The organism is Paenibacillus sp. 01T443 (assembly GCF_056398325.1).
The window spans coordinates 1-57,671 of record NZ_JBFTPE010000029.1 but is presented as its reverse complement, the minus strand read 5'-3'; the positions used below and the strand labels follow the sequence as shown (position 1 = coordinate 57,671).

Genomic DNA, 57,671 nt, shown 5'->3' with positions numbered 1-57,671 from the left:
GCGTATTAAGAATCAGATATTCCTGCCCGTCGATTTGCCGCAGCCTCACCCAAGTGCAAATGCGCGGACAATCGGTGTTCCAGCTTTTAAAGCCAAGCTGCTCCGGCCGTTCGGACAATCCGAAGGTGCCGCTTTCGACTGGCTTCAGCCTTTCTTTCTGGAAGAAGATCGCGCAAAACTCACCCTCTTCGCCGCCGAGCCTGCCCTCTCCGATCCATTCATATTCGGGAAGCAGCTCATTCAAGCTCTCCAGCATCGGCAAGCTTCCTTCTTGCGTGCATACAATGGCTGCTCCAGACGCTTTAATCGCTTCTGCGGCTGCTTCAATACGGTTAGGCCAGGCATTTTCCCCATCCTCCGCGACATGGATACGAAGATTAAATGTCATAATCGATAATTCCACAATGATCCCTCCTAACATGAATATAAGATAAGCATATGGCGAGCTGACGGGATAATCAACCCTTGACAAAGAGAAGATGAGATTCCTATATTTTGGTATGGTAGGGTAACCTATGATTCGGAATTTCATATCATTTCGTAATTAACGCCAAAAAGTAGAACAGTCTGCCTTATCCAAAATATTGAACTCGATCATTTTCTCAAGTAGTGAGAAATCAACTGGACTATCCCACTTGATACGTACCAACTCCTTGCTGTGATCATAGCCAGCCTGGACAATTTCATCAGAAAAATGATTAATCCCTGCCCTTTCAGGGGCAACAGCCAAATGATGTTTGGCTATGCTAAAGCCAATAATAAACGTGCCGTGATCGGTAAACATAGGCTGATTCCACGCAATTTTCGGCATTAAATTTGGATATTTCTTAGTTACCCAATCAAAAATTTCTTCCGCTCGGGCCCGATGCTGCGGGTTATCAATACGTTCTAAATATTCTACAAAAGCTTCCATGTTGTTTCCTCCTAAAATATAAATGATGTCATTCGTAGACTTTCCATTTTATGATCATGAATTTAATTATTTTGGTTTTTTACTCCCCACTCACATAGCTCTTCCAATACGGGTAATAATGTTTCCGCTTTATCCGTGAGACTGTACTCGACTTTAGGAGGAACTTGAGGATACTCTTTCCGATTCACCAAACCATCAGCTTCCAATTCTTTAAGTTGTGAACTCAATGTTTTATAAGTAATAGCTCCTATTTGTCTTTTCAGATCATTAAAGCGAACCGGTTGGTTTTCTGCTAGGAGATAAATAATAACCATTTTCCATTTACCGCCGATAACTGAAACGGTATAGCCAAAAGGTGTATCTTGAATATTTTTAACTTTACCTTTATATTCAGCCATACTCATATTTACGCTATCCTTTCGGGTAGTACCTATCAATAAAGTGCGTACTACTTTTTTATTTGTGCTCAGTTTATACTAACCATACTTTTAAGTAAAGGAGAGAAAAAAATGACCAAAAAAACAATACGCCTGTTAATGCCGCAATGGCAAGGGGGAAATAACCCTAACTACTCTTTTGGAGCCGAACTGCTTGCTTGGCTAGCTCCGGACAATGATCAACCCCTTATTAATGTACCCGTTCAAGCTTATGATGGAACCCTGCTTGAAAACGAGAACGGTACGAATGGAAGAAAACAGCTGCTTGAACAATTAGAGGCTGCTCATCATATCATTGATGCTCATAAGCCAGATCGCATTGTCATGTTTGGTGGCGACTGCTTAGTCGAACAAGCCCCATTTGCCTATTTAAACGAACGATACGGTGGGGAGTTAGGTTTAATTTGGATCGATGCTCATAGTGATTTAGTTAGAATTGTTGGGTATGACAACGGACATACATTACCTCTTGGAAATCTTTTGGGAGAAGGAGATGAAGAGTTCGCAAAACATGTGAACATCCCTCTAAAACCTGTAAATGTCTTTATAGCGGGATTAGAAACTCCTACAGAACAAGATACAGAAGTCATTCAAAGACTAGGTATTAAAACTGCTGGAACCAAAGAGTTAATGAACAGTACTGAATCGATAAAAGAGTGGATTAAAGAAAGCGGCGTTAAGCACCTAGCTATTCACCTTGATTTAGATGTGCTTGACCCAAAGGCATTTCGTTCTTTATTATTCGCCAACCCTGAAGCACCTTATAATCTTTCTCCTGCGGGAACTATGCAAATGCCTCAACTACTTAATCTGATTAAAGAATTATCTGAAGAAACAGATGTAGTTGGGTTAGGTATAACGGAGCATATGCCGTGGGATTCTATTAACTTGAAGAAACTGCTTGGAGAAATACCTATTTTAAATAAGTAAAGTCCTGGATGTGACGTTGAAGTTGGGCTAGGTTTGACGCTTACGTTTAAACAACATAATGATATAAAGAATGACGGGTATAATTGCAATGAAAATCTTATTAATATGTAAATTGTCCGTGATGTAATGTCCAATCTCTAGATGCGATTGCCAACTTGTAGGAAGAAGTGTAGTGAAATAAATAATTCCTCCGACGGGAATAGCAAATCGCCTGTAATCCACACGAAACAACTGAGATAAGCCAAGTATTGCTGCTAAATACCATAATGTCGCTTTGATAAATATCCCCGTATAAAAAAGTAAAATGACGAGTGCGTCAAAACGCTCGAATATTTCAGCGACCTCAATTAGCTGTACGGATTGTAATAAAGGCACAGTACTAATTTTAACTAATTCAGGGCCCAAAACGATCAGATTTATTATATTAGTGAGTAGGATAACCATACTTGAAACAAAAAAAGCTAGAATTGATGTTTTAGTCAATTCTTTCTTTTCGTTTAAATTACTCCAGAACATGAGAAAAATCACCATTTGTCCAAATGGCATCCAAACTTCATAATATAAACTACTTTTTAATACAGGTTGCATTCCATTTTCCAAAATCGGAAGAATTCGATCCAAATATACAATTCCCGAAATAAAAGGCATGGTAATTAATATAAGATAAAATAACAGTACACCTACCACGATAAATTCCGCAAACCGAAAAAAGACTTCAATCCCTTTGTAAACGGAATAGATCGACAAAGTTAACATAATCAGCATAATAATGGAGATAGGGCCATGTGGAAGAATAGTAAAGAGGGAAAGATCGCCGAAATCACGTACATTTCGCATAGCTTCGTATGTAAATAACACGGTATAGAGCAATAAGAGTAACTTTCCCACAAAGGAACCAAAATAGTGAGTCAATAACAGACTCAGATTTTTTTCTGGTTCCCTTCGTTGAATCGCCAAAAAAAGAAAAAGCAGCATTAATCCAAGCAGCATACTAGTAATGACTACCAACCATGCGTCTTGATTAGCTTTGATACCTAATTCAAATAATGGTGTGCTGCCAATTTGAAATAAAATAATCATAGAGCCCAACTGATATTTGCTAATCCGTTCCATACGAAGCCTCATTTCTCATTCTTTTTTCCCAGACATCTTAGAAAAAGAATCATCAATCATTCCGGTTTGTCGGATTGTTACATGAACCTTTACGTCCATGCTTATTTCTGTGAACTCATTATCCCAATTCTTACTGAGCTCTTTCCATCTTTGTGGATACGATTTGTGAAATGTGTCTCCGAAGCCCAATGCATCGGCTTTCATTTTCTTCAGCGCATGAAAGGAATATTCCACATCATTTTTTATTTGATTTTGTATGTTGTTTTCTAAAATTTTCAAATTTTTCGTCTTTTTTAGGTCTAGATCGCAGGTTGTTTCAACTAGATTTCCTTTTGCTTCAATTTCTACTTTCATAAACAAATGATCATTCAAAATATTAGGTATTAGTTTTGTATGGGATTTTTCAACTAAAAAGGAGGATAGCTGTTCGCTTCCACTCTCACCTTCACATGAAAAGACAATAGTCGTTCTTTTGATTTTATTCGTTATCCAAGGTATACCAAGACTTTCTTTCCGACTTAACCAATTTTCAAATTTATCCCGCTTAAATACCCCTACTCCATCCAATGTCAATGTGGCGTCATTCCGAGTTTTTTTAAGTGCGTCTAATGAATTTTGTTTCTCTGACTTACCCACGATTTTAATTTCTGGCAAAGTAGAACTAGATGTTGAATTTGTCATTGTAGAAATTAAATCATGTAACTTAGTCTGAATAATGTTGGTTTGTTTATCACCTTGCCCGCTTATCAAATTGGAAATCGCGTTAGCTGGATTGTTTTCTAAAGGCGATAGAATCCCCAACACATTTTTTGCTTCTACATCCGAAATTAAAACATTTGCTGTTTCTCTTGATTCATAACTTCTTAAGTAAGCATCTAATATTTGGTTGATTCCATATTGGGCAACACGTTTGCTGATAATAATAACTTGAGTATGAGAAAAAAATAGATGGCGAGGGGCCTCTAAATCACTTTTTTGAATGGCCTCAAGTACGGTCCTTCCTTTTGTTGAAAAAACAGTAGCCGGAGAATGAGAGCCACCACCACCGTTTTTACTCGAAGTTGACTTTGGTATTATAATTTGAAAGGTCAAAACCCATTGATTGCTTTCATCTAAATCAAAGGCAACTGCACTGATGATTCCTAATTTGTTAAGTTCAATATGGTTCGAACAACCACTGGCAGCTAATAACATGATGAAAATAATCAGAAGAATTATTCCTCGTTTCATTTCCTGATCCCCTTTTGGTGTCCATTTCCCGGTTGTATGAAAGACATCGTTACTTTTCCTTCTCCTTTCCCTTGTCAGAAGTCTCAGGACGTACGTTTACGTTTTGGCGCACGTAATTGTTCTTAGAGAAAAGACGCGGTCTGGTAACCATCATCCACCAGGGCACCCTTACTAAAGAATCTTTTAAGTTGCTAGGTACGAAAGGAGCTATTGGTGCCATATAAGGGACACCGAAAGAACGTAGAGATAACAAGTGGATTATTATGAAAAAGAGCCCCGACAATATCCCGAACAATCCTAATACTGCGGCAAGAATCATCAGAATGAATCGAATCAATCGAGCAGCAATCGAGATATTAAATGCCGGAACAACAAAGTTGGAGATCGCCGTAAAGGCTACTACAATTACCATAGCAGCTGAAACAAGACCCGCTTCAACTGCTGCCTGTCCTAAAACAAGCGCTCCTACGATCGAAATTGCAGAACCGATTGCCCTAGGCATACGTACCCCTGCTTCCCTTAAAACCTCGAATATCAATTCCATCATTAATGCTTCAAAGAACGCCGGAAAAGGAACGCCTTCCCTTTGTGCCGCAAGACTGACCAACAAGGTCGTTGGAATCATTTCTTGATGAAAAGTCGTAATTGCAATATATAAGGAAGGAAGAACCATCGAGATGGCAAACGCAAAAACGCGCAAAAGACGTAAGAACGAAGAGATATCGAATCTCTGATAATAGTCTTCACTGGCGATGAAGAACTTAAGAAATGTAATAGGCATTACAAGGACAAATGGTGTTCCATCCACTAATACGGCAACTTGCCCTTCCAGTATGGAAGCCGCCACCGTGTCTGGTCGTTCTGTGTTTATGATTGTGGGAAAAGGGGTTAACGTTTGGTCCTGTATAAATTCTTCAATATAGCCACTTTCGAGTATGCCGTCAATTTCAATGCGATCGAGCCTTTGAAGCACTTCGTTCACAACTGAATCATCGGCTGTCCCTTTAAGGTACATAACAGAAACATCAGTCTGTGTCACCGATCCAATTTTCCGGTCGATTTTCCATAGTTTCGGACTCTTTATTCTGCGCCTGAGTAAAGCAACATTAGTGCTTATATTCTCTGTGAATCCGTCTTTGGGTCCGCGAATAACCGATTGAGAAGAAGGCTCTTCTACTCCTCTTTGAACCCATTTGGCAGAACTTGCAGAAATAGCTTCATCCAAGCCATCTGCGAGAATAACGGTATCTCCTTTGTATAAAGCCGAGATCAAGTCATCTATTTTACTTACGGTATTAGTGCCATTAACGGTAATAACTTTATCTTTTATGGCTGAAAATAATTCATGTAAAGTTCTACTTTGAACGGTATTTGCGTCTACATCTGACAAGATCGGGTTCATGATGTTATCATTTATCAATTCGGCATCAGTTAGACCATTTATATAAACAATTGCCATGGACAATCCATTGGCCCCTTGAAACCTACGTATGACAAAATCAGAGCTATTTCCGGTTAACGCTATGATGCAATTAATATTTTGCTGAAGATCGTCTGATAGAATTTCTTTATGGTCGTTATTGGGTTGTGGATCTTGTTGCAGATCCCCCTTTTTATTTCGTATATACATTTGCTCGAAAAACTTTTTCATCTTTGCATCCACCTAGAAGTAAATTAATACTTCCATTATCGGTTTTGATTTAAATATCCATACGTATGTCAGAGGGGTGCTTAATACTCAAAATCGAAAAACCGGTCATCTGTGATGACCGGTTTTTCTCCAACTTCACTTTCCTATACGTCCCTAACTTTTTGTCATCCTTGATACTCTCTTTAATTACTGATAATCCTTCGCCAATTCCGTGAGCTCCTCATAGGCTTGCTCCGGCGTAATTTCACCGAACATGATTTTTTCTCCGACCGCTTTGAAGTCCTTCTGCGAGAAGTTGCTCCAGCCCTTAGGCTCCGGTACATACAGCTGAGCATCCGACGCCGTATCGGTAATTAACGCAATGCCCATTTTATCGGGAGCGTTAAATTTCGGAGTCAGCTTCTCGACAATCTTCTTAGAGACAGGAACGCCGCGGGATGTACCTAGCAGCTCAGCTACTTCCGGATCGTTAATAAACCAGTCGATAAACTTTTTCGCTTCCTCCACATGCTTTGAGTTTGCGCTTGCGCTCCAGAACATTGACGGTTTGAGCCAGCCTCCAGCCTCCTGGTTTCTCGGGATCGTTACCAAATCGAATACCCCTGGCTTCAAGCTATCAAAGCTGTTGGATTGTGCGGCGTGAACGACACGCAGCAGGGTAGTGCCGTTTACCATGAGATCAAGCTGAGGATCAAGCTCCTTATCCGTCACACTCACCTCGCCCGGAGGCACAATCCCCTCTTTGCGCAGTTCAGCAAATTTATGTTGATATTCGAGGTAAGTATCCTTATCCAAATTCAGCTTGCCGTCTTCCGTAAACACTTGTCCTAAGCCTTTGCTCAGCTGATAATTTACGTATTGCCCGAAAGAGGCTGAAAGATCAGTTAACGCGTAATGATCGGAACCAAGCTTTGCTTTCGCTTCTTTGCCGAAGGCGAAAAATTCGTCCCAGGTCCAGCCGCTCTTTGGCTTCGTAATGCCCAGCTTTTCTACAGCCTCTTTATTATAGACCATCCCGATAGCATTATTGCCCAGTGGAATGGCGTATAGCTTGTCCTGATATTTCCCTGTGCTTAAAAGAGAGGCATCGATATCTCCCGTCTCTATGCCCGTAGATAAATCTGCCAGCTGCTTACGGCCTGCATATTCCGCCAAATAGGACGCATCCATTTGAATAATGTCCGGTGCATTTTTCGCCGCAGACTGGGTGGCCAGCTTATCCCAATAGCCTTCCCAGCCGGAAAACTCAGGCTCGAACGTCACATTTGGATTTTTTGAAGTATACAAATCGAGCGCCTTTAAAGTAGCATCATGTCTGGACTGAGATCCCCACCATAAAATGCGCAGCTTTACCTCGCTTGCGGCCGCTTGGTCCGTGCTCTCCCCCGCCGTGCTTTTCTCATTGCTGCTGCCGCAAGCGACAGCGGTCAGAAGCATGATTCCCGATATTAGTACGGTGATCGATTTTTTTACATTCATTTTCAAAGTGAATCCCCCTTTTAGCAATGAATAAACCGTTTACATTTCATATGTTAACAACCAACCGGATAACCTTGGTATACGAGGGATGCACAATTTATTATAGAAATGCATCCTTTTTAGCCTTTTACCGATCCGGCTGTTATCCCTTCTACGAAATGGCGCTGGGCCAAGAAAAAGATAAGGACGGAAGGTACGATCGAAACAAGAGACATCGCGAGCAATTGACCCCATGGGACGGATGACTGGGAATCGACGAACATGCGCAGCGCCAAACCGACTGTGTATTTATCCACCGAGTTAATATAGATCAAATGTCCGAGAAAATCATCCCAGTTCCACAGAAAACAGTAGATCGCTACTGTCACCAATGCCGGCTTCGTCAAAGGCAGCACGATTCGCCAGTAGATGCCGAACCAGCTGCAGCCGTCTATTTTGGCCGATTCATCCAGCTCCTTCGGAATGCCTCTAATAAACTGTACCAAAAGATAGACGAAGAAGGAGCCGCCAATTCCACCCGCGAGCGTATGCGGAACGATAAAAGGCAAAAACGTATCGACCCAGCCCCAGTCGTTAAACATTACATATTGCGGAACCATCGTTACCTGATGGGGCAGCATGAGAGTCAGCAAGAGAATCGAAAACCACAAGCCGCGCAGCGGGAAATCGAGCCGGGCGAACGCAAAAGCGGTCATACTGCAGGCAACAATACTTGTAAGGAGCACACCTATAATTAATTGAAAGGTATTCATATAGAAGTGGGTAAACGTAAATCCAGGTATCGCCGTCCATCCCTCGCTGAAATTACTCCATATCGGATGCTCAGGAAACAGACCGGGCCTCGACATTTCCTCATTCGTCTTTAAAGAAGCCCCGATCCACCAAAAGACGGGATACATCATGACAAGGCTTAATAGGCTGAGCGACACGTTTTTTTGAAATAAGCTTCGTTTAGAGCTCCGCATCATCCTTTTTTCCTCCCATCATTCTCATAGAATACCCAGTGCTTCGCGCTCACGAAGATCAAGGCAGTGAAAACGGCAATGATCACGAGCATGATCCAAGCCAAAGCCGAGGCGTATCCCATCTGAAGCCGTCCGAATGCGCGGTCGTACAAATATAGAGCGTACATATACGTAGAGTTGATCGGTCCGCCGTGCGTGATGATGAACGCCTGCGTAAACATTTGGAATGAGCCGATCGTTTGAAGCACTAAATTAAACAAAATAACCGGCGAGAGCATAGGAAGCGTAATACTGAAAAACTGTCTGATCTTGGTAGCTCCGTCCACCGAAGATGCTTCATACAGCTCTGTCGATATTTGCTTGAGTCCGGCTAAAAAAATAACCATAGAAGAACCAAACTGCCAAACCACCAATAAAATCAACGTTCCTAGAGCGGTTTTCGGATTGCTAATCCAGTTCATGCCTTCAATCCCAAACAAGCCCAGCAGTTGATTAAACAGCCCGTCCGAGTTAAAAATGTTTCTCCAAAGAATAGACACTGCAATGCTAGTCCCGATCAAGGAAGGGAGATAAACCATCGTTCTGTAAAAGGACATGCCGCGAATATTTTGCTTTAGCAGCAGCGCAATCAGCAGAGCAGCGAACAATTTGAGCGGAACCGAGAATAGAACAAATAAAAACGTGACCTTAAGGGATTGGATAAACACCGCATCGGAAGTGAAAATCCGTTCATAGTTCCCGAGCCCGGTCCATTCCGGCTGCTCCAACAGAGAATATTTTGTGAAAGAGAAATACAACGATTGCAGCATGGGCCAAAACGTCAATAAAAAAAGTCCGATTAGCCATGGGGCTAAAAACAAATATCCGGCTACCGGCGATTCCCATCTGCTCAGAAAGCGGCTCAGCAGCGACTTCTTTTTCCGGACCGGTACCGCATTCGCCGCATTAACAAGGACTGTAGAAGAGCTCCGATTCATAGTAGCATCACCTCTGTCTGGTTTATATAAGTTAATCATATAAGACCAGCAGAGAATGAAAAATAGGAACGATGTACACTTTGTTATACATATTAACAAAAATAGAAGAATGCAAATTTTTTAGCTCGAATCCCAGACCATTGAGATAACTACGATTTATTTTTATACAAATCTGTCGGATTGCAGCCGGTATACTTTTTAAATAACGTACTGAAATAAGGCACATACTTATAACCGACCCGGTCCGCGACCTCGTAGATCAAATACTTCCCTTCCAAAATCATTTCTTTCGCCTTCTCCATCCGTATCCGCGTCAAATAACTGTTGAAGGACTCCCCCATCGCCTTCTTAAAGAGAAGGCTTAAGTAGTTTCTCGAAATATGAATACGATCCGCCAGATCGGATATCATAATGGGCTCTGCATAATGCTCATGGATAAACTGAACGATAAAATCAACGGCCTGTCGATGCTTAATGTTCTCATTGCTGCTGCGGGAGCCGCAAATCAGATCAATTTTTCCGTAAAGCCACTCCTTCAGCTGCTCCAGCGTCGTAACGAAACGCAGCTCCCGGGTAACCTCGTCCACCTTCGCGATGCCTTCCAATTGAACGCCTACTTCAAATAGCGTATAAGCAAAAATAGTCCACAGCTCCGTACCCAGCATTTCAAGATTGCGAGCCGATACAGCCCCGCCCTTGCTCCACTGGCCGAAGTAATCATCCACAATCTCTTTCGCCTTATCCTCTTGGAACAGCTTCATTGACTCTGCCATTTGCTGATAAAATTTAACCGGACGGAGGGAGATAGGGTACGCTTGCTGCTCTTTTTTTCCGCCATGGACATATTCGTATAAGTGGATGCCTTCTATTGGCGCGGTGTTTTTAAAGTAAAGTGCCTGGAAAGCCTCCTCGGTCGAATCCGCAATTTCCAACCAATTCGGCTTAAACGTTCCGATTCCGGCATGAAGCGTAATATCCAGGAAGGAGCGGACGCTTTGAATGACCCTTTCCCCCAAGCGGTACGCTTGCTTCATCGTAAAGTCGCTCCATTCTTCATTCGGAGCATGAAGGATAATCGCCGCGTGGCTGCTGAATAATTCCACATAGTGAGAATCTGGCCACTCCTCGCGGGAGAGCTCCTGAATAATGTTTGCGATGGCGAACCTGAACAAGCTCAAATCCTTTGTCGAGGCCCTGGTCACGCGGTCCGTGCGAATAATTTCAATGCCAATCACCGCATGGCGGCGGTCTTTCCAATACCGGTACGCTTCGGGAATCATCCGGGTATCCGGAAGCTTCGTATGCTCCGGTCCTGTGGTGACCGATTTGATCCATTCTTTCTCCACGAACGGCTCGTACAGCTTCAATTTCTCTTCCAGCTCTTCATTGCGATGTCTTTGCTCCAGCTCTTCCTCCAATGCCGCGATCGTTCTCCCCAGTACTTCCTGAATCGTCTGAACGCTGATCGGTTTGTTTAAATAATCGGCAATCCCCAGCCGGAGCGCTTGTCTTGCATATTCAAAATCCGCGTAGCCGCTTAAAACAATAATCTTCCCGTGAAAATTCGCTTTGTTCAACTGCTCTACCATATCCAAGCCGTTAAGCACGGGCATATAAATATCGGTGATTACAATATCTGGCTGACACTCCTGAACGACCMGCAGTCCTTCCTCCCCGTCCATCGCCTCCCCGACCCATTCCGCATCAAGCTCCGTCCAGGGGATGACGCTTTTCATTCCTTCCAAAACGTTCCGGTCGTCATCTATGATTACAATTTTCCACATGCCGCATCACCCTGCCTGTTCTTCTTTATTGTTTAACACTGGAATACGTATGAGGACCGTTGTCCCGGGGCCATCCGTATTCGGCATTAACTCCAGACCGTAGCTGCTGCCAAAATAAATGTCAATTCGTTCTCTGACATTGCGGATTCCGTATCCCCCTGTTTTTCTCTTTTTCGGCTCCTGCCAGTCATCCCTTAGACCGTTGCCGTTATCCGTTATTCGAAAAACGACTTCAGCATTCTTGGTGACCTCCGCACATACCTCGATCGTCCCCTCTTTCTTGCCGTGAAACCCGTGCATAATGGCATTCTCGATAAAAGGCTGCAGCGTCATCTTCGGAATATATAAGTCCCTGATGGTTTCAGGTACGTCTACCCGTAAAACGAACTGCTCACCTAGGCGAATCTGCTGAATCTGCATATAGCATTCCATGTGCAGCAATTCATCACGGATAATGATTACGCTTTCACCGTTCGAGAGGCCGATGCGGAACATTTTTCCCATTAACTCCAATATGGTACTCATTTTCTCCTGTCCGCCTGCAATCGCCATCCAATTCAGCTGATCCAAAGTGTTATAAAGAAAATGCGGATTGATCATCGCCTGCAGCGCTTTAATTTCCGCTTCCTTCTGCCTCTGGTACTGATCCTCTAATGAAGCGTACAGCTCCTGAATACGTTCGATGAGCCTGCGATAGCCTGAAAATAACGCTCCGAATTCATTACGGTACCCCGCCGGCAAACTAACTTTGTTGACATTAACCGAATTTCGGCTCATTTCATGCAGCAGCAGCCCGATCGGCTTCACGAATTGCCGGGAGAAAAACAAGTTGAAGCATAGCGCGATAAGCATGGCTGAACCTCCTGCCAGCAGCAGTACCATAGCAAGACGAAAACTTCCTCCCGTAATATCCTTCCATGGAGTCGATTCGATTAACGTCCAATCCCTATCAAAGTGCTTTGCCCATACCATCAAATGTTCGCTTGAATCCGAAAGGCCGCTGTTAACGGATTTCGTTTTCATATAACCAGACTMGCCTTTGATATTTTCTAAATAGGCCTCGACCTGGTCCTGCGACATAGTGTCGCCGCCGATCATCGTAATAAGCCGCCCCCCTGAATCGAGCAGAATCCGGTTTGCCGCAGGGTTATGGCTTTCGATCAGCTTCTTGATGGAAGACGCTTTAATATTCAACAGCAGCAGCCCGCGGTAATCTCCTGCAACCGAATACACCTTGCGGACAAAGCTGATGACCCGCTTCTCACCTTGAACGGTTCGAATGTCGTGCTCTCCAATCCAACCGAAATCGTTATTTTCGATAGCCGGGTTATACCAAACTTCTTCTTTGATTAAATCATGCTCGATAAATTTCACCGGGCCCTGTGGCTCAAATTGAAGCGTTTGCTTAATATAGAAATGAACGGACTGAATATCGGGTGTCGAGAAAGTAAGCTGTGCCAGGAACGACTCCATTTCCTCACGCTTCTTGTAATTGGAATACTTGTCCCCCGGCACGTTTACATCATCCAGCAGATTCGTGTTCCGGGTAGCCGTTAAGGAAATCTGTTCGATCGATTTCATTTGGATATCGACTTTATTATAAAGCTCATTAAGCAGACCTTGCTGGTAATAGGAAGTATTCTGCACCATCTGCTGTGCGGAGTACGAATAAGCGATCCAAATGACAATAGTAAGAAGCGTTACGATGAATGCTGCTGAACCGCCGAACAGAAGGTAGTCTATGCGGTATTTTTTAAACATGCTAGGTTCGCCTCCTGAAATATCATAATAGCCCTCTGGAGACACTATAAGCATATAGAAGTCAAGATTACAAGACTTAAAATGGAAAATACGAATACATGCACGCTAAATAAACGTACTCGCCTATCCGTCTCACTTCGCCAAATTTCATTTATTGAGCTAACGTTTCCCGTTAGCTTAATAAAAAAGGAACAGCTGCCTCCGTCGGCAGAACTGTTCCTTTTTTTGTTGAACTAAAGCGTGGTTGGTTGATTTATTTATTCCATGGGGTTTCAGTTTTATGCTCGATGACTTGTACTACTTTTCTTTCAATATCTTTTTTCATTGAACTACTGCTTTTAGGAACTTCACCCTTATTTTCAGCTTGGATTTGTACATCAACCTGTGTTTTTGCAATGACATCAATCAATTGTTGTTTAGAAACATTTCTAGACTCTGCAATCTCGACGACAGATTTTCCTGTTGCTAATTCTTGTTTTAATTCTTGTGCGCTAATTTTTAATAACGAAATTAATTTTTCATCGTTTAAAAAATAATCTGCAGTATAATCGGGCTTACCATCTCTTGAAAATAAACCTTCTACTTTAATATTTGAAGGTGTAGGTTCACCTTTTAATACTGATTCAATTTCTTTAGAAGTTGGTGCTTTGTTAGTTGTCTGTACTACCCCATTTGTTTCTTTTTCTTTAGTAATTGGTGCTATTTCCGTTGTTCGTACTACCTCATTTTCTTCTTTTTGGGCTGCATATGCACTAGCAGCTCCCACTAATAGTATTGTTGACATACCAAGTGCAGTGAATAATTTGGTTTTGTTCTTTACCATTTTAATAACCTCTTTTCATTGTTTTATTTGCTGTTACAGATATAAATATAATGAGTACATATAGAGATGAAGTGAAGATAATATAAAGTTGAAATATAGTTTTTATTTCTTGATAACAAGCGCGTGACTTTCACATAAAAAGTCTGATTTCTTTACTTTAAGTAAAAAATCAGACTTTTTTGTTAATGTTGCTTTCCCTATATGACTTCTTCTTTTTCTATTTATCATTCAACCATACTGCCCGTTACTTCAATGAAAAAAGCAGACTGCCGCTGCAATCTGCTTCATTTCACTATCGTGTCCAGTTAGCTTAACATGCAGATGCCGCGTGTCCGTAAGGATGGGTAAAATGAGTGGAACATTTACAAAGTAGCATCCTCACGAACTATCTTTCTCCGTTAGCTCAACGAGGTACGAGATTGTTTCCAGAAATGATACGAGCTACTTCTGAAGGTTTCTCCAAAGTAGCTCAACACTTGGAAACTCTGCCCACCCCGCCGACGCATTGTGTGCCTCCCGATTGTCCCCGCGGTGAGTGAACAGAACCACCGGCACTCTGTTTTTTAGTGCTCAGAAAGGGGTAGGAATCGGAGGACACGATACGGCATCGATGAATCGCGGATCGATACCATAGAAGTACCAGTATGATCCGCTCCATCTATACCCTGCAACACCGTCCATATCGACAAATGTCGGATAAAACCAGAAGTTCTCGCCAGACCTAAGCCAAACATAGGTGTACTGGTAAAAGCAATCGACGATATAAGAAACAGCGGGTTTCGGCGGGATGAATGCGGGAGGAGGAGACTGCGGCGGTTGTCTCATGGATCCTTTATTTCGCATATGAGCCATAACATCACTCCTAGCGTAAGATATTCATGATTTCACATGAAAGTGTATCTTATACTACGTAGGTGAATAGCTACTTGACTGTACGCATGCCTAATCATAACCATTTTGCACGGTCAACCGCTCCAATTACTGTCCTCAAACATAAACTCCACGAAATAGCTGTTATTATGTGTACGAATGCCATTTCGCCAGGGGAGTTACACTGATATTATTTTTTAGAGCAACGCTTGCTCGACTGACTTCTCCCGACTCTTGCTCCTGCACAATGGCGAGTTTCTGCTACGACACAGCTGGTCGCGCGCCCAAAGAATAATAATCCCGCAGTACTGATTGCTTTCATAAATATCCTATCCGTGAACGTTACCTTTCGGTACAATGGACATGATAATACTACTCAAACAGTTAGAACCAGGAGGAACATTCAAGATGAACGATCAATTCGAGCACCTTTTTGATTCGGCTCCGGCACAACAGTTGCTGGAGCAGATGTACGGCAGTGAAGAACGAGAGCGACAGATCGACAGGTACCGGAGGTGCATGGAAGGATACAGTGCGCAATATGGAAAGACAGAGTCATTGAAATACTTCAGTGCGCCGGGTCGCACAGAGATAGGCGGCAATCATACGGACCATAACAATGGAAAGGTGCTGGCGGCTAGTATTCAGTTAGATACGATTGCGGCTGCAGCAGCCGTGGACACCGGAGTCATTTCCGTAATTTCCGAAGGGTATCCAGGCATGACAGTCATCAATCTAGATGATCTGGAATCGCAGGCAGGCGAGGGCGGGACGGCTGCTTTGATCCGCGGTATTGCACACGGTTTCCAGCAGCACGGGTACCGAATCGGCGGATTCAATGCTTACGTCAGCAGTAACGTGCTTCCGGCGTCAGGACTCAGCTCCTCTGCATCTTTCGAAGTTCTGATCTGCCAGATCCTAAGTACTTTTTATAACAACGGAGAGATGGATGCGGTCATGATGTCGCGCATCGGTAAGTATGCCGAAAATCTTTATTGGAACAAGCCATCAGGGATGCTTGACCAGATGGCCTGCTCGCACGGCGGTATGATCACAATCGACTTTAAGGAGCCGGCAGAGCCTCAGATCGAGCGTATTCCAGGTACCTTTGAAAGAGCGGGTTACAGCCTTGTCATCGTCAGCACCGGCGGTAACCATGCTGACCTGACGGAGGATTATGCTTCGATCCCGAACGAGATGCGGGCAGTGGCGCAAGCCTTCGGTGCAGAGGTATGTCGCGATTTGACGGCAGAGATGATCTACGGCCGGCTCGCGGAACTCCGCGAAACTGCCGGAGACCGAGCGGTGCTGCGGGCGCTGCATTACCTGGATGAAAATGACCGCGTCGGGCGGCAGATAGAGGCAATTAAGGCGGGCGAGTGGCAGAACGTGCTGAAGTATATTACCGCTTCAGGTAATTCCTCGTGGAAATGGCTACAGAACATCTACCAAGAATCGGTGTCCCGTGAACAGGGAATTGCGCTTACACTCGCCATTACCGAACGTTTCATCGACCAGTTGGGCGACGGTGCCTGCAGAGTACACGGTGGCGGCTTTGCCGGCGTAATTCTCGCCGTTCTGCCACATTCGGCGGTAGCGGAATACCGGGAACTAATAGGGCGTACGACTAGCACGGAACTGTTCACGATCCGTGTGCGCGAAATCGGAGCGGTCTGCTTGAATACGCTCTTGTAGGTTCGGATGGCTTAATCGTCAATTGTTGCTTCCCTTATACTAACAGGTTATTTATTATTCACCTGTCTATCGTAAGGGGAGCATGCAATGGCAGGATGTTGTAGTGAGTTTATTGAACTATCGTTACCCGTTAGTTCAATTATAACTACCTACTTAAAATAATGAGCGATCTCGCTTGGCAGTTTGCTCTCAATATGAGCAAACCCAAATTGCCCATCCTTTTCCATTATTCCATAGTTATAACCTAACGCATTATCACTTATAAACAAAACAGTGTATTCAGGTCCCTTTTCAAAGTGAAATTCATTGTGGGTTCCTTGATTGTTGAATAAAACAAGAAAAGAACTTACATCTTCTCCTTTTAGTTCTCGTAGTAATTTACTACCCCTAAATATTTTGATCTGTTTAAGTTGTTGATCTTGGATATTGGGATAATGAGATTTCCCATCCTCCCCATGCAGTACATAGGCGAGATAACCAGAGATATTGGTTACTAAACCAGCATTATTACTATCGGCTTTTACTGCGACCACATCATGTTCAGGATACCCTGCAATTTCATATACAGGAGTGCCTTCTGGTATTACTGATCCGCGCTCCACTTCACCAATTTCCGAAATTCCTGTTGTGTCGACCAGTGCCAGTTCCCAAGCATTAAGATAATGCTTATCACCAATATTGATATAATCTGCATAGTCTATTTCCGATTCTAAATTAGGTTCGGACACAGGGGACATAGAATTGGATTGCGCACAGCCCCCAATCAAAATAGCCAAAAGGAAAATGCAAACAACTTTCATCATATCACCTCGATTCTTAGACGCTTAGCAGATCATAATAGTTATGCTAATCAACCCGTTAGTTTAATAAAAAGAGCAGGCATCTGTAGCGCCCGCTCATTGATGTGTGCTATTCACCTATCGTACCCCGTTAGCTTAACAGAGCCTTATTTATCTGGGCTATACGTCAAAGGGGGAATTCCCCATTATTCGGGCTTTACGAGTATATACCGATAGCGATAAGTCAATACTTGGAACACTGTGAGGCAAGGAGAGAGTGTGAAGATGCAGACAACAGATGAAAAAATCACGGGAACTCAGCTAGGCTTATTACTCTTTACTTTTGTCACTTCCACAACCATCTTAACCATTCCTGGGTGGATGGTGATGTTTGCAAAGCAGAATGCTTGGATTTCCGTAGTTCCTTCTATTACAACAGGTTTATTAACTCTATGGGCGTTGATTACCCTCGCCAATCGTTATCCGGGTTTGACCATTTTACAGTATAGTTCAAAAATCCTCGGGAAATGGTTAGGGAAATGTTTGGGGCTTTATTACATTTATTTTTGGTTTACGTCTATTTCGGTTTTGACCATACAGCATACCTTTTTTATTAAAACGCTTCTATTACCAAAAAGCCCATCCATAGTAGGCAGTGTGTCGTTATTGATACTGTGCGGTATAACCGTTTATATTGGAATAGAGGTCATTGGAAGATTAAATGAGTTTATTGCACCATTGATCTTAATTTCTTTGATTCCGATCTTGATTCTGGCGATTGGTTATGCAGAACCCGTTCAGCTAAAGCCATTTTTAGGAGAGGGAATACTACCGGTATTGCAAGGAGCTGTCATTCCAGCAGGAGCATTCATGAATCAAGTGTTTATATTGGGATGGCTCCTTCCTTTTTTGAATCAGCCGAAAAAGGCTCGCAAGGTCTCGCTGATTGCACTCTTCAGTATTTCCACTTTAATATTTATCATAGTATTACTTGCGATTATGGTCCTCGGTTCTTTAACGGGTAAACTGACCTATTCCGTTTTAAGTGTGATGCAATATATTGGTATTGAGGGTTCATTTGAACGTCTGGAGGCCATCGCTGTTGCGATGTGGGTGATGGGGAATTTTGTAAAGGTATCAGTAGCATTGTTTATATTTTGTCTTTGTATTAGCCAACTCTTCGGCATCCAAAATTATCGTGATATCGTTGCCCCGTTAACATTATTATCTATAATTGGATCAGCTTGGGTTTTTAAAAGTGGCTCTGAGCTTCAAACTTATCTTGCCTTCGTTTATCCGAGCACGGGTTTTATCACACAAAGCCTCATACCGTTGTTACTTCTCATGATAGACACTATAAAAAGAAGGGTAGGCCATTCCGAACTGTAACCCGGAAGATAGACACTAGAGAAAAAGTGCCTATCTTTCGGGTTTTTGCGTTGCACCGATAACAGCAATTTCAAACCCAGCTTCAACGATAAGGTGTATCTAGAGCTCAATGATAATGCCATTATGCACAAATGGGGTTACAGTTCAATTCACTGCTTTAAGAGCATTTTTCCGATGGGTTCAAAAAAAAATTCGAACGGGACAACCATGCTTGGTATGTCAACCCGGGCAATTAATAAGGAACCAATAATGGATGATACTCCCATCAAACTACCGACCACCGCTGCTTCTTTATTTTTTTGCATACTCAACAAGGATCGTATTCTGACAAAAGACCATACAATCAATAAAAATAAATATCCAATGATTTGGAAAATCATTTTTTTATCTCCTTATTCTCCAATTGTAGAGGAGGACCTGCCATCCCGGTTCCAACTATATTTAGCTTAACTGCAATGGAAACGTCAACCTCCGGAAACTTATTATCCCATTGTCCTTTCAACTCTTTCCATTGTTTCGGCTTGTTGCGGTAAATTTCTTGTCCGAAACCCACACTATCTACTTTGTATCGTTTCTGGACGTTAAATAATACATCCCGGACTTGTTTTTCAACCGATTTCTCCAATACTTTCTCCACAATCTCAAGATTATCCGGAAAACTGATATCCAAAGGGGAATTATTTTCCCAGACAGTTCCTTCCCCTTGCAGTTGAATCCTGAATTTGATCTTATCTCCACTGATCTCAGAGGTGATTTTTCTGTTTGCTTTGTCCAGAATCATCCCTACTGTTCCATCACCTTCTGGTAATTTGGCGTTGATCCTGCCATTCTTCATTCGATCTGTCACCCAAAGAAATCCATTTGTTTCATTCTCGTTTAGAAAACCGACTAATTTGAAATCTTTAAAAATAGCTGATCCGGCTATTTTAAATATTTTGTTTTTGTTTTCTTTTATTCCTGCTGATAAACCTTCAGACATGATGACTCCCAAAACGGGACTGATACCTTCATTTGATGAGGCTAAAAAAAAGTCTCGTAATGTAACCGCCAATTCGGTTCTTAAAGTTTCCATTTCCTTAATTGCTTCGACTGGCACTTGTTCAAAGGGGTAATTAACCTGTAGAATTCCCCGCCCTTCTCCCCCCTTCACAACCATGATATAGGTTTTTAACCGTTGTTTCGAATCGTGGGTGTAAACATCGAGAATATCATTAATCCCGTGTTTGGCTAACGATTCACCTATAAAAATAACGCTGCGATGTGCGGTAAACAACCTGCGTGAACTTTTTTTCTGAAGCCTATGGAATGCTTCATTAGCATTCATTCCAGTAGCAGATATAACAAAAAACTTCTGTTTCTCGCTACCTCCACTCCCTGGTCCCCCCTGAGCGGAGGCAGGGATTGCAATCTGATGCGATAATATAAATTCACCATCATCCGTTAAGTCAAATGCCGTACCCGCAATAAACGCAATATCATTAATCTCCGTACGATCCCAACAACCGCTTGTTGTCAATACTGTGAATAGTAAGCAGATATATAGGCATGGTTTCATTATGATGTTCATTCTCCTTTCTTAACCACATACAAATCCTAACTTTTCTCGGATGACTGCTTACCTTGACTTGGGCTTGGTTTTTGACCCATCGGTTCACGAACCGGATTGTTAGAACCTGTTGCCTGTGGACGATGAGTTTTAGCCCATATAGGTACCCGGAGGATTACGTCCTTTAAATTAGTGATTGTAAGAGGTGCTACTGGAGAAAAATAAGGGACGCCGAAAGAACGAAGGGCTGTGATATGTACCAAGATGCCCAGAAACCCAAGAACAATGCCATAAAGTCCAAGAGTACCTGCCAAGAATAAAATCGGAAAACGCAGTAATCGGATTCCATTTGCAAAGTTATATCGTGGAATCGTAAATGCTGCTATACCCGTGATCGATACGAGAATGACGACCGGAGCAGATATAATTCCTGCCTCAACAGCCCCTTGTCCGATGACCAATGCTCCTACAATACTTATCGCTTGTCCTATTTGTTTGGGTAAACGGATCCCTGCTTCCCGCAATGCCTCAAATATAATTTCCATTAATAAAGCTTCGATCAGGGCAGGAAAGGGAACCGGCTCCCTAGCGGCAGCAATACTCAGCACGAGATTAGTTGGAATCATTTCCTGATGGAAGGTTGTAACGGCAACATATAGTGGAGGAGCGAATATTGCGATAAATATGAAAAGGAATCGAATCCAGCGCACAAAAGTTGCGATGGGCCAGCGAATATAGTAATCCTCGCTTGCTTGCATTCCAGCCCAAAATGTCATGGGAACAATTAATACGAAAGGGGTGGTATCGACAAGTATGGCTATTTTCCCTTCCAATAGCTCCGCAGCTACAACATCTGGTCGCTCTGTACTGTGAACTTGTGGAAAAGGGGAGAAAGGATAATCCTCAATAAATTCCTCAATGTAGCCTGAATCGAGGATTCCGTCAATTTTAATCCGAGTTAATCTTGTTCGAACTTCTTCAACTATAGCTTCGGAAACAATACCTACTATATAAGTGATGACTACTTGAGTTTGAGAAATCTCTCCAAGCGTAATGGATTCCATTTTAAGTCTAGATGATTTCAATCTTGTACGTATTAGTCCAATATTCACAGAAATGTTCTCGATAAACCCATCCCTAGGACCTCGAATGACTGGTTCGGAAGATGGCTCATCAAGGCTTCGCTGTGCTTTACTATTATTGACCTTGACCATCATCGCATCGCTGTCTTCTATTGTTAGAACGACAGCATGACCATTTAACAAATGACTAACTATGTCAGTTACTTTGGATGAAATAGTTGTCGTCCCAACCGAGATAAAATGATCATCCAGCTCTTCTGCTTTATCATCTATCAAATCAGCCTGTTTTGTGCGATTGGAAATTAATGGTTTCAACACATGATCATCCATCATCTGTTCATCAACTAGACTTGAAATGTATATAACAAGCCAATGATTTTGTCCTGCGAGCCGCACTTTACGAAAGACGATATCGGAGCAATTCTGGAATATATGTTGAAATATCAACTCATTTTGTTCCAAATTCGACGATAACCTGACGTTCTCTTCAACTTCAGGATGTTGATCCTCTTGTACTTTTGGATACTCTGGTTTAATGCGCATCCACTTCCTAAACCCTTGCACTGAATAGGCCGCCTCCCCAAGAAATCATTGATAAATATATTTTCCCAATTTTCGTCAACAATATTCTAAAACTTGCGAATATCATGGTTAAACTCTCGAGATCCCAGCAGGGAACGAATGAGTTATCGAAAATGCGCACATATTAAAACAGTAGTCCAAAGTATGATACCCGTATTGCATGCAGGTGAAATAATAAAAATCTGCAATTGAAGGGCAGCTTTTCGCATGTATAGACAACAATGTTCTATTTCGTTTGTTCCTCTTTACATCGAAACTCTGAAAACGCATAACAGCAACAAAAAACGGCTCACCTTGGCATTTGCCCGGCAAACCGCTTTATAGGAACGCTAATTTTAACGAATAGCCTTGAGAAATAGCCTCGATATCAACGGAAATTTTCACTTCATCGCCGATGAGAACGCCGCCCGTTTCCAGCATCATTGCGAATATTCAAAGGAGATACTATCAGTCTTCCATTAGCGATAAATTGGAGCCCCGAACGGTGAGGAGTCCGCGCCTCCATCTACGCTAATTTCAGCGCCTTGGACATAAGAAGAGTCATCTGAGGCCAGGAACAAAGCGACATTTGCTATCTCAAGCGGTTCGCCCAAACGGTTCATCGGAATCATACGCGAAAGTACAGGATCCATTTGCGCTATTCCTTCAGGCTCCCCCCAAATAGGCGTCCGCGTCGCTCCAGGGGAAACGGTATTCACACGAATGCCCCGCGGCGACAGTTCAGAAGCCAGAACTCTCGCCATACTGCTGACGGCCCCTTTGCTCGCCGCATAGGCCGACCATCCCGGGCTTCCTGCCTTGGCAAGCACAGAACTGTTTAAGATCACCGAAGCACCCGAGTTCAAATGAGGCAAAGCTGCTTGTACGGTGAAAAAGACACCAGTAACGTTAATCTTAAGAACCTCCTCGAAAACGGAAAGCTCCGTCCCTCCTGCTGGAGTATGACCGGAAATACCTGCATTAGCGAATACAACATCAAGACGGCCGAATTTTTCAATCGCAGCAGCCACGGCTTTTTCCCCGCTTGTTGGATCGGCGGCATCCGCCTGAACAGCAAGCGCGTTGGCGGCGCCTAGCTCTTCCACTGCCTTGTTTAAAGCATCCTGATTACGGCCGGTTATAACGACTTTTGCACCCTCTGCCACGAACAATTTTGCGGTTGCGAAGCCGATACCGCTACTTCCACCTGTAATTAAAGTGACTTTTCCATTTAGTTTTCCCATTGTCTAGCTCCTTTGTCGATTAATAATCGATTATTAGTATTCATCTATACCATCTTCCTTTTGAGAACGATCAGTCTCAATTGGTCAAAAAAATTTAGTTATACTTCAAAATTGACATTGTTGTTTCGATGATGAGACGAAGTCCCGCATGGATGTCTTCTCATAGCCTTGTTCCCAAAACAACCGCATTGCTTTGAGCAACACCGCATCTTCATCGAATTCCTTGGTTCTGGCCATCTCGTATGCCTCCTTCAACAACATCTTAGCATATTGAGACCGATCGGTAAAGAATTATTCCATTCCCAATTCTAGGTATCTCTTTTTCGAATGAGCATAAAACCTATTCCGAGAAGCATGCCTAACCCGCCCGATATTCCTGTCAAGATGATGATTGGGAAGCTTCGTACCGTATTCAACACTTATAGGTGGATCGTAGTTTATGAACTCAGTATTCAGCGTAAAATCACAGTTTTCGAATTAGAGGTAATCGTATTTTTGCTGAAAACCCTTTTTTTATACGTTTAATGTCTTCAAGCTAATCCTGTTATTTTCGGTCTGTATCGATTAGCCTCGGATGGCACGTCCATAAATAGCCGCCTCCTCATAAGTTTTTTAAAAAAAGGCAGCCTTTATGATCGTTATTCTACTATCGTTACCCGTTAGCGTAATGAAGAAGCCTTTTTTCTGTACTTGAAATAATACCACCCTGAACTAGAAGCCATAACAATATGTAAAAGGTAAGGGTAGTAATCTATGCGGTTTCCCACAACTATAATCTGGTCAATTATTAAATAACTCCATATCAACTGATAAATGAAATTAGCAAGCAAAATAGGATTCCGTATTCGTTGCCAGTCTTTAGAACACAAAGCAACACCAATGAATAATTGAATAAAGCACCACAGTAAACCTATTTCAGCTGATTCTAAATTCCAAAGTACCTGTATTATAGTTGGAACATATAGTAACCCCATTACTGTTGTTAACAACCCGATAACCTGTATATTTTTGTTCTCCTTAATTAGTTTCCCTCCTTCGCATATTACAATTATCCCCATCATTCATGACGATAATTTAAGAGGTTATAAATTAACTTACCATGCAACAAATTCAGATCTAACTCCGTTATAAAGTAACCTATAGGAGGGATCGACAATGAATTTAGGGATTTTGCCATATGGTCTTATAATTCTATTGCTTCTTATATCGGGTTGCACAAACAACGGTGTTACCAATTCAGACAATATAAGCACTTCCCTTGGAACAATTGTTTATACAGATGTAATGAGTGGGAAATTTAGATTTTTGCTAATTCCTAAAACAGAAGGAATCGCCTACGAAAAAATGTCCTTGAAAGAATTAGAAAGCTTGGCTAGATCACAAAATGATTCATCTTGGTACACTTTATCAGAAGAAATGTACAACAAAATAAACATTGGCCAGAGCGTTGAGGTAAAGTGGGATTCATCCCATCAGTTCGAATCCAATCCTCCGATCCGCTCTATGAAAGACATTAAAGTTACTCCCAACTAATCTGAACAAAATTTCTGGTAATATAATGCCCGTAATTGATTCAACTATCCTGTCTGTTAGTTGAGTGCTTACACAGTCACTGTATGTACAAAACAACCCCATCAATATGGAGCGTTAATTAGTGTTTCTTTATTAAACCAACCCAAACATCTCCAACTTTCACACTGTAAGTTTTATCTGTATCTCCATCAGAAAGATAATCTGTTTCGACTTTGTAAGCCTTCCCTTTAATAGCTTCGACTTCATTTTCACTCGTCCAACCTTGCTGGATATTGTCAATTAGGTCGCTCTCTGTGTAAATGTCGCTATCTATATGTAGGTGCCAATCGAACATTTCTAACTTTTCTCTTAGGTAAGTGTACTTGTGTAAAGGGAATTGTTTTTCTTGATTTCCAACATCAAACGTTTGGTCGTAAAAGTGAAGAAAACCTTTATACGCAGCTACAACTTGCGAGTTGATGAAGTGGGGGTCATATATCCATAATTTTAGATAGAAATCTTTATCAAATTTTGATAACGTTTCATACCAACTTCTATAAACATCCAACATCGCTTCAAGGAGAAGTCGATTGTACCAGACAGGAGGATTTCTGCGTGGAATGGCGTAAAATGGATGAACTCAAAGTTTTGCATAATCCCTTTGGTATTGATGTAGATGTTCTATGTCTAAATCAATAACTCGTCGCTTCCACTTTTCAATTTTTCTTACGTGTCTTTTCCAGCCTCTAATTTTCTTCTTATTGCTTATGAACATCTATAACCCTCCAAAAAGAAGCCTAATGATATTTATTTATGAACACCTTCTTGCTCATTATCAGGATATTATACACCTCTCATATACCAAATCCATTGTTACGCTAAATTACGTTAAACTGCCGGTTAGTTTAATGAAAAAGAGCAGTTGCGGTAGCACCTGCTCATCGATTTGTTTTATTCAACTATCGTTACCCGTTAGTTCAATCTCTAACCCGACAACAACTTATTCTTCACCCATCGTGATTTATCTTTTTTTAAAATGACAAGAACTTGACCCGATAATAAATAAAGCCCGCAATTCAAGCAGACTTCATTCGGCTACTGTTCTTGTCAACCGACACATGGCTGTGACAAGTCAGGTTAAGAGATCCTAATGAGCTCTTTTCGTTTATAAAATTAAAACGTATTATATACATTTTCACATTCTTTCGCGGTCGGTTCATAAAAACAGTGCTTCTTCCATCGTCCTACGAACGGCTGATTATACCAAGTTGGCGGACATGGTCCGGGACTTTCGAACGATCCTGGACGGAAATACCATAGGGAGAATTTGGCTGGCCAATTCCGCTCCCCATTCACAGCCCGTTGCGCCAGACGGCGTTCCCGCTCTCTTGCATTTTGATAGTACATACCATGTTGCAACGCTTCGAACGCATGCGGCTGGTTGATCATTTGGGGAATTGTCCGGATATCTTTAAAATCGGAGCAATTCCCTCTTATTCGGTTAATGCCAACATTTCCAACTAGGAGCATGCCCATTTCGCCTTCGGTCTCAGCTTCAGCTCGAAGCAACCTTGCCAACATATCAATATCCTGTTTCCTGGCTTTTACGACTGCCATTGACTCACCTCTTTAGATTTCTAGACTCATCATATTGTAGGTGAAGCGGATGTGTTACCAATTATAAATGTGAATAAAGTAAGACCCCGTACGATGTTTAAGGGATGTGTCCCTAAAAGGGCCAAAAGGTCAAATATTCTTGAAAAAGAAACTAAAAGCCTTTTTACGGGACTATTTCCCCCCTGATTCATGACAATGAGCATTATCACAAACATGCCTAAGATGAATTACTATTCGTCTCCTTAGCAAACGATTGCAAGCACTACCCTTTGACACATTTTTAGAGATATCCGTTAGGTTCCAAAAAAAGAACACTGGCCGCCAAGAAAGGGAAGCTTGAAAAAAGCTCCCTCCTTGCGGTCAGCGTTCAATGAGACCAACCTAACAGCTATCTGCTGCTGCTACATTAAGACACGCGCGTCAGCCTAACGGCCTGATAAATTTTATCCAGCAGCTCCAACCGGCTTGTTCCGCTTAGCAGTCCCTCGACCTCGGTAATCTTCATTTCCCAAGTATCGATGATTTCCGCTTTGAAGCTGCTGCCTTCAGGCAGCTCAATGATCCGGTATGCTGGACGGTGAATGCCAAAGTATTGGAGGTAGTACTCCCCTTCGATTCCAATGGTCGGTACATCATATACCTCAGGAATCGGCTTGCAGTTTTCCGGTGCAGCCTCCAGAATCGTCCGCAGAAAGCGGATTCGCTCCGGGCTGTCGCCATGCAGCTTGCCTCCTTTGGCCCACCAAATGGTATCATGCTCATCGGCATAGGTTTCTCCATGCGTGCAGTAGCTGCCACGGGCGATGATATCCCAGAAACGGCGCACCATTTCCTCGCCTGTCACATTGCCCCAGCGCTGCGGCAGATTGCCTTCATAGCAGCATTCATCCACCACGATAGGCTTATGGAATTGCCTGTGCCAGATCGGCGGCATCGTTACATCCCAATGCTGAACGCTGAGATGAGTAATCCAAGGCTGCTTATGATCATAGAACACGACACTGGCATGATCATACATCTTCGTGCCATTATGAATGGAACGCAGATGTGCGTAAGGATCTTCCTCCTGTGTCAGCTGCAGCAGGCGGTCCCAATCCGTCATGTGCTTCTCTTCCATAAAATCATATTCATTAGCCAGCGCCCACCATACATTGCGGAAGGAAGCCAGGCGGGCAATCACATAGCGCAAATAATAATCATCACTTGACGCTTCCATGGCATCAAAGCCCCAACGCCCTTTGTCATACGGATGGAATAGAATCAAATCTGCCTCAATCCCAAGCTGCTGCAAATCGGATATGCGCTGCTCAAGCTTGGCAAAAAAACGCGGATCGAACCGCTCCAGATCAAAGCCGCCGCCTTCTTTCTTCACAAACGGATAGCAGTCCGGATCGGTTGAGTTAAACGCATAATGCTTCGGAAAAACGCACATCCGCAGCTTATTAAACGGCGCTTCTGCCAGAGTAGCCAGCGTCTGCTGCTGCATAGCCTCGTCCAGATGAATCCACGCATAACAGGTGGTACCAAAAGGCGCATAGCTGCTGCCGTCCGCATAGGCAAACTGGTACTCATCCTTCACCCTGACCGGACCATGATTCCCATCCCGGGCAGGGATACATTCAAAGCTTCCCGTCTGTCCATTCAACTGCGCTGCCGAGCTCTCGGTTCTATAAGTCCACCGCCCCTCTTGCTCCGGCATGAATCGAATGCGGTATACGCCGCCCCCGTCATAGAATCCCCTAACCGATACCTCATGCCCGTCTTTGCTAAAATATCCCTTCAGCTCCTGCTCCGCATAAGGGTTGCCCTCCTGTGGACCGGCCAGTGAAAGCTCAWATTGCCCCCACCGCTCCACTGCTGCTTCCCGTACCGTCATGCGATTTCCCCCTTCATCTTCGTTTGCAGCAGTAGGCTGGAGAACGCCTACTGCTGTCTAACATGCCGCCTTAACTAATCCTTTTCCGCTGCTTACCCTTTAATCCCCGTCGTAGAAATGCCCTCCACAAAGTATCGCTGCAGGGAGAAGAAAATGATCAGGGCCGGGATCAACGAGACCACTGACATCGCGAACATAGGACCCCAGTTCGATTCACCAGAGGAGTCCATAAACAGGCGCAGACCAAGCGGTACCGTATAATGATCCGGTGAGTTCAGATACAGCAATTGGCTGAAGAAATCATCCCAAGTCCAGATAAACGTGAAGATGGCAGTTGTAATCAGCGCTGGAAAAGCAAGCGGCAAAATAATTCGCCAGTAAATCTGTATCGTCCCGCAGCCGTCAATCGTCGCGGACTCGTCCAGGTCACGCGGCAAGCCGCGAATAAACTGCGCCATGAGGAAAATAAAGAATGCCTCTGTTGCCAGCAGCTTAGGTACAAATAGTGGACCGAACGTGTCTACCCAACCCATTTTGAAGAAAAAAACATATTGTGGAATGACCGTTACGTGATGCGGCAGCATAATCGTCACCATCATCAGCGCGAACCACACTTTCTTCCAGGAGAAGTTCAGCCTGCCAAATGCATAGGCCGCCATCGAGCATGAAACCAGGTTTCCCACCACGCAAATCAGTCCGAGCATAATGGAATTGCCAATGAACGTGCCGAAGGAGGATTTGGATACGCCTGACCAACCCTTTGTATAATTGTCCAGCGTGACCTCTTTGGGCCAAATCGACAAATCCGAAAATATGAGGTAGCTTGGTTTGAACGAGCTGACCACCAGCCAAATTATCGGGTAGAGCATAACGAGACCKAGCAAAATGACGAAGAGGTGCGTACCCATGGTCTGTGCTCTTGAAGTTGTATTCATCGTCATTTCCCCCCGTCCGCATAATTAACCCAATACTTGGATGTACCAAAAATAATAGCTGTAAATACCGCAATAATGACCAGAAGTCCCCACGCCATGGCTGAAGCATAACCCATCTCGAAGAAGGCAAAGCCCTTCTGATAGAGATACAGGGTATAGAACAGCGTCGAGTCAATCGGCCCGCCCTTGCCGCCACTAATAATGAAGGCTGGAGTAAAGGCCTGAAAGGCCGTAATGAGCTGGATGACCAGATTGAAGAAGATAACCGGCGAGAGCATCGGAATCGTAATATTGAAGAAGCGGCGCATTCTGCCTGCCCCATCCACCTCGGATGCCTCATATAGCTCCATCGGAATCTGCTTTAAGCCCGCCAAAAATATAATCATCGATGAGCCAAACTGCCATACGGTTAACGCTATAATCGAATAAATCGCATATTTGGGATTCGATACCCAGTCCGGGGCCTGAATGCCAAACACGCTGAGCAAAAACTCATTCAGCACGCCGCCGCCGCCAAACATTTTGCGCCACAGCACAGCTATCGCTACGCTTCCCCCAAGCAGGGTCGGAATGTAATAGACCGTCCGGTACAGCGGAAGTGCACGTATTCCTTTGTTCAGCAGCATGGCTACCGCAAGCGCAAAAATCAGCTTGAACGGAACGGATACGAATACATAAGTAAAAGTTACCTTTAACGATTGCATGTAGCGGGGATCATCGAACATTCGGGCATAGTTTTCGGTCCCGATCCATTTGGATGGTGTCAGCATGTCATATTGGGTAAAAGAGAGATACAATGAGCTGATCATCGGTCCGATCGTTAGTGCGAAAACCCCCAAAAACCAGGGTAGAAGAAAAAGGTAGGGGACCGCATTTTTCTTCCACAGCCCCTTGAGATACATTGAAGTCCGATTTGATTTAGCTGATTGATTCAAACGCGGTCCCTCCTATTGGAATTTTATTTCGCTTTGGCGGCTGCAGCTTGAGCAGCCTTCAAAGCTTCTTGGGCAGCTTCTTGGGCAGAAGCCGTGCCGAAAGATATTTTCTGAGCCGCATTTTTCAAAGCGGCATCCCACTCGGCAATGTTAGGCATTTCACGGTCCATCTCGCGGGACTGCTCAGCGGCCACATCCAGATAGTTATACGTCTTCAATACAATGGGCTCTGCACTCGCTTTCAGAGCTTCACGAACGACCTTGGAACCCGGAATACCTCTGTCGCTGCTTAAGATCGCTGTTGCTTCAGGATCATTGACGAAGAAGTTAATAAACGCTGCCGCTTCCTTGCCATGCTCGGTTTTTGCGCTTACTCCCAGGAACTGGCTAGGCTGAATCCACATGCCCTTCTCAGTACCGCCACTTGGCAGCGGGATCATCTCCAGCTCATCCTGCATCGCTTCCTGGAAGGCCTTCATCTGATTGGACCACATGACGACCATCGCGGTTTTACCTTCAACCAGCATAGAATTGTCAGGCGCAACTTCCAAATAAGCGGCCGATTTCTCTGCTGGAGGAATAATGCCTTCATCACGGAAACGCTTCCACATTTCAAACCAAGAGGTCATGTCTGCTTCATCAAAGGAAATGTCGCTGCCATCAAACAGCGCTTTGCCGCTTTGCCGCACATAATGTCCAACATAATGGGTAAAGGCAGATTGGTCTGCAAAAGCATAGTAGCCGCTGCCAAGCTTGCCTACAAGCTCTTTGCTGTACTGCTCCAGCTCATCCCAGCTCAAACCCGCTTTCGGCGGCTCCATGCCTGCTTTTTTGATCAACTCGGTGTTATACACGATGCCAAGTGCATTGGAACCAAGATTAATGCCATATTGCTTATCATTCAGCTTGCCGCTTGTAGCAATCGCCTCGTCAAAATCGCTTAAATTAATTTCATTGCCCATGAACGGGTCCAATTCAAGCAGCGTACCGCGGGATACATAGTCTGGGTAATTGTTGCCCAGCTGAATGAGATCAGGCGCATTGCCTCCCGCAATTTGGGTATTCAGCTTGTCCCAGTAGCCGTCCGCTCCCAAATATTCGGCATTAATCGAAATGTTAGGATTTTTGCCCTCAAACAATTCAATGACCTTTAATGTTGCTTCATGACGCGCCTGAGATCCCCACCACATCATCCGCAATTCCACGTTTTTCACTGCGGCTTCCTCCCCTTTATTACTGCCGGAAGGACTGTTAGTCGACGAGTTGCCGCATGCAGCGAGGAAAATCATCAGGGTGACGAGCAGCGAAGACCATAACATTCTGTTTTTGAACATGTTAAAAAACCTCCCTTTTAGTTAGCAAGCCAAAACATTAACGATGTCGCATAATGGCTATCGGTTTCATTTCAAGGAAAATGAATCCCAAGAAAGCTGCTGATCGGCGGTTTGCCGCGCATCTCATCAATCATGTTCAGTACAAGCAGGTTCCAATTCAAAAATCCGCCGTTCATGACTGGCTCTCCGGTTTCTGGAATATAGTACTCATGAAGTACGCCCGTTTTCTCCAGATCCCTGCCGAGCAGCGTTACCGTCTTAATGCACAGCTCCTCGGCTTGCTTCACATATCCATAATTCATTAGGCCGCGGAAGACCACATAATTGGCAACGATCCAGACCGGGCCAAGCCAGTTGGACGGATTATTCGTTGCCCGGCAATCGAACATTTTCTCATCTTGGGCAAGCGTTGCCATTCCGGACGGGCTGTTAAACGTATTTTTATCTGCTGCATGAAGCTCCGCCAGCAGAGCAGCCTGCCTATCATCGGCAATGCCCGCCCACAGCGGAATGAAACCAGACCATACCCTTATTTTAATAGGTAATGTTCTCCAGAACACCCCTAGTCCAGTATGGAACCAATCATAAGCACGGGTTTTAATATCCACATCAACCGAATAATAAAACTTGTCCCGCTGATCCCAGCATTCCTCCTGAATGGCCTTACTGAGCTCGGCTGCCTTCTCTTCAAAGCGCGACTGCAGTTCAGAGCGACCAAGGTGAGCAGCAATAAATGCAAAGGCTTTCATATCGCTGACCATAAAGCTGTTCAAATAGATATTCGCAGTTGAGAAGCGCGGACGACCAAAGGTTGCCGGATCATTATCCATTCCGATCATCACATCGTCCGCCCACACATACAGCCGGCTATTCTCGTGATAATAGAAACGGTCATAGCAATCAAAGTAGCGCTCAAGCTGCTCCAGATGCGGCTCGATCCAGCTGTAATCCCCGCATGCTCCGCTTATAATCGCAACCTGCTGGCACAGGAAGGGCTTGTGCATGTTCATGACATGCCCTTCCTTGCGCTTGCCGATCAAATATGGCTCGGGCAGCTTGCTCTTCTCAATCATCATCGGGATGTAGCCATCCTCAAGCTGATAATCCAGGAAGTTAAAAATATTGCCCTTGGCATGTGCGATATAACGGTCTCTGCTCACATCCTCCGCCATATTCAGCAGCGCATAGACCGCCCAGAAGGAATCCCAGTCCCATAGATTGCCGTCATAGATGGAGCCGGGATCCACAAAGGGATGCTTGAGATAATGAGCGGGCGCCTTCAGAATGGTATGCGCCTTCTCGCCAATATAAGCTCTTAACAGCTGTTCATAATGCTCGAAAGCTTCACTCATGGTCTGCTTCTCCTTCCTTTTTCCCTGTCTGCACGCAGTAAAAGGTATACGCTCCTGAGCCTACCTCATAATGCAAGCTGCCCGCTTCAAGCGATTTCGCCTGACCTTGCGCTCGCACCGCCGGCTCTGACAAAATCACAGAAGCAGTCGTATTGGGCGGCAGAGTGAGCTTGACCGTAATTCCTTGCTGCTCATCATATTCCCAGCTTGCTTCGATGCGGCCGTATCCGCTCTCATAATGCGCTTTTACATATTTCAGTTTTCCTCCCGGCCTTGGCTGAAACCGGATGTGCTTGAAGCCTGGCCGCTCCGGATCGGGTTCCAATCCTGCCATGTAACGGAACATCCACTCTCCGACCGAACCTAGCGAATAATGGTTGAACGAGTTCATGCTTGGGCTTTGGAAGCCGCCGTGCTCTGTCCAGCCGTCCCAACGCTCCCAGATCGTCGTAGCCCCATGCTTGACGGAGTACAGCCAAGAAGGGTAGCTTTCCTGATGAAGCAGCGTGTAGGCAAGCTCATTTTGGCCAATCTCGGACAATACAGGAAGAAGATATCCTACGCCGAGGAAACCCGTCGATAGATGATTGCCATTCTCCTCAATGAGCTGTACCAGCCGCCGAGCCGACTTCTCACTCTGTTCCTCGGTCAGCAGGTCAAAATATAAAGCCAGCGCATATACCGTCTGGGTATCTCCTTCAATGATGCCGTCCGTTGTAACAAATCGGCTCGTAAAAGCCCTCTTTATTTGTTCGAATAATTCATCATAGCTAGCCGCATCCGCTTCATTGCCGACAAGGGCAGCAATCCGAGCAAACAACCGAGTACTGTAGGCAAAATATTGCGTGGCCAACACATCTTTTGGCGTATCCGCATTCACCGACAACCAGTCGGCGTGATCGGCATAATCCGGCCGGATCAGATGATTGCTATTAGCCTTCAAGTAGTCGACCCATTGCTTCATTCGATCGTAATATTGCTTTAGAATGGCAGCATCTCCGTACATCAGATACAACGTCCACGGGATAATGATACCCGCATCTCCCCACCCCGCATTATCCGGTGCGAACCACTTCGCGCTCGATACCTGCTTGAAGTATGACCAGTTCGCATCCGGTGCCGTATCCGGGAACGCGCCGTCTTCCCGCTGCGCATCAGCTACATCCACCATATATTTTTTGAAAAAGGCTTCGACATCCATGTTATAGCAGGCCGTACGTACAAAGATTTGCGCGTCTCCCGTCCAGCCGAGTCGTTCATCCCGCTGCGGGCAATCTGTCGGAACACTGAAGAAATTCCCCTTTTGCCCCCAGACAATATTACTGTACAGCCGATTAATCATCTCATCCGATGTTTCTACCCAGCCCGATGCTTCAGCAGCCGAGTAGGCGGCGAGTCCAAGCAGTTGGTCTAGGGTTAGCTCATCCTCCGCACCTTCTACTTCCACATAGCGGAAGCCGTGATAGGTAAAATGTGGTTCCAGCTCCTCGGATCCATTCCCCCGCAAAATATAAATGTCCGTTTGAACCGCCTTGCGGAGATTGGCGAAGTACAACGATCCGTCAGCATCCAGCATCTCCGCATGCCGAACCGTAATTTCCTGTCCGGAACACCCACTTATTTGTAGTCGTGTCCAGCCGGCAATATTTTGCCCAAGGTCGTATATATAGCTGCCCTGCTCTGTCTTCCTGACAGATAACGGACGAATCTGCTCCATCACCCGGATCGGCGGATCACGCTGCAGTGTCAACTCCCCTTCGTAAGGCTCAAAGCAGTGCGGCTGCTCCCAATCTACATCCTGAAAACCAGGCTCATCCCAACCGGACTGCGCCAGACGGGCATCGTACTTCTCCCCTTTGATAATGTCAGAGTAAAGGATCGGCCCCTTGCTCATTCTCCAAGAGTCGTCCGAGATCAGCCATTCTTCACTGCCGTCCTCATACGCCAGATGAAGCTGAAACAGCAGCCTCGGAGACTCCCCATACACCTGGCGTCCCATCATCCCCAGATAACCCGCGTACCAACCTGTGCCTAAAATAATTCCGATGGCATTGCTCCCCTGCTGCAACAGGTGTGTGACATCGCAGACCTGATATTGTGACCTGGTATGATAATCCGTCCATCCGGGGGCGAACCGCTCGTCGGTCGCGCGCTTGCCATTAATTGATAGCTCATAAAGCCCTAATGCACTTGCGTAAGCGGTTGCATTTTTTACATGCCTTTCCGTTTGAAAGGCTTTGCGCAGATAGCTTGCCGGAGGCAGCTCCAGCTCTTTCGGAATAACGCTTCCAATCCATTGCGCAATCCACTCCGATGGCTCAAGGTGCGCTTGCGTCCAAACGGCTGCTTCACTCCATTCCGATGGCGATCCAGACTCATCCCACACTCTGACTCTCCACCAGCATCGTTTGCCTGCTCTAGGTAGTAGTCCCTGGTATTCTACATGCAGCGATTGTCCCGATGCAACAACGCCGCTGTCCCACAGGTCCGGCTTACCCAGAAGCAGCTGCTCTTGTGCAGATGCAGCCTGGATATGGTAAGCACTTTGAAGCTGCTCCGACTCGGCGGATTGCAGCATCCAGCTCATGCTGGCGGCAGCGCTTGTCGCCTTCTGCTGCGGCTCGGGCTTATGAACCATTTTTAAACGGCTTACGGTAATTCCCACATTAGCGCTCCTCTCTGCATCCTGCTTCGTTGATTAAAGTATAAAAGATCATGAATCGACTTTCATAGGTTGATATCACAATAGATATAGGTCATTATCATTTTTTCTTCTTGATATTTTGCGTATAAAGCGCTTACAATAAATGAAAAAAAGCAAGACAAGGAGATGAGAAATGGTTCAGGTGCTGACTGGAGATCGTTTTTTCAAACCTGATTTCCCCATTTTTCTCAATCGGGAGACCGAGTCGTTCAAGGTCAAATATCATACGCATGATTTTATTGAGATCTGCCTGGTAGAGGAAGGGCGAGGCTTTCAATTTATTGGGGATCAGACCATTCCTGTTCAAAAAGGGGATTTATTTTTGCTGCCGATCGGGACCTCTCACGTCTTCCGGCCATCGTCCCCGCAATCGACCGAACCTCTGGTTATTTGCAATTGTATTTTTCAGCTTGAAGCGATTCAGGATGTGAAGGACTGGATACCATCACAATCTGAGCTCTACCGGGTGCTGTACTCACCGCAGGAACTGAAGCAGGGCTGGTACTATTATCAGGACAAGCATAACCGTCTTTCCCAGATGTTCCAGATGGCCTATCTGGAGTTTCACCAGCAATTCTCCGAGCATCGTACGATGCTCAAAACGATTCTGCTGCAAATTTTGATTCTACTACACCGCATGCAATCCGAGGTAACCAATGCAGACAAGCTTCAAACCACGAATCGCTACCGCGAGAAGGTGGAGGATATGATCCAATTCATCCATCATCATGCGCATGAGCAGCTCACCCTAAAGGACATGGCGAGCTCTAGCTCCATCAGTGTCAATCATTTGCAGCAGCTGTTCAAGCAAGCCACCGGACAAACCTTTAACCGTTATGTTCAGCATGTCCGCATTCAGAGAAGCTGCGTCATGCTGGAGACGACGGACCTGCCCGTCAGCGAAATTGTTGGACGTATCGGCTATACCGATCTGAAATTTTTCCATGCCCTGTTCCGCAAGCTGACCGGGTGTACCCCTCTGCAGTATAGAACCAAGGCTCTTAAAATCGGTGAATAAATCAACCCCACCTAATTCATTTTGGGTAATCGAGGTGTCACTTGGACGAAAATTTTACGGCGTGGACGGAATATTTCATCGTAAACAAACAGAGCTTGCAGCCTATCTACTGGGATGATCCCTATCGGTTGGACCCTCAGGAGTACGCTACCATCGCCCGTTCCATACAGCAGTTCCAAATCGGGGAAAGTTCGGAAGGTAAGTATTTGATTGAATCCACCAAGCGGTTCATATCTGGCAATCCGGACAAGAGCTATTTGCAGGCACTGATCCAATTCGTACACGAGGAGCAGCGGCATGCGCAGGATTTGGCCCTGTTTATGGACAAGCAGAACATTCCGACGATCCGTAAGCATTGGGTGGATCAGACGTTCCGAAAGTTGCGGCGTTTTGCCACTTTGGAGCAATCCATCACGGTACTGCTGACAGCCGAAATCATTGCGGCGGTCTATTACGACGCATTGAAAAAGACCACGAAATCCCGCACCCTGATCGAACTTTGCGAACAAATCCTCCGTGATGAGTCGATGCATATCGAATTCCAATCCGACGCTTTAAGGCAGTTCGCTAGGAAACGCCCGAAAGGCATCAATCGCCTCATCCGCTTCAGCCGTCTCTTCCTACTATCTGGAACGCTGGCCGTCGTATGGTTCTATCACGGGAAGGTGTTCCGGGCAGGGGATTACAGCCTGAGGGCGTTTTTAAAAGGGACCTTGGCGGAGCATGAACGCTCAGAGCGGATTATAGAGCGACGTACGCATCAGCCCTATTAATTTCCTGTGCGAATATAGTATATGACTCAACTGTATTGATCCGCGCAGGATCAGCGCCTTTAGAAAAGCGCCAAGTCCGCTTAAATAAGTATTAGACTACCTAAGTAATAAACCAACGGCAGCCTTGGATCGGGTCCTAGACTGCCGGTCGCTAAAAGAGCTGAAGAACCCACCGTTACGGCCTGTTTACGAGCGTCCTTTTGAAATCAAGTGTTACGCGACACTCTATTTTCCTAGTCTATAACTTTATTTTCTTCTGAGATTTGAAACATCCTGAGACTCCTCCGCTTGACATTTATGCGCTATCATAACGGGCCCAAACCGCATTGAATGGAGAAATTATTTCATTGGAGAACGTTGTTAATATCCGTTTATTCGAATGAAACGACTCTTTTTTCCTGACCGCTCTTTTTAACCAACTCGATAATCTTTATCGTATTCATGGCATCGGCTGCGTTTACAGGAACTGGTTTGTTTTCAGTGATGGATTCGTAAATGCCTTTATAAAAAGATTCATATGCGCCTGTTTTTGTTTCAAGCTTTCCTTTCAGCAGCAGATCACCTACATTTACCGATAATTCTCCATAGCTTTCTTCGAGGTCCTTACCCCAATTAGCGTCGCCTGGCACTTTCCCTCGCTTTAATGAATCCTCTTGCGAGTCCAAACCATATTTAGTAAAGCTGCCCTTATCCCCGTGTATTTGAAATTTAGGACCTGCGCTCTTCACGAACGAACCGGAATGCAAAATAACCCTCATTCTGCCATATCCTAAAATAATATGAAAATAATCATCGGTAACCGAATCGTTTCTTTGGGCCATCACATCGCCGAACACCGTTTCGGGAAGTCCAAATAAATGAAGAGCTTGGTCAATCAAATGCGAGCCAAGGTCATAAAGCATGCCCGAGCCTTCCAAATTTTGCTCTCTCCAACGACTGCTTACTTCAGGACGAAACCTGTCATAATGCGCTTCATACGAATAAATTTCACCCATTACGCCCGACTCCAGGCATTCTTTAACCGTAAGGAAATCATTGTCCCATCTTCTGTTTTGATAAACGCTTATTATTTTATTTTGCTTGGAAGCTATTTCGATCAGCTCCTGCGCTTCTTTAGAATGGATGACGAACGGTTTCTCGACCACTACATGTTTTCCCGATAATAAGGCTTGTTTGGCAAATGGATAATGCGTAGTGTTTGGCGTAGTGATAACAATAAGGTCTATAGCAGGGTCCGTAAACAGCTGTTCAACATCAGAAACAATCTGGACGCCAGGATAAACTTCCTTTACTTTCAGAGCATTTGAAGAAACGATTTTTGAAATTTCTAGTCCTTCAACCGTTTGGATAATAGGCGCATGAAAAGTTTTCCCTGAAAAACCATAACCAATGATGCCGACCTTTACTTTTCTCAAACAATCCATCCCCTTCATCTGCAAAAAAAATTTAAATACGACCTCATGATAAGTTAAAAAATTAAATAAATCAAGATATTCAAGTTTTATACTTATAATTTTAAGCGATGTTGAAACATTTAGGCAAGAAACTTATACTTATAAGTGAAATCCTTTTTTGGAAGAGGTCAAATAATGAATCAAGATGAAAGAACACAATCGATTATTCAATATTTAAAAGAGAAACAAAAAATTCAGCTTGAGGATATTTGTGAGCTTTATGGCGTTTCCCGCGATACTGCGAGGCGCGACTTAGTCAAATTAGAAGAAGACGGTGCTATTATTCGTATTCGGGGCGGAGCCATGCTGCCCACCCTTACCAAAAATATAAGAAGCTACAGGGAACGGTTTCAAGACTCAGGAAACAAACGCGCGATTGGTCAATTTGCGGCTTCCCTTATTAAAGATGGAGACTATTTATTAATGGATACCTCGACAACCGTACAATTTACCGCTGAATACTTAAGTACGAAAAACAACGTCGTTGTAACCAATTCCATTGATATAGCCGGTGTTTTGTGTGAAAACCCGGATATAAAGACACAACTGCTGGGCGGCGAATTAAATGCCTGGCACCGGAATGTCTCCGGGCCTCGTACATTAGATATGTTAGAAGACTTCAAAGTAGATAAATTGTTTCTTGGCGCATGCGGCATTTCTTCCGCTGGGTTAACGGCCCCTTCTGTTGACGAAGCTTATTTGAAACTAAAGATGATTGAAAGAGCTGATCAAGTTATCGTATTAGCTGATTCGTCTAAATTCGATAAACAACTTTTTCATCGGATTTGCGATTTCGGAAAAATTAATATCATTATTACGGATCAAGAACCTGATCATAATATGAAAGAGATTTTTGAGGACAATCATGTTGAAATAATCATTGTCCCTGTTTAATCAGGAACATGGTGAGAACTGTCATTAATTCCGTCGCAGCAACCGCAGGAAGAAGTTGAGGAAGTGACTAGCCGGCAAGTTTGTGAAAGACCATTCTTTGTAGGATGGCCTTTCTCACTTAGCCATGAATGAAATCGATTACTAACTATCATAATAATTCCAAGACGCCGAACAGCTTCTGCGTTGATATTATCGGATACGTGATGGGAGGTAACGATCGAACATGAGAATTTTTATGATTTCTCTTATGCTATTTATCCTTAGTGTTTGCTTTGTTATAACCATGGATCTGATGTTCCTTCAAATACCATTGCAGGTAACGCTCGATAATCTCATTGTTCCTTTCAGATCCATGATGAATGAGGAAGTCTTAATCATGTTCCTTCTATTCCTCTATCTTATAACCAAACCAGTTGTTATTTATTTTATGAATAAAAAGTAACCGTCAAGCTTCCCGCGTTATGTCTTAGATCCGAGCCGTTTGTGTACCACTGCCGCAACCAATAAAAAGGTTGGCAAAAGGACTCCAAAGAACAAAAAAACGGTAACCAATAATATGTCACCTTCTTCGATTTGCTCTACAAAACTGCTGGAGATCATCATAGACATAATTATAATGATCACCCCAACGGGAAGAACGAGCTTCCGATAGTCTTTGGTTCGAGTTAAATCTGCGGCTGCTATTACACCGGCATAAAAAAAGATTGCCACTTTAAAAAAATCGCCGATGATCAGTGTTAGAACGACAAATACGTCGAGCCGTTGAATCATTTCGCCGATATTGATCAAACGAATTGTGGACAACAGCGGGAAGGTGGAGCGGCCGGCGATTTCAATCCCAAGCACGGCCATATTCAAGGCAGTGGAAAGGCTGAGTACAATACCGCTGACCAACACAGCGGCGAACCCAGCAGAAATCCCCTTTTGCCGATTATTCAAATAAGGCAGAAGCATAGTGAAACAAATGACTTCTTCATGAGGGAACTCGATCGTTTGTTTAAAGGTTGTTTGTATGACGGGGCCCAGGCCATTCCCCAAAACCGGAAGCAACCGGTTAATATCGATAACTCCGGAAGCAAACAAGAGAATGAGGCTGATCGGCCCCAATATCGCCAAAATGAACAAGAAAATTTGGGCCGTTCTGGCCAACACTTCAATTCCTTTATTCAGGACGTAAACGATGGATAAGACCATAACGACAGAAACCACAATTAGGGGTGTTTGATCCATCACCGAGGTGATTATCAAAGCGCTCCCCTCGCGCAAATCTCTAGCCGCACCATGGATGAAGAAAAGAACGTATAATAAACCCAAAGGCCACCCGATCCATTTTCCCAATATCGCTCTTATGTATCCGGTGAGCGGAAGCTCCGGGTATAAACGGTATAGTGAAACATAAACCAAAAAAATGGCCAACCCGCCTGCTGTCCCAAGCAGAATAGCCAGCCATGCATCTTTTCCCGCCGACATGGCCAGAACTCGCAGAATGGCGGTCCCCATATCAAACAGCACGATTAATGTGAATAATTGTCCTGGACTGATTCTCGCTTTTTCCATTTTATCCACCGCCATTTCTCCATGCACACTATTTCTTTGTTTCGAATAAATACGGCTTCGATATCATGTTGGTACGTCGGATTGTCGATTCGACGTTTACCTCTACCTTGCATGTAGCAAAAATCCTTTCCCAATCCTTCTCCATCTTCTTCCAGGCCTTCGGATTCGACCGTTCCACAGCTGCTCCAAATCCGATAACATCGGTCTTCAGCTTTTGTGCTGCTTTGACGGCAGCCATCACATCATGCATAGCCTCTTCGTCCAACTGCTTTTCTAGTTTTCGAATTTCCTCCGATTTACTAAGATCAATCGGACACAACGCTTCTCCAACTGTTGCGATCTCTTCAATATTAATGCGAATGATTGGTTGTTCGCCTTGAACCTTAGCCTTAATCTTGGTGGTGGAGCGGAGAATTTCAATCGCGATAGCATCCTTTTTCGTTTCGCAATCGAGATTGACAATCGTGCTCTTCATTTTATTATTTATCCATGAAATCCCCCGTGCCCGATCAGCTTTCACCCAGCCTACCAATTTTCCTTTTTTAAAGAGAGCCATTCCGCTAGTATATAAATCGGTCTGGAGTTCAGTCTGCTCCACATTTGAGATTTCATCGCCGGTTTCTATTTTTCCAATGTGTTCTATCCCGCTGATAACAGGACCTCCACCTTTGGTCAGCAGCCCGCGAATAACATCATCCATCTCGACTTCATAACTTTCTGCCAATACTCTTCCCGATATTTTCAGTTTTCCGAGAATGGCATTGGCAGGAATGGACTCAACTGCCGTGACGGTCTTCAGAATCGTCACCGCATCGGTATTTCTTGCGATAATAACTCTCGTTGTCATACGTGGTTCAGGATCCCGCTCCATAAAATCGAATACCTCTTCGATCCCTTCTCTAGCCAGTTCCTCCCCAATAACAAATATTCGCATATGCTGGGCGTTAATTCGTCGAGGCACTTTTTGCGATGCTTTCCGGATTGCTTCAAACAAGGTCTTGCCCTTACCCGAGAAAACATTAACCGGTATCTGGCCGGATGATTTAATGCCGGAAATATCCCGTGCATTAACAACCTGGAACGAGAAGCGGTACTCGCCAGATCCCGCTTTATCCACTCCCATGGCGAGGGCAATGGCGAGCTCGTTCATCTCGCGGTAATTCCAGCAGCCAGCCAAAGGAAGCATACATAGAATCATAAGAGCAAGGAAACCCATCTTAAGTGTCATGTTGTACCTAGCCTTCCGATGTTTGATCGTTATTACTGGATGATGGGGTTATATCCTTCTTTGCGGTCTCCGACATCGGGCCCTTCAAACCCGGTCGTGTTGCCGGTGTCTTAAATGGTGACCGCCATATGGCATCCTTCTGATGCTTGAGACCAAATGGAGCGAACGGTGAAAGATAAGGAATCCCGAAAGACCGTAAACTGGTCAGGTGTGCGACAAGCAGAATCGAGCATATAAAAATCCCGTAAAACCCCAATGTAGTAGCCGCTATCATCATAGGAAACCGAATTAACCTTGCTGAAGTGGAGAGAGTAAAGCCAGGCATGGTAAAGCTGGCAATCCCCGTAAAAGAAACGACGATTACCATCATCGCCGTCACGATGCCTGCTTCGACTGCGGCTTGCCCAAGCACGATAGCTCCGACAGTTGAGACCGCTTGACCGATCGCCCGTGGCATTCGGGTGCCAGCCTCCCGCATAATTTCAAATGCTGCCTCCATTAGAAAAGCTTCAAAAAAAACGGGGAAAGGGACCCCTTCGCGCTGAGCTAATAAATTGATAGCCAAAGGCGTCGGAATCATTTCGTGATGGTGGGTAGCCACTGCGATGTAAATGGACGGCAGCAGCAAGACCACAAAAAAACCGAAGTATCGGATCAGCCGCATGAATACGGTAAATTCAACCCGCTGGTAGTAATCCTCCGCCGCTTTAAAAAATTGCGAAAAAGTGGTCGGCAAAATCAGAGTGTTGGGCGTGCCGTCAACCAACACCGCGATCCGTCCTTCTAGCAAATTGCCGGCCACTACATCTGGCCGTTCCGTATTGTACACAGTTGGAAACGGTGTGTACGTCTGATCCTGAATCAAATCCTCGACGTAACCCGATTCCAGGATCGCGTCGATACGAATATCCTTCAAGCGTTTTCTCAATTCATCAACAAGGCGGTCTTCGGCAATGTCTTTGAGGTACATAATGGAGACAGTGGTCTGCGAGATATTTCCGATTAGCATCGTTTCCAGCCAGAGATTCGGACTTTTCAATCGCCGTCGAATCAAAGCTACATTGGTTCCGATCGATTCATTAAAGCTATCCTTAGGTCCGCGTATATTAACCTCGGTTTCGGGCACCGGTACAGGTCTCTGTTCGCCGCCTTTAAGATTTCCAATGATACTACCTGCGTAGCCGTCGACCAAGACGACGATATCTCCCGATAATAAGGCATGCATCATGCCATTCCAGTCACTCTGCTGTTTTATATCACCAACGGTGACCGCTCTGGCTTTAATGTTCTCAAAGACATACTGAGGACTGTTCAGTTTCGGCGATACCATATCTTGCGGTTCAATCAATAATGAGCGGGCGACAAAGTCATTGACTTTCTCTATATCCGTCAAGCCTTCCATGTAGATCGCTGCAACCCAGGTCTCCGGACCGCCCCCTATCAGAAACGTACGTGTAATCAAATCCGGACTATTACCGAGTTTCTGATTGATTCGTTCCAACGTATCATTCATGTGTTGTTGAAGAGGATGATTATTCTCCTGAAATCCTATCTCATGGATCATTTCTTTTTTCTCTTTTTTCTTAGGAAATAATGATTTGAACAGCATAGAAAAAGGCCCCTTTTTTAAAACTATTCTATTTACCATTATTCTCCACTTGTGTGTCAGCTATTCAAGCTTGATAATGTGCCGGTCAGCTGGATGGATGATTGCGCATGATGCGTCCCGGTCTTATTTTTCATCAACCGACAGAGGATACGGCATTCGGTCCGCTTAGTCGCATTGATCATGCTTTACTGAATACAGGTACTCTTGTCGGCATGCATGAGCACCGTAATGACGAAATTTTTAGTTACATGTGGCGTGGGACGATGGTTCATGAGGATACGTCCGGCGATAAAACGCCGATCTCACCCGAGAGGTTGATGATGATGAACGCCGGCAGCAGTTTCTTTCATGAGGAATCGGTGCCAAGCGGACAGGAAATCGAAACACCAAAGGTACCGGGGATGACAGCTTGGGTTTACGTGATGGATGGCAGCGTTATCGCTAATAAGTGGATTTAAAGAAAGGAGACGCGATCTCTGACTCGGAAGATGAACTTCCTACACTACACACAACTAGCGATACGACACTGGTTGCTTTCTTGGTCGATATGCATGCACCAGCAACCTTGTCTGGGTGGTTCAGCGGCTTTGGCGAGGGGTATGCTTGATTCAAAACCGGAAGCTCGATTCGAGCTTCCGGTTTTTGATTATTAGAACAGGGAAGTGAATAATTCAATTCGGTTAACAATATAAATTATTTTCTTATATCGTTAAAATTAAAAATGACATACAAAGGATGTATTATCGCACCTGTAATTTTTAATTTAGTAATTCATAAGTTATATACCCTATAACCATTAATATAATTATAATTCCAGTTCCTTTCCATCCCAAACCACCATATAAATCAGCTAAATTTCCAAATTCAGCAGAATTCGCTCCATCACTAAACGCACCAAAAGGGTTATTTTTTAATTCCTCTAGTCTTAAACGTTCTCTTAGTTCTTCAGGTGTTTCTTTTCGAGAATCCATTAAGCCACCTCTTGAATAAATCTGCTTTATTCTTATTCTTCATTTGCGGTTACCTTCATTCTCTCAGGTGATTCTAAATATCCTGTTGCGAGTGAGACAAACGGTACTTTTGGTCATACAATTTGTGCATAAGCGGATGGGGCACTTAGCTTTTGTATAAATTTCCCTTCGTCAAAAAACTCGCTGCAGACCACCAAATGCTCAGTCAAACTAACTGAATCATTTTTGCTACTGATCTCATCTAACTTTTTGACCAGCGCAGTTGCCTCATCAAACATGGTGAAGCGGCCTACATAGGTAATCGAAAACTCCATCAAGTAATAACCGTTGCCGGTTTCTTCTGTCGTATTCAAGATCAAGGTTACATCCGGTGCTGAATCGTCTTCATCTTCATACGAATAAATATGGATTTCCCACGTTTTCGAGCAGTCGCAGCAATAACAATCATCATGCTTGTACTTGTCCAGTTCAAACCAGCCTTTTTTCATCTATTTCCCTCCTTTTTTCAGTTTTTTAGCAACACGTTTTACACTTTATCATCTTCGCTATCCATATCAACATTATCGGTGCCACTACCTCCTGAATCTTGCGTCAATCCTGCCTTTTCCCGGCAAGCTGCTAGTTCCCGCCAAACATGAGCGCCATTTCTGCTTGCAAAGATTTGATATTGTCAAAATCAAAAAAGGACATTATCTCCATTTTTGTTTCTTCGTCATAAGCTCAACTCATTCTAGGAATTCAACAAGGAAAAATTATAACAAAAATAGAACGTAAGAAAATCTGTGAAAAGTCATGAGCTGCATAATAAAAAGGCAAAACATTTGATCTCAAAGCATGACAAATCTCATGCTTCCATGCCAAAAGTCATGCCCTTTAATTATAAAAGATGACGCACGAAAAATACGGCTGCTTGTGTCCTGTCTCGCAGCCCCAGCTTCGCTATCAGATTGGAAACGTGATTTTTCACGGTACCTTCCGTAAGATACAACAAACCTGCAATTTCTTTATTATTGAACCCTTGACCCAATAATGCGAGCACATCTTTCTCTCGTTCAGTCAATCGTCTCAGCTCATCCGGCTCATCTTTACTTAATTGCTGTGCCTGATCCGGGTTTAAATCAGACATTTTTTTCATTTCTTTGAGCAGCATCGCCGTGATCTCGTGTTGGAGCACCGTMCCGCCACTGTACACCGATTGAATCGCACAGATGATCGCCTCCGATGGCATATCCTTCAATAAGTATCCATGAACGCCTTTCTCCAATACTCTGAGAATGAGTTCCGCGTCATCGAAGGTGGTCAGAATCAATACCTTCGTATCTGGAAAATGCTTGAGGATCAATTCCGATCCTTCCACGCCATCCATTCCCGGCATTCGAATATCCATCAACACTACGTCCGGCTGCCATTCGACTACTTTGGCAAAGGCATCTCTCCCGTCCTCAGCGGTTCCGACCACTTCCATACCCGGCTCCAAACCGATGATGGTCGCAAGTCCGTCCCTCATAAGCCGCTGATCGTCGACAATCAGGATTTTCAATTTTGTCGCTCCATTTCCGTTTTAGAATAAGGAAACTTAACTTCAACTGCAAAGCCCATCTTCTGATCCGCCCTAAAATGTACTACTCCGTCCCACTCCTTCACCCTTTCTTGTAAATTCATCAAACCAAATCCCGGCTGCAGTTCGGCAGGCAGTTCTCCATCATTATGTATGCTTAAAGAAAACTCGGTTTCGGCATAAGCCAACAAAATGACAACATTGGTCGCATGGCCATGCTTCTGAGCATTGGTAAGGGATTCCTGTACAATTCGATAAGTCGTTAATTGAAGACCGCCCGGGAGGGCAATGGGTGTACCTTCGAATTTAAAGACAGTATGAACATTTGCATTTTTGGTGAACTCATCTGCTAAGCAGGCGAGGGTTTCATTTAAAGAAGTAGATGTAATTGACTCATCTTGTATAGCCCTTACGGATAAACGCACCTCTTGCAAGGCAGATCTAATTAAATCCTCGCATTCCAAATAGGTCTGCTCACTGCGTAAAGCATCCAGCCTGCTTAGCTTGCGAGCCACTTGCATTTGAACTAACAATGCCGTCAGTTTATGACCAACCGCATCATGAATATCCCGTGCAATTCTCACTCTTTCCCTCGCGGCTGCCCACTCCTCCGTTTGGCGTGCATACTCCTGCAGCCGGTCGTGGGATTGCATCAATTGCGTATACAGATTCATGGAATTCTTACTTGCCCTTTGATGAAAATTAATCAAGGAGCTTACAATACATGCAAACACGATGAACGAAGTGGAAATAAAATAGCTATTTACATCAAACCGTTGATACAAATACCAATCAATGCTGCCCATTGTAACCAAATAAAGCAATAGTAACGATATACCAGTGACGATGAGCACTCGGGTATTTTTTACAAACATGAAAATGGCTAAAGCCGTAATTCCATTAAATAAATGATTGGGGAATTTGCCATCGAAATAAATATAGCCATAAGCAGCGGTTACCAAAAAATCGATGATCAGGAGCTGCACTAGCCAATGTTTTTTCATGGTGGAGTAAAATAGATTAACGAAAAGAAAAACCATCAAAGAAAATACAACAAAACTTAGTCTCCAAAAGATCGCAACCGAGTTTTCAAAATAAAACAAACCGGTCAGGACTAAATCATAAACAAGCTTCAACCCGAAAAGCCATCGCAGCGAAAATGGATTTTTCCATACGATATCCGTTAATTTCAGCATCAGCTATAGCTCCCTTATCATGCAACTCCATGTTTGTTCTGGATAAAGTTAAAAAAACCGAATCTTGACCGATACAAACGGACAGTCAAGTTTCGGCTTCTAAGAGCCTAAATCAGCCTTTTTCCTCTTCGATATAGTTTTAACCATAACGCGAAGTCCTATTAATGCATTTTGAAATATCTTGCTCCCCCTTCTCGTTTTCGAATTAAATTGATGATTATTTCACTTGATTCGTACCCAAACAACCCAAAAAGGAGCTGCCTCAAGGCAACTCCTTCTAACAAAAGAAATCTGCGGCCCAGAACGGACCGCAGATTGACATTTAAGTAGTAAACTTGGAGCATTTAAACCCGTTTCCTGATTCCGATTAACGAAGCAGCTTGAATGACGTGCGAAGTTCTGAAATAAAGTGCTCCGGCTGCTCCCAAGCTGCGAAGTGTCCGCCCTTAGGAAGTTTATTGTAGTGGATAAGATTCGGGTACGCTTTTTCTGCCCAGCTCTTCGGCGCTTCATAGAGATCATCCGGAAAGACGCTGACGGCAACCGGGAGTTTGACACCTTTGACGGCGAAGAAGGAATGTCCAGCTTTAGCATTCTCCCAGTAGATACGAGACGCGGAAACGCCGCAATTCGTAAACCAGAACAGCGAGATGTTGTCCAGAACGTCATCGCGCGTTAAGCCTTCTTTGACACCGGCAAAAGATCTCGAGATCATATCAAGGCTCTTCCAGTCGTGGTCAAGCATAAAGGCTGCCAAACCGACAGGCGAATCCACCAGTCCGGTCAGTGTCTGCGGGCGCGTTCCCATCATAGCAGCGTAGGCGAATTTATTTTCTCCAACTTGCTCGCATGCTTTCTTCTCTTCGTCTGAGAGACCGGATGGCAGCGGGTTACCGGACCAAAGTGCCGCATCAACGTCTGGCGGAATGACGCCAGCCATGCTAGTGTGCAGGCCGATCAAGCCTTTAGGCTCCTGAACACCCATAAAGTCAACGACAATCGCACCCCAGTCGCCGCCTTGCGCCACATACTTCGTGTATCCAAGGCGAGTCATCAGCTCTCCATAAGCACGCGCGATGCGTTTAGGATCCCAGCCAGTCGTAATCGGCTTGCCCGAGTACCCGTAACCAGGCATCGATGGAATGACCACATGGAAAGCATCCGATGCACTTCCCCCAAATGCCGTAGGATTGATCAGTGGTTCAATAAGCTTCATCTGCTCAATGATCGAACCCGGCCATCCATGCGCAACGATAACCGGCATAGCATCCTCATGCTTCGAACGAACGTGGATGAAGTGAATGTCCAGACCATCGATCTCGGTAATAAAATTCGGCACGGCGTTGATCTTTGTCTCAATCTTGCGCCAATCGTAATCATTCGCCCAATAACGCGCGAGTTCCTGAATCGTCGCGAGCTGTGTGCCTTGCGATTGATCCGAGACCGTTTCCTTCTCAGGCCATCTTGTCGCGTTGATACGTCTGCGCAATTCGGTTATCTCCTCTTCCGGAACATTCACATGAAACGGACGAATAGCGTTCTTGTCTTGTTGTTGTGTCATTTTTTCAATCTCCTTTTTGATTAGCATGAATTTTTGAGTTTGTGCGTGTGGCCGTCAACTAGCGCAGCGATCAGAACGCCGCGGGAATTTTGCATCGAAAGGCTCTGGCTGTTACCAGAGACGGGTACGAGTTCATCTTGCCGTAGCTGCATTCTCATCCAAAAGCAAAGCTCCCACCCGGTTCATACGGATTCCACTCTTCGTAACCATCTATATACGTTTTATTGGTTACTCGATGTACTATATCATGATCCACTAAGGATTACAAGTAACTATCTATTATTTATTTTGATTGTTACATTTACAGCTTTTTCACAAGAAAAAAAGGGAGCTGGAGCACAATGTTAGGGGGCGATATTCTTAATTAAGGAAAATAAGTCTGTGACAAAGCGGGGAGTTCCAAGCTCGGTGAAATGGATTAGGGAATTTGCGCTGCCAGCAAAGGCACACACGAGACTCTCTTGTCGTAGATGGAGTCCCATCCAATACGCAAAGTTCCCACTCGATACATACGAATTCCTCTTTCATGTTAGTAACTATTTATATTTGTTTTATTGGTTACATTTTAAACTTAAACATGAACCGCTATGGCCGTCAAGTCACTAGCTAAGGAATGATTTGGATGTTACAATAGAAACATTTCCACATGAAAACAAGGGAGTTGTGGCGCGATGTTATGGGACGATTTTCTGAAAAGCGACTATCACGACTGGAGAGGCAGCGGTCACTCCGAAGATCGACTGGACAAGCCGGGATGGTTGGAACAATGGCTGACTTTCCACAACCTTCCCTATCCGGGCGCTCCGTCCGCGGAAGAACTGGATGATCTGAAACGGTTGAGAGGGCACATGCTTCGTATCGTCCAAAAGTCGACGGTGAACGAGTTCGTGGATCCCGTCGATCTCGAGGGGCTGAACAGGGCGCTGTCGAGCGGACCAATGAATCTGCGCATCGTGGAATCGGATTCAGGTTATCGCTTGGAATCCACTCCTTTACGAGCAGGCTGGCACCGCATCGGAGCAGAGGTGGCTGCTTCCTTCGGCCGCATACTCACGGAGGGCGATCCCTCCCGCTTACGCATTTGCGACAATCCGGATTGCCAGGCGGTTTACTACGATGAAACCCGGAATCGTTCCAAACGGTTCTGCGACGATAAAGTTTGCGGCAACCTAATGAAGGTCCGGCGGTTCCGCGCACGCCAAAAAGCCGCCAAAACCGGCGGCTCCTCGATACACGGTGCTTCCGAAACCTGATTCCACAAAAGTAACCGTTTCAGCTTTTTCCGAATTTATGGTACAAAGAAAAGAGCACAACATCATCATCAGGTACTTCCTAAAACACAAATAATTTAGACCCTCAGCAACGGGCTGAGGGTCTAAGTTATATATTTAAAAAGGGGGTCGAGGAAATAACTACTCCATAAATAGATTCTTATCCAATCTGGATATAAACACCATTATTTAACGACTCCATGCGGATCAATAACAAATTTCCGGGAAACGCCACGATCAAAATCTTGATAAGCTTTTGGAGCCTCATTTAATGATATAAGTGTGGCATTCACGGCTTTAGCAATTTGCGCACGTCCGCTCATGATCGCCATCATTAATTCTCTGTTGTATTTCATAACTGGCGTTTGGCCTGTCACAAAAGTGTGGGACTTAGCCCAACCGAGACCAAAACGAATTTTCAATGTTCCAATTTTCGAATCCTCATCCACAGCACCCGGATCCCCTGTTACATAAAGTCCCGGAATTCCTAAACTACCGCCTGCACGAGTAACTTCCATAATGGAGTTCAATACAGTTGCTGGCGCTTCGCCATGCCCCTCCCCATGCCCATGCGCTTCAAAACCAACACAATCTATCGCTGAATCTACTTCAGGAGATCCCAAAATTTGATCAATTTGTCCGGCCAAATCACCATTCTCACGAAGATTTACTGTCTCACAACCAAAGCTTTTCGCTTGGGCAAGACGATCTGCATTTAAATCACCGACGATAACAACCGCTGCCCCTAGCAATTGAGCAGAATGCGCTGCGGCAAGACCTACCGGACCTGCACCAGCAACATATACCGTTGAACCCGGGCGAACCCCAGCACTAACCGCACCATGATAACCTGTTGGAAAAATATCAGAGAGCATAGTTAAATCAAGAATTTTTTCCATTGCTTTCTCTTTATCTGGGAACTTCAATAGCTGAAAGTCTGCGTATGGAACCATGACATATTCGGATTGTCCGCCAACCCACCCGCCCATATCCACATAACCATAAGCAGAACCAGGACGATCTGGATTAACATTTAAACATATATTTGTATTACGTTCTCTGCAACTGCGACAACGTCCGCAGGCAATATTAAAAGGAACAGAGACCAAGTCACCCTTTTTTATAAACTCGACATCACGACCCACTTCAATAACTTCACCTGTTATCTCATGACCTAAGACAAGACCGGATGGAGCCGTTGTCCTTCCTCTAACCATGTGCTGATCGCTTCCGCATATATTTGTTGTAATCACTTTCAGGATAACCCCGTGCTCACATTTACGTCCTACATTTAATGGATTTACACCGGGACCATCCTTCAATACCAAGTCTGGATATGCTGTATCTCGTACTTCAACACTTCCCGGTTTACTATAAACAACTGCCTTATTCCCAGACATGTTCTCATCTCCATATGCTAGATTTTTAAATTGATGTCTTGGTACTTTATCAGTCTGTAAGCCAAATTAATAAGGAATATTCTCCTCGTAATTATGCCAGCGTAAGCTTAGTTATACGTCCATCAAAGATCCATTCAGCAACGTAGACAGACCCTTTGGAATCTACACAAACACCGTGCGGTGAGCTGAATTTATTATCCTTGTAGTAAGACTTAGGTAAATTCGGCCAGCCTTCTTGTTTGTAAGCCTGCTGATCTTCACCTAAATGACAGATCAACCGATCATTTTTATCGAAGATCGTAATCCGACTGTTTAGGTCTGGGAAGAAAAGTTCGTCTCCGTGATAATAGAAGCTGCAGGGCTGATCCATATCATCGACGATGACTCTTTTGAAATCGCCCTGTAAGGTGAAGACTTGAATCCGATGATTGCCACGATCCGCTACATATACTTCCTCTATACCACTACGAATATCAATGGAAATACCATGTGGGCAGTTCAATTGTCCTAATTCCGTACCTTTCCCACCCCAAGAACGAATATATTCCCCTGCTGCCGTATATTGATGAATCCAGCTTTGTCCATAACCATCGGATACATAAATATCGCCATTTGCCGAAACAGCTACATCTGTAGGGATATATTTAAGCTCCTCGTTGTATATATCAGGACGATCAGGCGTTCCCAATGTCAATAAGTGCTTTCCGCTTAAATCCATTTTTACAACATTACCGCGAGAAGTGTCTGTGATAAAGAGGTATTCACTATTTTGCTCCTTATGAAGATAAAATCCGTGTGCGCCACCCTCGAACTCTTCGCCCCAAGCCGATTGAAATTCCCCAGTCTCATCGAATTTGAAAATGGAGGACTTTCCTGTATGAAAGACATAGACGTTATCCTGTTGGTCTACGACGATTCCATGTGTATAGCCAAATTCCAAGTGAGCAGGAAGCTTTGCCCAATCTTGGACAAGATCATAGCTGCGTGCCGTATTTCCTAATTGCGGTACTTTGTTTGTGATCATATTTAAATCCTCTTTTCCTTAGTTAAGTAATTAGATCTTGTTTTTGTTTGCAAAAGCTTAAGTCTATTAATGATAGTGTTTTCTATTATGGTAGACTTCCAAGCTATATTAGTCTTTGAATTAATAAGACTTAACTTTGCACTATATGGACATTATGATGAGTAAACGGGGATTCTGATCATTGGCTTCTTCATTAAAAGAACAGGGGAAGGCTTTTCAGTCTCCCCCTGTTCTTAGTTAACCTAGTATTAATCTAACAAGAGCTGCAAGATTTAATTCACCTTTTCTTTAAGTTCCAACATCCCCAAGATCATGATCACTGCTTCCGCTCTCGTTGCGTTCTCATTCGGTGCGAAGAGGTTCTTCCCGCGACCCTTAATGAGATTCGCTTCATACGCTGCGGCTACAGAGGGTCTTGCCCACTCAGCTACTGTGCGTAATCGTTATAAATGAGACTAGGAACTTAAGTTCGGAATGCGAACCAATAAAAACAAACTGACTCCGACATTAAGGCGGAATCAGTTTGTTTTTTCTTTAGGCGCAAATCACTGCCTTGTTCTTAGAGCTAGATTACGGTTCGAGCCCACCGAATCAGGATGTCCGCTTGTTGTTTCGTAAAGGATTTTCCGGATTGACCCGTTACTTTACCAATATAGTCGGCCATCATGCTTTTTGCCGCGTCTATTTTTCCGCTGGCAGCGGCAGCTTTCGCCTGATCCAATTTAGAATTCAATGATGTTGCAACACTGTCCCATCCTTTAACATTCGTTGCCTGCAGAAACGCAGTTGTTACTGTCTTTAAGCTGTCAAACGTTGCCTTAACCGTAAACGTATGCGTAGCCGTCGTTTTATGACCCGCCACGTCCTCCGCTGTGACCGATACCGTATTCTGACCGGACAATAGAGTATACGCTTTGGCCTGAAGCAGTGGGTTAGCGCATGGTGTACCGTTTACGCCCGAAATGACATCGGTCGCGCTGCACGTCATGGTAACCGTCTGGTCAATCGTATACGAAGGTGCGCCTGTTATTTTCACCACAGGTGACGTAAGGTCGATTTTGACCTCAATCGATTTGGCTTCCTCCACATTGCCCGCCTTGTCTACGCTCCAGTAAACAAGTGTATGAACGCCTTCTTTGGACAATACGACCGAATTACCTGTTTGCTTGGCACCATCATCTACCGTGTAATAGGTGTTAGCAACACCGGTTCCGCTGTCAGTTGCTTTCAAGAGTACGGTGACGTCTTGCTTCGCCCAACTGCTAGGCGCATTGTCCGTTGTCGTTGGTGCTTGTTGATCGACTACTCTGTAAGTAGCCTTCGCTTTTACGGCTGTTCCTTCAACGGATCCGTAAACGTTAAACACACCCACTTTTGCTACCATGTCTACAGTGATTTCCTCCCATACAACGTCCACTAACCCTGTTGTTCCATCGTTGTATACAGCCTCAACCTGTGCAGGAAGTGTTGGTATTTCACCTTGTTTCGTATCTACAATAACCGATTTGTAGTCTACGATCGTCTTTACCTCTTCTTTCACTTCAAAGACATTAATCTCAGCAGCCGATGCATACCCGTTTACGCCCGCCGTTGCTTCGAGCTTGACATACGATGCATTCGTCGGTGTAAAAGTTGCGACTTTCTCCGCAATGTCGTTTGCCCAAGTTCCGCTTGCAACCTTGGCAAAGTCCACTCCATTCGTACTTACATATACGTTATAGCCTGTAATAATTCCGTTGCCGCCTCCTGATTGCCTTGGCAAATAGGCGATTGTATTGATATTAAAGGTCCCTCCAAGGTTTAACGTAATCGATTGGGGGAGCACGTCGGATTTATTCCATTTTGTATGCCAAATCGTTGTTGGGTTTCCATCAATCGCCATGGAGGCTGCGTTATTTTCACCACTCGTCTCCTGGCTTGTCGCCGTTGCCGTCATTTGTGACTGAGGGATAGTATCCCTAGTTACAGCAATTGGCATAGGACGACTTTCAACGGTTACCCCGTCTAAAGTAACCTTTACAACAACAGTCGCATTAAATCCACGACCAATATCGCCTTTAACAATGATCGTATTGCTGCCCTCAACAACCGAGAGCCTTTGATCACTAAATTGATATTCTACAGTAGCCCTTGATAAATCGGCTGTTTCACCTGTACTTAACAAGCCCTCAATTGTTGCAACGATAGGTTGGTTAGGTTTAATCACCGTTTTATTTAGAGTAACGTTAATGTTGCTTAAATAGGAGTCTGTATAGATTTTTCCTGACTTGTCAACGAAAAGATACGTAACATATTCAATCGGACGTCCACCGATCGTTACTCTAATCTTCAGCTTTGCCATGCCTTCTGAAACAGCGGTTAGCAGGTTTGAATCCCCTACCGTAATAATATCCTGGTTTTCGCTTGTTACTACGATATCAGCAGCTTCATCAATCGGTTCACCATTGCCCTTGAAAGCTTCGATTTCAAATTTGCCTGTAGTCGCATCAATCGGCTTATACTCATATTCGAAGCGATCAAATAAATTCGACTTATCTATCCCGTTTATGGCCACTTCAAGCAAATCAATCGTTGACCCGTTTGAACCGCCATCAAATAGTAATTTAACGTATTGAGCATCCGTGTTTAATGCGTATTGGTCATAGAATCCAAAATACGCAGTACCCGTCGGACCGTTAACGGTTTTGACATCAATCCATTCCACGCCATCAGCGCTCGTTTGAATTTTTATTGTTTTAGGCGTATTGATATATCTTTGATCCAAAGAATTAAAGTTAAGATTGATATTGGCAATGTCGGACTTTGCCGGCAGCTTAAATTGAATCCATGCCTTTTCACTTGCGGGTACCGACCATTTGGACCCGTCAAAATGAATGCCGTCAATTGTTTTTCCATCAACTAGATTTTTTGCCTTATCTTGAGCATGACTCGCTGTAATTTCAGTGGTTTCTGCAAGATTTTGGTATGGCAGCAGGTCCATGAATATTTTATTTGTTGTAAATGTATTGCCGTCTAAAGTTACATCAGCCCAAACGACTCCCCGTGTAGGTTGTTCTACGAAAGGCGTTATAATCTCATCTTTCTTGAAAGTAAACGTATTTACTTCTTTGATAGCCACGGGCTTATATTTGTCACCCGCTTTTAAATCAACGACACCGCCGTGCCATTGAATTTGCGCCGCATCAAGCCCTATTGCTCCGCCTTTCGATGATCTGCCTTCGATTTGATAGCAGAGTTTTTCTAGTGTACCAAACTCGCCGTAAGCTTCTTTTCCATTCACGAGTAAGGTTGTGCCGATCATGCTCTCGCCAACATAAATTTTGCCGTCTCTTGCTGTTACTTTTAATGTATCCTGTTTCATTACACCTTCATAAGTACCGCTTAAGGTGATGCTTGTTGTTCCGTTTGATACCGGAGTTACGATTCCTTTATCGTCAACCGCCGCTATGCCTGGATTCGCGCTATCATATGTTAAACCTGAAAGCGCGGCTTTAAGCGCCGGATATGTCATATATCCCTCAGCGTTGATTTTAAGCGATGAAGGCGTTAACTGTTCACCCGTTGCCTGTACATTTGTAAGCTTATATTTGCGAGCAGAATTGTCCGTTACAATCTTGATGATCGTATCGATCTGATCCTCCTGGACATTGGCAAGATTGATTGTCAGGCTGTCTCCATTTTGCACAAAAGAAGTGACTGGAATATCCTCGTTCAACCAGGTTACGGATGTCACATGATCTGGAACCGGACGAATGGTTAAAGACCTTCCAGGAATGGCATCAAACCCTTTTTTGCTGTCAGGTCCTTTCATAATATGAAGATAAACATTGTTGTCTCTGGACGTTGCGTATCCCCATTGTGGACCTGTAGTACTATTAGCTAAAGCAAATTTTTCAGCATTGCCTTTTCCATCATCTTCATAGCCATAGCCTGAGAGGAAATATGGCATTGTACCCGTTGTAGACTCATGTCTTTCCGGTTTTCCTACAGGTGCAAACCATGCTGCCAAACTTTCTCTTACATCAATGTATTCCTGCTCTGCTTTAGGATACCTTGTCGCAATTTCCTCAGGGGAGTTCCAATTGGGCCCGCGGCTATCTACAGGCGTCTGATCATTATTATCCACATAGCCTCTGCTGACATTCATTACCATTTCCTTGACAACTTGCCTGTAGTCATCTCGTTTACCGTAATATGGAGATAAGCCGTTTTTGGTGTGTATCATTTTCCATGGTTCCATCGTAGTACGTTTTAAAAGATGATTTGCAGYGCCATTAGAGTAAATACCAGATGCTTCTTCGGTTCTTAAATCAGGGTCTCCATACTCTGCCCCCCATGCATTGGAGTTTACGATAATTTCATCGCTATAATTGCGTACAACGCTGTATATCACATCAAAATTTTGATTCGGTATCCCTTGCGGCCCATCATAATAAATGTAGTCAGGCGCATACCGTTCAATCAAATCAATCTGATTCTGTACATAGACGTCGGTCGTGTAATATGGCACCCCGCCGCCATAATATAAACCGAATTTCATTCCATGACGTTTTACTGCCAGTTCAAACTGTTTCAACCCATCTACTACTTTGCCGTTTTCGTCTTTTGGAAGATACATATGCCTCTCATGTTTTGGATCCGCAAACTTGGACGGCCAAAGATA

The 57,671-nt window shown here is 44.3% G+C and carries 48 protein-coding genes and 3 pseudogenes (1 of these 51 running past the window's edge); 10 read left to right on the top strand and 41 right to left on the bottom strand.

Translation table 11 applies throughout. From position 1 onward, the window contains the following. From AC1DLI_RS30580 to AC1DLI_RS30570, 3 genes are all read right to left on the bottom strand, one after another. Nucleotides 1–403: the 5' portion of an endonuclease/exonuclease/phosphatase family protein gene (locus AC1DLI_RS30580; protein WP_477608878.1), read on the bottom strand. It extends 353 nt beyond the left edge of the window; 403 of the gene's 756 nt are visible here — the first part of the coding sequence; the start codon lies at nucleotides 401–403; its stop codon lies off the left edge, out of view. Nucleotides 404–544: 141 nt separating this feature from the next. Further along, nucleotides 545–913: an iron chaperone gene (locus tag AC1DLI_RS30575; RefSeq protein ID WP_477608876.1), complete on the bottom strand. Its 369-nt coding sequence runs from the start codon at nucleotides 911–913 to the stop codon at nucleotides 545–547. A gap of 62 nt (nucleotides 914–975) precedes the next feature. Continuing rightward, nucleotides 976–1,317 carry a winged helix-turn-helix transcriptional regulator gene (locus tag AC1DLI_RS30570; protein WP_477608874.1) on the bottom strand — a complete coding sequence of 114 codons (342 nt, stop codon included), beginning with the start codon at nucleotides 1,315–1,317 and terminating at the stop codon, nucleotides 976–978. 105 nt (nucleotides 1,318–1,422) lie between these two features. On the opposite strand from AC1DLI_RS30570, the gene AC1DLI_RS30565 reads away from it, so the two are divergent. Then, on the top strand, nucleotides 1,423–2,280 hold the full coding sequence (locus AC1DLI_RS30565; RefSeq protein ID WP_477608872.1) for an arginase family protein: 858 nt from the start codon (nucleotides 1,423–1,425) through the stop codon (nucleotides 2,278–2,280). Nucleotides 2,281–2,307: 27 nt separating this feature from the next. Here AC1DLI_RS30565 and AC1DLI_RS30560 read toward each other — a convergent pair whose 3' ends face one another. From AC1DLI_RS30560 to AC1DLI_RS30515, 10 genes and pseudogenes are all read right to left on the bottom strand, one after another. Then, a complete protein-coding gene (locus AC1DLI_RS30560; RefSeq protein WP_477608870.1) occupies nucleotides 2,308–3,393 on the bottom strand; it encodes a GerAB/ArcD/ProY family transporter in 1,086 nt (361 codons plus the stop codon). A 15-nt stretch (nucleotides 3,394–3,408) separates the two neighbouring features. Then, the gene (locus AC1DLI_RS30555; RefSeq protein ID WP_477608868.1) at nucleotides 3,409–4,623 is read right to left on the bottom strand and encodes a Ger(x)C family spore germination protein; all 1,215 of its coding nucleotides are present in this window, start codon (nucleotides 4,621–4,623) and stop codon (nucleotides 3,409–3,411) included. Nucleotides 4,624–4,672: 49 nt separating this feature from the next. Beyond that, nucleotides 4,673–6,274 carry a spore germination protein gene (locus tag AC1DLI_RS30550; protein WP_477608866.1) on the bottom strand — a complete coding sequence of 534 codons (1,602 nt, stop codon included), beginning with the start codon at nucleotides 6,272–6,274 and terminating at the stop codon, nucleotides 4,673–4,675. Between the two features lie 186 nt (nucleotides 6,275–6,460). Further along, nucleotides 6,461–7,753 (bottom strand): ABC transporter substrate-binding protein, encoded by a 1,293-nt coding sequence (locus AC1DLI_RS30545; protein ID WP_477608897.1) that lies wholly within the window; start codon nucleotides 7,751–7,753, stop codon nucleotides 6,461–6,463. Between the two features lie 119 nt (nucleotides 7,754–7,872). Next, nucleotides 7,873–8,721, bottom strand: coding sequence for a carbohydrate ABC transporter permease (locus tag AC1DLI_RS30540; RefSeq protein ID WP_477608864.1), 849 nt, complete (start codon nucleotides 8,719–8,721; stop codon nucleotides 7,873–7,875). Next, nucleotides 8,718–9,695, bottom strand: coding sequence for a carbohydrate ABC transporter permease (locus tag AC1DLI_RS30535; protein WP_477608862.1), 978 nt, complete (start codon nucleotides 9,693–9,695; stop codon nucleotides 8,718–8,720). The genes AC1DLI_RS30540 and AC1DLI_RS30535 overlap by 4 nt, the downstream gene beginning before the upstream one ends. Nucleotides 9,696–9,844: 149 nt before the next feature. Further along, nucleotides 9,845–11,479, bottom strand: a complete 1,635-nt coding sequence (locus AC1DLI_RS30530) for a response regulator (protein WP_477608860.1) — start codon at nucleotides 11,477–11,479, stop codon at nucleotides 9,845–9,847. A 6-nt stretch (nucleotides 11,480–11,485) separates the two neighbouring features. After that, nucleotides 11,486–13,240, bottom strand: a complete 1,755-nt coding sequence (locus AC1DLI_RS30525; protein WP_477608858.1) for a cache domain-containing sensor histidine kinase — start codon at nucleotides 13,238–13,240, stop codon at nucleotides 11,486–11,488. 253 nt (nucleotides 13,241–13,493) lie between these two features. Next, nucleotides 13,494–13,844 (bottom strand): annotated as a pseudogene (locus tag AC1DLI_RS30520) (hypothetical protein); the annotation flags it as partial. Nucleotides 13,845–14,633: 789 nt separating this feature from the next. Then, the gene (locus AC1DLI_RS30515) at nucleotides 14,634–14,915 is read right to left on the bottom strand and encodes a transporter (RefSeq protein ID WP_477608856.1); all 282 of its coding nucleotides are present in this window, start codon (nucleotides 14,913–14,915) and stop codon (nucleotides 14,634–14,636) included. A gap of 426 nt (nucleotides 14,916–15,341) precedes the next feature. Between AC1DLI_RS30515 and AC1DLI_RS30510 the strand changes: the two genes are divergently transcribed. Continuing rightward, on the top strand, nucleotides 15,342–16,628 hold the full coding sequence (locus tag AC1DLI_RS30510) for a galactokinase (RefSeq protein WP_477608895.1): 1,287 nt from the start codon (nucleotides 15,342–15,344) through the stop codon (nucleotides 16,626–16,628). A 149-nt stretch (nucleotides 16,629–16,777) separates the two neighbouring features. Here the strand turns inward: AC1DLI_RS30510 and AC1DLI_RS30505 are convergent, their stop codons facing one another. Further along, nucleotides 16,778–17,431: a hypothetical protein gene (locus tag AC1DLI_RS30505; RefSeq protein WP_477608854.1), complete on the bottom strand. Its 654-nt coding sequence runs from the start codon at nucleotides 17,429–17,431 to the stop codon at nucleotides 16,778–16,780. Between the two features lie 261 nt (nucleotides 17,432–17,692). On the opposite strand from AC1DLI_RS30505, the gene AC1DLI_RS30500 reads away from it, so the two are divergent. Beyond that, on the top strand, nucleotides 17,693–18,796 hold the full coding sequence (locus AC1DLI_RS30500) for a GerAB/ArcD/ProY family transporter (protein WP_477608852.1): 1,104 nt from the start codon (nucleotides 17,693–17,695) through the stop codon (nucleotides 18,794–18,796). A 149-nt stretch (nucleotides 18,797–18,945) separates the two neighbouring features. Here AC1DLI_RS30500 and AC1DLI_RS30495 read toward each other — a convergent pair whose 3' ends face one another. From AC1DLI_RS30495 to AC1DLI_RS30475, 5 genes and pseudogenes are all read right to left on the bottom strand, one after another. Then, nucleotides 18,946–19,176, bottom strand: coding sequence for a hypothetical protein (locus AC1DLI_RS30495; protein WP_477608850.1), 231 nt, complete (start codon nucleotides 19,174–19,176; stop codon nucleotides 18,946–18,948). Next, entirely contained in the window at nucleotides 19,173–20,363 is a 1,191-nt protein-coding gene (locus AC1DLI_RS30490) for a Ger(x)C family spore germination protein (RefSeq protein WP_477608848.1), read from the bottom strand. Before AC1DLI_RS30490 ends, AC1DLI_RS30495 begins: the two co-directional genes overlap by 4 nt. Before the next feature lie 26 nt (nucleotides 20,364–20,389). Beyond that, nucleotides 20,390–21,967, bottom strand: a complete 1,578-nt coding sequence (locus AC1DLI_RS30485; RefSeq protein ID WP_477608846.1) for a spore germination protein — start codon at nucleotides 21,965–21,967, stop codon at nucleotides 20,390–20,392. 497 nt (nucleotides 21,968–22,464) lie between these two features. Then, a complete protein-coding gene (locus AC1DLI_RS30480) occupies nucleotides 22,465–23,229 on the bottom strand; it encodes an SDR family NAD(P)-dependent oxidoreductase (protein WP_477608844.1) in 765 nt (254 codons plus the stop codon). Between the two features lie 135 nt (nucleotides 23,230–23,364). Next, nucleotides 23,365–23,466 (bottom strand): annotated as a pseudogene (locus AC1DLI_RS30475) (TetR/AcrR family transcriptional regulator); the annotation flags it as partial. A gap of 918 nt (nucleotides 23,467–24,384) precedes the next feature. Between AC1DLI_RS30475 and AC1DLI_RS30470 the strand changes: the two are divergent. Further along, the gene (locus AC1DLI_RS30470) at nucleotides 24,385–24,762 is read left to right on the top strand and encodes a DUF3221 domain-containing protein (protein WP_477608842.1); all 378 of its coding nucleotides are present in this window, start codon (nucleotides 24,385–24,387) and stop codon (nucleotides 24,760–24,762) included. Between the two features lie 118 nt (nucleotides 24,763–24,880). Here AC1DLI_RS30470 and AC1DLI_RS30465 read toward each other — a convergent pair whose 3' ends face one another. The 8 genes from AC1DLI_RS30465 to AC1DLI_RS30430 form a co-directional block, all read right to left on the bottom strand. Then, the gene (locus AC1DLI_RS30465) at nucleotides 24,881–25,312 is read right to left on the bottom strand and encodes a hypothetical protein (RefSeq protein ID WP_477608840.1); all 432 of its coding nucleotides are present in this window, start codon (nucleotides 25,310–25,312) and stop codon (nucleotides 24,881–24,883) included. Nucleotides 25,313–25,914: 602 nt separating this feature from the next. Further along, nucleotides 25,915–26,358 carry a cell wall hydrolase gene (locus tag AC1DLI_RS30460; RefSeq protein WP_477608838.1) on the bottom strand — a complete coding sequence of 148 codons (444 nt, stop codon included), beginning with the start codon at nucleotides 26,356–26,358 and terminating at the stop codon, nucleotides 25,915–25,917. 406 nt (nucleotides 26,359–26,764) lie between these two features. Continuing rightward, a complete protein-coding gene (locus tag AC1DLI_RS30455) occupies nucleotides 26,765–28,234 on the bottom strand; it encodes a DUF5605 domain-containing protein (protein ID WP_477608836.1) in 1,470 nt (489 codons plus the stop codon). 92 nt (nucleotides 28,235–28,326) lie between these two features. Further along, entirely contained in the window at nucleotides 28,327–29,169 is an 843-nt protein-coding gene (locus tag AC1DLI_RS30450; protein WP_477608834.1) for a carbohydrate ABC transporter permease, read from the bottom strand. Between the two features lie 2 nt (nucleotides 29,170–29,171). Then, nucleotides 29,172–30,071, bottom strand: coding sequence for a carbohydrate ABC transporter permease (locus AC1DLI_RS30445; protein ID WP_477608892.1), 900 nt, complete (start codon nucleotides 30,069–30,071; stop codon nucleotides 29,172–29,174). Between the two features lie 56 nt (nucleotides 30,072–30,127). After that, nucleotides 30,128–31,438 (bottom strand): ABC transporter substrate-binding protein, encoded by a 1,311-nt coding sequence (locus AC1DLI_RS30440; RefSeq protein ID WP_477608832.1) that lies wholly within the window; start codon nucleotides 31,436–31,438, stop codon nucleotides 30,128–30,130. A gap of 71 nt (nucleotides 31,439–31,509) precedes the next feature. Beyond that, a complete protein-coding gene (locus tag AC1DLI_RS30435; protein WP_477608830.1) occupies nucleotides 31,510–32,790 on the bottom strand; it encodes an MGH1-like glycoside hydrolase domain-containing protein in 1,281 nt (426 codons plus the stop codon). After that, entirely contained in the window at nucleotides 32,783–35,455 is a 2,673-nt protein-coding gene (locus tag AC1DLI_RS30430; protein ID WP_477608828.1) for a family 78 glycoside hydrolase catalytic domain, read from the bottom strand. The genes AC1DLI_RS30435 and AC1DLI_RS30430 overlap by 8 nt, the downstream gene beginning before the upstream one ends. A 172-nt stretch (nucleotides 35,456–35,627) precedes the next feature. On the opposite strand from AC1DLI_RS30430, the gene AC1DLI_RS30425 reads away from it, so the two are divergent. Both AC1DLI_RS30425 and AC1DLI_RS30420 read left to right on the top strand, forming a co-directional pair. Continuing rightward, nucleotides 35,628–36,512 (top strand): helix-turn-helix domain-containing protein, encoded by an 885-nt coding sequence (locus AC1DLI_RS30425; RefSeq protein WP_477608826.1) that lies wholly within the window; start codon nucleotides 35,628–35,630, stop codon nucleotides 36,510–36,512. Nucleotides 36,513–36,553: 41 nt separating this feature from the next. After that, nucleotides 36,554–37,285 carry a hypothetical protein gene (locus AC1DLI_RS30420; protein ID WP_477608824.1) on the top strand — a complete coding sequence of 244 codons (732 nt, stop codon included), beginning with the start codon at nucleotides 36,554–36,556 and terminating at the stop codon, nucleotides 37,283–37,285. Between the two features lie 371 nt (nucleotides 37,286–37,656). Here the strand turns inward: AC1DLI_RS30420 and AC1DLI_RS30415 are convergent, their stop codons facing one another. Then, nucleotides 37,657–38,700 carry an oxidoreductase gene (locus AC1DLI_RS30415; protein ID WP_477608822.1) on the bottom strand — a complete coding sequence of 348 codons (1,044 nt, stop codon included), beginning with the start codon at nucleotides 38,698–38,700 and terminating at the stop codon, nucleotides 37,657–37,659. A 174-nt stretch (nucleotides 38,701–38,874) separates the two neighbouring features. Here AC1DLI_RS30415 and AC1DLI_RS30410 point away from each other — a divergent pair, with 174 nt between their 5' ends. Further along, a complete protein-coding gene (locus AC1DLI_RS30410) occupies nucleotides 38,875–39,633 on the top strand; it encodes a DeoR/GlpR family DNA-binding transcription regulator (protein WP_477608820.1) in 759 nt (252 codons plus the stop codon). A 223-nt stretch (nucleotides 39,634–39,856) separates the two neighbouring features. Further along, nucleotides 39,857–40,075 carry a YczF family membrane protein gene (locus AC1DLI_RS30405; RefSeq protein WP_477608818.1) on the top strand — a complete coding sequence of 73 codons (219 nt, stop codon included), beginning with the start codon at nucleotides 39,857–39,859 and terminating at the stop codon, nucleotides 40,073–40,075. 17 nt (nucleotides 40,076–40,092) lie between these two features. Here AC1DLI_RS30405 and AC1DLI_RS30400 read toward each other — a convergent pair whose 3' ends face one another. The 3 genes from AC1DLI_RS30400 to AC1DLI_RS30390 are packed head-to-tail and all read right to left on the bottom strand — an operon-like array spanning nucleotide 40,093 to nucleotide 44,027. Beyond that, complete coding sequence (locus AC1DLI_RS30400) at nucleotides 40,093–41,190, bottom strand: GerAB/ArcD/ProY family transporter (RefSeq protein ID WP_477608890.1); 1,098 nt, start codon at nucleotides 41,188–41,190, stop codon at nucleotides 40,093–40,095. A gap of 28 nt (nucleotides 41,191–41,218) precedes the next feature. After that, complete coding sequence (locus AC1DLI_RS30395; RefSeq protein ID WP_477608816.1) at nucleotides 41,219–42,418, bottom strand: Ger(x)C family spore germination protein; 1,200 nt, start codon at nucleotides 42,416–42,418, stop codon at nucleotides 41,219–41,221. Between the two features lie 7 nt (nucleotides 42,419–42,425). Beyond that, the gene (locus AC1DLI_RS30390) at nucleotides 42,426–44,027 is read right to left on the bottom strand and encodes a spore germination protein (protein WP_477608814.1); all 1,602 of its coding nucleotides are present in this window, start codon (nucleotides 44,025–44,027) and stop codon (nucleotides 42,426–42,428) included. A 107-nt stretch (nucleotides 44,028–44,134) separates the two neighbouring features. Between AC1DLI_RS30390 and AC1DLI_RS30385 the strand changes: the two genes are divergently transcribed. Then, nucleotides 44,135–44,485: a pirin family protein gene (locus tag AC1DLI_RS30385; RefSeq protein ID WP_477608812.1), complete on the top strand. Its 351-nt coding sequence runs from the start codon at nucleotides 44,135–44,137 to the stop codon at nucleotides 44,483–44,485. A 300-nt stretch (nucleotides 44,486–44,785) separates the two neighbouring features. On the opposite strand, the gene AC1DLI_RS30380 is transcribed toward AC1DLI_RS30385, so the two are convergent. From AC1DLI_RS30380 to AC1DLI_RS30355, 6 genes are all read right to left on the bottom strand, one after another. Beyond that, nucleotides 44,786–44,998 (bottom strand): DUF6366 family protein, encoded by a 213-nt coding sequence (locus AC1DLI_RS30380; RefSeq protein ID WP_477608810.1) that lies wholly within the window; start codon nucleotides 44,996–44,998, stop codon nucleotides 44,786–44,788. A gap of 113 nt (nucleotides 44,999–45,111) precedes the next feature. Further along, entirely contained in the window at nucleotides 45,112–45,486 is a 375-nt protein-coding gene (locus AC1DLI_RS30375) for a hypothetical protein (protein WP_477608808.1), read from the bottom strand. Between the two features lie 389 nt (nucleotides 45,487–45,875). Continuing rightward, on the bottom strand, nucleotides 45,876–46,538 hold the full coding sequence (locus AC1DLI_RS30370) for a response regulator (RefSeq protein WP_477608806.1): 663 nt from the start codon (nucleotides 46,536–46,538) through the stop codon (nucleotides 45,876–45,878). Then, nucleotides 46,535–47,692 carry a sensor histidine kinase gene (locus tag AC1DLI_RS30365; RefSeq protein ID WP_477608804.1) on the bottom strand — a complete coding sequence of 386 codons (1,158 nt, stop codon included), beginning with the start codon at nucleotides 47,690–47,692 and terminating at the stop codon, nucleotides 46,535–46,537. Before AC1DLI_RS30365 ends, AC1DLI_RS30370 begins: the two co-directional genes overlap by 4 nt. Before the next feature lie 427 nt (nucleotides 47,693–48,119). Further along, the gene (locus AC1DLI_RS30360; RefSeq protein ID WP_477608802.1) at nucleotides 48,120–49,313 is read right to left on the bottom strand and encodes an epoxide hydrolase family protein; all 1,194 of its coding nucleotides are present in this window, start codon (nucleotides 49,311–49,313) and stop codon (nucleotides 48,120–48,122) included. A gap of 20 nt (nucleotides 49,314–49,333) precedes the next feature. Continuing rightward, nucleotides 49,334–49,471 (bottom strand): hypothetical protein, encoded by a 138-nt coding sequence (locus AC1DLI_RS30355; protein ID WP_477608800.1) that lies wholly within the window; start codon nucleotides 49,469–49,471, stop codon nucleotides 49,334–49,336. Nucleotides 49,472–49,984: 513 nt separating this feature from the next. Here AC1DLI_RS30355 and AC1DLI_RS30350 point away from each other — a divergent pair. Beyond that, nucleotides 49,985–50,566 carry a CGNR zinc finger domain-containing protein gene (locus AC1DLI_RS30350; RefSeq protein WP_477608798.1) on the top strand — a complete coding sequence of 194 codons (582 nt, stop codon included), beginning with the start codon at nucleotides 49,985–49,987 and terminating at the stop codon, nucleotides 50,564–50,566. 203 nt (nucleotides 50,567–50,769) lie between these two features. Here the strand turns inward: AC1DLI_RS30350 and fdhA are convergent, their stop codons facing one another. From fdhA to AC1DLI_RS30330, 4 genes and pseudogenes are all read right to left on the bottom strand, one after another. Then, nucleotides 50,770–51,984 (bottom strand): formaldehyde dehydrogenase, glutathione-independent, encoded by a 1,215-nt coding sequence (gene fdhA, locus AC1DLI_RS30345; protein ID WP_477608796.1) that lies wholly within the window; start codon nucleotides 51,982–51,984, stop codon nucleotides 50,770–50,772. Nucleotides 51,985–52,075: 91 nt separating this feature from the next. Further along, complete coding sequence (locus AC1DLI_RS30340; RefSeq protein WP_477608794.1) at nucleotides 52,076–53,008, bottom strand: NHL repeat-containing protein; 933 nt, start codon at nucleotides 53,006–53,008, stop codon at nucleotides 52,076–52,078. Nucleotides 53,009–53,280: 272 nt separating this feature from the next. Beyond that, nucleotides 53,281–53,427: pseudogene (locus tag AC1DLI_RS30335) on the bottom strand (S-layer homology domain-containing protein); the annotation flags it as partial. 146 nt (nucleotides 53,428–53,573) lie between these two features. After that, nucleotides 53,574–57,626 carry a discoidin domain-containing protein gene (locus tag AC1DLI_RS30330; RefSeq protein WP_477608793.1) on the bottom strand — a complete coding sequence of 1,351 codons (4,053 nt, stop codon included), beginning with the start codon at nucleotides 57,624–57,626 and terminating at the stop codon, nucleotides 53,574–53,576. Nucleotides 57,627–57,671: the final 45 nt, after the last annotated feature.

What these genes read in the sequence shown, in the direction of transcription:
- AC1DLI_RS30575 (WP_477608876.1), bottom strand. Translation starts at nt 913, where the DNA reads ATGGAAGCTTTTGTAGAATATTTAGAACGTATTGATAACCCGCAGCAT.
- AC1DLI_RS30570 (WP_477608874.1), bottom strand. Translation starts at nt 1,317, where the DNA reads ATGAGTATGGCTGAATATAAAGGTAAAGTTAAAAATATTCAAGATACA.
- AC1DLI_RS30565 (WP_477608872.1), top strand. Translation starts at nt 1,423, where the DNA reads ATGACCAAAAAAACAATACGCCTGTTAATGCCGCAATGGCAAGGGGGA.
- AC1DLI_RS30560 (WP_477608870.1), bottom strand. Translation starts at nt 3,393, where the DNA reads ATGGAACGGATTAGCAAATATCAGTTGGGCTCTATGATTATTTTATTT.
- AC1DLI_RS30555 (WP_477608868.1), bottom strand. Translation starts at nt 4,623, where the DNA reads ATGAAACGAGGAATAATTCTTCTGATTATTTTCATCATGTTATTAGCT.
- AC1DLI_RS30550 (WP_477608866.1), bottom strand. Translation starts at nt 6,274, where the DNA reads ATGAAAAAGTTTTTCGAGCAAATGTATATACGAAATAAAAAGGGGGAT.
- AC1DLI_RS30545 (WP_477608897.1), bottom strand. Translation starts at nt 7,753, where the DNA reads ATGAATGTAAAAAAATCGATCACCGTACTAATATCGGGAATCATGCTT.
- AC1DLI_RS30540 (WP_477608864.1), bottom strand. Translation starts at nt 8,721, where the DNA reads ATGATGCGGAGCTCTAAACGAAGCTTATTTCAAAAAAACGTGTCGCTC.
- AC1DLI_RS30535 (WP_477608862.1), bottom strand. Translation starts at nt 9,695, where the DNA reads ATGAATCGGAGCTCTTCTACAGTCCTTGTTAATGCGGCGAATGCGGTA.
- AC1DLI_RS30515 (WP_477608856.1), bottom strand. Translation starts at nt 14,915, where the DNA reads ATGGCTCATATGCGAAATAAAGGATCCATGAGACAACCGCCGCAGTCT.
- AC1DLI_RS30510 (WP_477608895.1), top strand. Translation starts at nt 15,342, where the DNA reads ATGAACGATCAATTCGAGCACCTTTTTGATTCGGCTCCGGCACAACAG.
- AC1DLI_RS30505 (WP_477608854.1), bottom strand. Translation starts at nt 17,431, where the DNA reads ATGATGAAAGTTGTTTGCATTTTCCTTTTGGCTATTTTGATTGGGGGC.
- AC1DLI_RS30500 (WP_477608852.1), top strand. Translation starts at nt 17,693, where the DNA reads ATGCAGACAACAGATGAAAAAATCACGGGAACTCAGCTAGGCTTATTA.
- AC1DLI_RS30495 (WP_477608850.1), bottom strand. Translation starts at nt 19,176, where the DNA reads ATGATTTTCCAAATCATTGGATATTTATTTTTATTGATTGTATGGTCT.
- AC1DLI_RS30490 (WP_477608848.1), bottom strand. Translation starts at nt 20,363, where the DNA reads ATGAACATCATAATGAAACCATGCCTATATATCTGCTTACTATTCACA.
- AC1DLI_RS30485 (WP_477608846.1), bottom strand. Translation starts at nt 21,967, where the DNA reads ATGCGCATTAAACCAGAGTATCCAAAAGTACAAGAGGATCAACATCCT.
- AC1DLI_RS30480 (WP_477608844.1), bottom strand. Translation starts at nt 23,229, where the DNA reads ATGGGAAAACTAAATGGAAAAGTCACTTTAATTACAGGTGGAAGTAGC.
- AC1DLI_RS30470 (WP_477608842.1), top strand. Translation starts at nt 24,385, where the DNA reads ATGAATTTAGGGATTTTGCCATATGGTCTTATAATTCTATTGCTTCTT.
- AC1DLI_RS30465 (WP_477608840.1), bottom strand. Translation starts at nt 25,312, where the DNA reads ATGTTGGATGTTTATAGAAGTTGGTATGAAACGTTATCAAAATTTGAT.
- AC1DLI_RS30460 (WP_477608838.1), bottom strand. Translation starts at nt 26,358, where the DNA reads ATGGCAGTCGTAAAAGCCAGGAAACAGGATATTGATATGTTGGCAAGG.
- AC1DLI_RS30445 (WP_477608892.1), bottom strand. Translation starts at nt 30,071, where the DNA reads ATGTATCTCAAGGGGCTGTGGAAGAAAAATGCGGTCCCCTACCTTTTT.
- AC1DLI_RS30440 (WP_477608832.1), bottom strand. Translation starts at nt 31,438, where the DNA reads ATGTTCAAAAACAGAATGTTATGGTCTTCGCTGCTCGTCACCCTGATG.
- AC1DLI_RS30435 (WP_477608830.1), bottom strand. Translation starts at nt 32,790, where the DNA reads ATGAGTGAAGCTTTCGAGCATTATGAACAGCTGTTAAGAGCTTATATT.
- AC1DLI_RS30425 (WP_477608826.1), top strand. Translation starts at nt 35,628, where the DNA reads ATGGTTCAGGTGCTGACTGGAGATCGTTTTTTCAAACCTGATTTCCCC.
- AC1DLI_RS30410 (WP_477608820.1), top strand. Translation starts at nt 38,875, where the DNA reads ATGAATCAAGATGAAAGAACACAATCGATTATTCAATATTTAAAAGAG.
- AC1DLI_RS30405 (WP_477608818.1), top strand. Translation starts at nt 39,857, where the DNA reads ATGAGAATTTTTATGATTTCTCTTATGCTATTTATCCTTAGTGTTTGC.
- AC1DLI_RS30400 (WP_477608890.1), bottom strand. Translation starts at nt 41,190, where the DNA reads ATGGAAAAAGCGAGAATCAGTCCAGGACAATTATTCACATTAATCGTG.
- AC1DLI_RS30395 (WP_477608816.1), bottom strand. Translation starts at nt 42,418, where the DNA reads ATGACACTTAAGATGGGTTTCCTTGCTCTTATGATTCTATGTATGCTT.
- AC1DLI_RS30390 (WP_477608814.1), bottom strand. Translation starts at nt 44,027, where the DNA reads ATGCTGTTCAAATCATTATTTCCTAAGAAAAAAGAGAAAAAAGAAATG.
- AC1DLI_RS30385 (WP_477608812.1), top strand. Translation starts at nt 44,135, where the DNA reads ATGATGCGTCCCGGTCTTATTTTTCATCAACCGACAGAGGATACGGCA.
- AC1DLI_RS30380 (WP_477608810.1), bottom strand. Translation starts at nt 44,998, where the DNA reads ATGGATTCTCGAAAAGAAACACCTGAAGAACTAAGAGAACGTTTAAGA.
- AC1DLI_RS30375 (WP_477608808.1), bottom strand. Translation starts at nt 45,486, where the DNA reads ATGAAAAAAGGCTGGTTTGAACTGGACAAGTACAAGCATGATGATTGT.
- AC1DLI_RS30360 (WP_477608802.1), bottom strand. Translation starts at nt 49,313, where the DNA reads ATGACACAACAACAAGACAAGAACGCTATTCGTCCGTTTCATGTGAAT.
- AC1DLI_RS30355 (WP_477608800.1), bottom strand. Translation starts at nt 49,471, where the DNA reads ATGAGAATGCAGCTACGGCAAGATGAACTCGTACCCGTCTCTGGTAAC.
- AC1DLI_RS30350 (WP_477608798.1), top strand. Translation starts at nt 49,985, where the DNA reads ATGTTATGGGACGATTTTCTGAAAAGCGACTATCACGACTGGAGAGGC.
- fdhA (WP_477608796.1), bottom strand. Translation starts at nt 51,984, where the DNA reads ATGTCTGGGAATAAGGCAGTTGTTTATAGTAAACCGGGAAGTGTTGAA.
- AC1DLI_RS30340 (WP_477608794.1), bottom strand. Translation starts at nt 53,008, where the DNA reads ATGATCACAAACAAAGTACCGCAATTAGGAAATACGGCACGCAGCTAT.